This is a genomic window from Pseudomonas sp. PsB, assembly GCF_043658375.1.
Classification (GTDB): Bacteria; Pseudomonadota; Gammaproteobacteria; order Pseudomonadales; family Pseudomonadaceae; genus Aquipseudomonas; species Aquipseudomonas putida_Z.
In genome coordinates, this window is sequence record NZ_JBIGLU010000002.1 from 1 (window position 1) to 57,671 (window position 57,671).

The 57,671-nt window shown below is 64.8% G+C and carries 45 protein-coding genes and 1 other RNA gene (1 of these 46 running past the window's edge); 27 read left to right on the top strand and 19 right to left on the bottom strand.

What is annotated here, in order from left to right; all coding sequences use genetic code 11:
- Positions 1–113: 113 nt before the first annotated feature.
- From ACGLHT_RS04815 to ACGLHT_RS04835, 5 genes are read right to left on the bottom strand one after another with little or no spacing between them, the layout of a single operon-like run.
- Complete coding sequence (locus tag ACGLHT_RS04815; RefSeq protein ID WP_274120801.1) at positions 114–677, bottom strand: NTP transferase domain-containing protein; 564 nt, start codon at positions 675–677, stop codon at positions 114–116.
- A complete protein-coding gene (locus ACGLHT_RS04820) occupies positions 674–1,645 on the bottom strand; it encodes an XdhC family protein (RefSeq protein WP_274120800.1) in 972 nt (323 codons plus the stop codon). The genes ACGLHT_RS04815 and ACGLHT_RS04820 overlap by 4 nt, the downstream gene beginning before the upstream one ends.
- A 3-nt stretch (positions 1,646–1,648) precedes the next feature.
- A complete protein-coding gene (locus ACGLHT_RS04825) occupies positions 1,649–2,860 on the bottom strand; it encodes a cytochrome c (protein WP_274078374.1) in 1,212 nt (403 codons plus the stop codon).
- 2 nt (positions 2,861–2,862) lie between these two features.
- Entirely contained in the window at positions 2,863–3,399 is a 537-nt protein-coding gene (locus ACGLHT_RS04830; RefSeq protein WP_274120799.1) for a (2Fe-2S)-binding protein, read from the bottom strand.
- The gene (locus ACGLHT_RS04835; RefSeq protein WP_274078375.1) at positions 3,392–6,223 is read right to left on the bottom strand and encodes a xanthine dehydrogenase family protein molybdopterin-binding subunit; all 2,832 of its coding nucleotides are present in this window, start codon (positions 6,221–6,223) and stop codon (positions 3,392–3,394) included. The genes ACGLHT_RS04830 and ACGLHT_RS04835 overlap by 8 nt, the downstream gene beginning before the upstream one ends.
- A 561-nt stretch (positions 6,224–6,784) precedes the next feature.
- On the opposite strand from ACGLHT_RS04835, the gene dsbD reads away from it, so the two are divergent.
- Genes dsbD through dsbG form a run of 3 tightly spaced genes read left to right on the top strand, consistent with a single transcriptional unit; the run spans position 6,785 to position 10,096 of the window.
- Positions 6,785–8,500, top strand: coding sequence for a protein-disulfide reductase DsbD (gene dsbD / locus ACGLHT_RS04840; RefSeq protein WP_274120798.1), 1,716 nt, complete (start codon positions 6,785–6,787; stop codon positions 8,498–8,500).
- Entirely contained in the window at positions 8,500–9,336 is an 837-nt protein-coding gene (locus ACGLHT_RS04845) for a TlpA disulfide reductase family protein (protein ID WP_085592815.1), read from the top strand. The genes dsbD and ACGLHT_RS04845 overlap by 1 nt, the downstream gene beginning before the upstream one ends.
- Before the next feature lies 1 nt (position 9,337).
- Positions 9,338–10,096, top strand: a complete 759-nt coding sequence (gene dsbG, locus ACGLHT_RS04850; RefSeq protein ID WP_085614467.1) for a thiol:disulfide interchange protein DsbG — start codon at positions 9,338–9,340, stop codon at positions 10,094–10,096.
- Between the two features lie 323 nt (positions 10,097–10,419).
- Here the strand turns inward: dsbG and ACGLHT_RS04855 are convergent, their stop codons facing one another.
- A complete protein-coding gene (locus tag ACGLHT_RS04855) occupies positions 10,420–23,373 on the bottom strand; it encodes a non-ribosomal peptide synthetase (RefSeq protein ID WP_274120797.1) in 12,954 nt (4,317 codons plus the stop codon).
- A gap of 590 nt (positions 23,374–23,963) precedes the next feature.
- On the opposite strand from ACGLHT_RS04855, the gene ACGLHT_RS04860 reads away from it, so the two are divergent.
- Positions 23,964–24,494, top strand: coding sequence for an RNA polymerase factor sigma-70 (locus ACGLHT_RS04860; protein ID WP_274120448.1), 531 nt, complete (start codon positions 23,964–23,966; stop codon positions 24,492–24,494).
- Positions 24,495–24,609: 115 nt separating this feature from the next.
- Here the strand turns inward: ACGLHT_RS04860 and ACGLHT_RS04865 are convergent, their stop codons facing one another.
- Positions 24,610–25,623 (bottom strand): GNAT family N-acetyltransferase, encoded by a 1,014-nt coding sequence (locus tag ACGLHT_RS04865; RefSeq protein WP_274120449.1) that lies wholly within the window; start codon positions 25,621–25,623, stop codon positions 24,610–24,612.
- A gap of 63 nt (positions 25,624–25,686) precedes the next feature.
- On the bottom strand, positions 25,687–26,487 hold the full coding sequence (locus tag ACGLHT_RS04870; protein WP_274120450.1) for an ABC transporter substrate-binding protein: 801 nt from the start codon (positions 26,485–26,487) through the stop codon (positions 25,687–25,689).
- Positions 26,488–26,659: 172 nt separating this feature from the next.
- On the opposite strand from ACGLHT_RS04870, the gene ACGLHT_RS04875 reads away from it, so the two are divergent.
- Positions 26,660–27,211, top strand: coding sequence for an exonuclease domain-containing protein (locus ACGLHT_RS04875; RefSeq protein ID WP_075045871.1), 552 nt, complete (start codon positions 26,660–26,662; stop codon positions 27,209–27,211).
- A 75-nt stretch (positions 27,212–27,286) separates the two neighbouring features.
- Positions 27,287–27,571 (top strand): pyrimidine/purine nucleoside phosphorylase, encoded by a 285-nt coding sequence (locus ACGLHT_RS04880; RefSeq protein ID WP_012315400.1) that lies wholly within the window; start codon positions 27,287–27,289, stop codon positions 27,569–27,571.
- A 113-nt stretch (positions 27,572–27,684) separates the two neighbouring features.
- On the opposite strand, the gene ACGLHT_RS04885 is transcribed toward ACGLHT_RS04880, so the two are convergent.
- On the bottom strand, positions 27,685–28,377 hold the full coding sequence (locus tag ACGLHT_RS04885; protein ID WP_025340007.1) for an alpha/beta family hydrolase: 693 nt from the start codon (positions 28,375–28,377) through the stop codon (positions 27,685–27,687).
- 50 nt (positions 28,378–28,427) lie between these two features.
- Between ACGLHT_RS04885 and ccoN (ACGLHT_RS04890) the strand changes: the two genes are divergently transcribed.
- From ccoN (ACGLHT_RS04890) to ACGLHT_RS04965, 16 genes are all read left to right on the top strand, one after another.
- Complete coding sequence (gene ccoN / locus ACGLHT_RS04890) at positions 28,428–29,852, top strand: cytochrome-c oxidase, cbb3-type subunit I (RefSeq protein ID WP_013973491.1); 1,425 nt, start codon at positions 28,428–28,430, stop codon at positions 29,850–29,852.
- Positions 29,853–29,865: 13 nt separating this feature from the next.
- The gene (gene ccoO / locus ACGLHT_RS04895; RefSeq protein ID WP_013973492.1) at positions 29,866–30,474 is read left to right on the top strand and encodes a cytochrome-c oxidase, cbb3-type subunit II; all 609 of its coding nucleotides are present in this window, start codon (positions 29,866–29,868) and stop codon (positions 30,472–30,474) included.
- A 5-nt stretch (positions 30,475–30,479) separates the two neighbouring features.
- The gene (locus ACGLHT_RS04900; RefSeq protein WP_025340008.1) at positions 30,480–30,674 is read left to right on the top strand and encodes a cbb3-type cytochrome c oxidase subunit 3; all 195 of its coding nucleotides are present in this window, start codon (positions 30,480–30,482) and stop codon (positions 30,672–30,674) included.
- Complete coding sequence (gene ccoP / locus ACGLHT_RS04905) at positions 30,671–31,612, top strand: cytochrome-c oxidase, cbb3-type subunit III (protein ID WP_015271136.1); 942 nt, start codon at positions 30,671–30,673, stop codon at positions 31,610–31,612. The genes ACGLHT_RS04900 and ccoP (ACGLHT_RS04905) overlap by 4 nt, the downstream gene beginning before the upstream one ends.
- 461 nt (positions 31,613–32,073) lie before the next feature.
- Positions 32,074–33,516 carry a cytochrome-c oxidase, cbb3-type subunit I gene (gene ccoN / locus ACGLHT_RS04910; protein WP_015271137.1) on the top strand — a complete coding sequence of 481 codons (1,443 nt, stop codon included), beginning with the start codon at positions 32,074–32,076 and terminating at the stop codon, positions 33,514–33,516.
- Entirely contained in the window at positions 33,516–34,124 is a 609-nt protein-coding gene (ccoO, locus tag ACGLHT_RS04915; RefSeq protein ID WP_013973496.1) for a cytochrome-c oxidase, cbb3-type subunit II, read from the top strand. Before ccoN (ACGLHT_RS04910) ends, ccoO (ACGLHT_RS04915) begins: the two co-directional genes overlap by 1 nt.
- A gap of 5 nt (positions 34,125–34,129) precedes the next feature.
- Positions 34,130–34,321, top strand: coding sequence for a CcoQ/FixQ family Cbb3-type cytochrome c oxidase assembly chaperone (locus ACGLHT_RS04920; protein WP_003259925.1), 192 nt, complete (start codon positions 34,130–34,132; stop codon positions 34,319–34,321).
- Positions 34,318–35,295, top strand: a complete 978-nt coding sequence (gene ccoP / locus ACGLHT_RS04925) for a cytochrome-c oxidase, cbb3-type subunit III (RefSeq protein ID WP_046615057.1) — start codon at positions 34,318–34,320, stop codon at positions 35,293–35,295. Before ACGLHT_RS04920 ends, ccoP (ACGLHT_RS04925) begins: the two co-directional genes overlap by 4 nt.
- 322 nt (positions 35,296–35,617) lie before the next feature.
- Positions 35,618–37,033: a cytochrome c oxidase accessory protein CcoG gene (gene ccoG / locus ACGLHT_RS04930; RefSeq protein ID WP_137164485.1), complete on the top strand. Its 1,416-nt coding sequence runs from the start codon at positions 35,618–35,620 to the stop codon at positions 37,031–37,033.
- Between the two features lie 15 nt (positions 37,034–37,048).
- Positions 37,049–37,573, top strand: a complete 525-nt coding sequence (locus tag ACGLHT_RS04935) for a FixH family protein (RefSeq protein WP_054572585.1) — start codon at positions 37,049–37,051, stop codon at positions 37,571–37,573.
- Between the two features lie 155 nt (positions 37,574–37,728).
- Positions 37,729–40,203, top strand: a complete 2,475-nt coding sequence (locus tag ACGLHT_RS04940; RefSeq protein ID WP_274120451.1) for a heavy metal translocating P-type ATPase — start codon at positions 37,729–37,731, stop codon at positions 40,201–40,203.
- Complete coding sequence (ccoS, locus tag ACGLHT_RS04945) at positions 40,182–40,397, top strand: cbb3-type cytochrome oxidase assembly protein CcoS (protein ID WP_025340014.1); 216 nt, start codon at positions 40,182–40,184, stop codon at positions 40,395–40,397. Before ACGLHT_RS04940 ends, ccoS begins: the two co-directional genes overlap by 22 nt.
- The gene (locus tag ACGLHT_RS04950; RefSeq protein ID WP_025340015.1) at positions 40,390–41,073 is read left to right on the top strand and encodes a sulfite exporter TauE/SafE family protein; all 684 of its coding nucleotides are present in this window, start codon (positions 40,390–40,392) and stop codon (positions 41,071–41,073) included. Before ccoS ends, ACGLHT_RS04950 begins: the two co-directional genes overlap by 8 nt.
- 187 nt (positions 41,074–41,260) lie before the next feature.
- Positions 41,261–42,643: an oxygen-independent coproporphyrinogen III oxidase gene (hemN, locus tag ACGLHT_RS04955; RefSeq protein WP_025340016.1), complete on the top strand. Its 1,383-nt coding sequence runs from the start codon at positions 41,261–41,263 to the stop codon at positions 42,641–42,643.
- A 184-nt stretch (positions 42,644–42,827) separates the two neighbouring features.
- On the top strand, positions 42,828–43,562 hold the full coding sequence (gene fnrA / locus ACGLHT_RS04960) for a Crp/Fnr family transcriptional regulator FnrA (RefSeq protein ID WP_015271145.1): 735 nt from the start codon (positions 42,828–42,830) through the stop codon (positions 43,560–43,562).
- A 55-nt stretch (positions 43,563–43,617) separates the two neighbouring features.
- Positions 43,618–44,166: an adenine phosphoribosyltransferase gene (locus tag ACGLHT_RS04965; RefSeq protein WP_009683910.1), complete on the top strand. Its 549-nt coding sequence runs from the start codon at positions 43,618–43,620 to the stop codon at positions 44,164–44,166.
- A 131-nt stretch (positions 44,167–44,297) separates the two neighbouring features.
- On the opposite strand, the gene recR is transcribed toward ACGLHT_RS04965, so the two are convergent.
- From recR to dnaX, 3 genes are all read right to left on the bottom strand, one after another.
- Positions 44,298–44,900, bottom strand: a complete 603-nt coding sequence (gene recR / locus ACGLHT_RS04970; protein WP_003259670.1) for a recombination mediator RecR — start codon at positions 44,898–44,900, stop codon at positions 44,298–44,300.
- A 290-nt stretch (positions 44,901–45,190) separates the two neighbouring features.
- The gene (locus ACGLHT_RS04975) at positions 45,191–45,526 is read right to left on the bottom strand and encodes a YbaB/EbfC family nucleoid-associated protein (protein ID WP_003259671.1); all 336 of its coding nucleotides are present in this window, start codon (positions 45,524–45,526) and stop codon (positions 45,191–45,193) included.
- A gap of 64 nt (positions 45,527–45,590) precedes the next feature.
- Complete coding sequence (gene dnaX, locus ACGLHT_RS04980; protein WP_274078381.1) at positions 45,591–47,663, bottom strand: DNA polymerase III subunit gamma/tau; 2,073 nt, start codon at positions 47,661–47,663, stop codon at positions 45,591–45,593.
- A gap of 123 nt (positions 47,664–47,786) precedes the next feature.
- Here dnaX and ACGLHT_RS04985 point away from each other — a divergent pair, with 123 nt between their 5' ends.
- On the top strand, positions 47,787–48,554 hold the full coding sequence (locus tag ACGLHT_RS04985) for an ABC transporter substrate-binding protein (RefSeq protein ID WP_274120452.1): 768 nt from the start codon (positions 47,787–47,789) through the stop codon (positions 48,552–48,554).
- Positions 48,555–48,735: 181 nt separating this feature from the next.
- On the opposite strand, the gene ACGLHT_RS04990 is transcribed toward ACGLHT_RS04985, so the two are convergent.
- A complete protein-coding gene (locus ACGLHT_RS04990) occupies positions 48,736–49,011 on the bottom strand; it encodes a hypothetical protein (RefSeq protein WP_013973508.1) in 276 nt (91 codons plus the stop codon).
- 368 nt (positions 49,012–49,379) lie between these two features.
- Positions 49,380–49,868, bottom strand: a complete 489-nt coding sequence (locus tag ACGLHT_RS04995) for a DUF2938 domain-containing protein (protein ID WP_274078383.1) — start codon at positions 49,866–49,868, stop codon at positions 49,380–49,382.
- Positions 49,869–49,950: 82 nt separating this feature from the next.
- On the opposite strand from ACGLHT_RS04995, the gene ACGLHT_RS05000 reads away from it, so the two are divergent.
- The 3 genes from ACGLHT_RS05000 (at position 49,951) to ACGLHT_RS05010 (ending at position 51,637) form a co-directional block, all read left to right on the top strand.
- A complete protein-coding gene (locus ACGLHT_RS05000; protein ID WP_274120453.1) occupies positions 49,951–50,373 on the top strand; it encodes a helix-turn-helix domain-containing protein in 423 nt (140 codons plus the stop codon).
- A gap of 137 nt (positions 50,374–50,510) precedes the next feature.
- A complete protein-coding gene (locus tag ACGLHT_RS05005) occupies positions 50,511–50,936 on the top strand; it encodes a hypothetical protein (protein ID WP_274120454.1) in 426 nt (141 codons plus the stop codon).
- A gap of 143 nt (positions 50,937–51,079) precedes the next feature.
- The gene (locus ACGLHT_RS05010; protein WP_256573577.1) at positions 51,080–51,637 is read left to right on the top strand and encodes a hypothetical protein; all 558 of its coding nucleotides are present in this window, start codon (positions 51,080–51,082) and stop codon (positions 51,635–51,637) included.
- 99 nt (positions 51,638–51,736) lie between these two features.
- On the opposite strand, the gene ACGLHT_RS05015 is transcribed toward ACGLHT_RS05010, so the two are convergent.
- Positions 51,737–52,507 (bottom strand): pirin family protein, encoded by a 771-nt coding sequence (locus ACGLHT_RS05015; RefSeq protein ID WP_274120455.1) that lies wholly within the window; start codon positions 52,505–52,507, stop codon positions 51,737–51,739.
- Positions 52,508–52,742: 235 nt separating this feature from the next.
- Here ACGLHT_RS05015 and ACGLHT_RS05020 point away from each other — a divergent pair, with 235 nt between their 5' ends.
- Positions 52,743–53,069, top strand: coding sequence for a hypothetical protein (locus ACGLHT_RS05020; protein WP_137164491.1), 327 nt, complete (start codon positions 52,743–52,745; stop codon positions 53,067–53,069).
- 63 nt (positions 53,070–53,132) lie between these two features.
- Here the strand turns inward: ACGLHT_RS05020 and ffs are convergent.
- The 4 genes from ffs to smc form a co-directional block, all read right to left on the bottom strand.
- An RNA gene (ffs, locus tag ACGLHT_RS05025) (signal recognition particle sRNA small type) lies at positions 53,133–53,229 on the bottom strand.
- 329 nt (positions 53,230–53,558) lie between these two features.
- Complete coding sequence (gene ligA / locus ACGLHT_RS05030; protein WP_274120456.1) at positions 53,559–55,889, bottom strand: NAD-dependent DNA ligase LigA; 2,331 nt, start codon at positions 55,887–55,889, stop codon at positions 53,559–53,561.
- 239 nt (positions 55,890–56,128) lie between these two features.
- Entirely contained in the window at positions 56,129–57,019 is an 891-nt protein-coding gene (gene zipA, locus ACGLHT_RS05035) for a cell division protein ZipA (RefSeq protein WP_025340022.1), read from the bottom strand.
- Between the two features lie 205 nt (positions 57,020–57,224).
- Positions 57,225–57,671, bottom strand: partial view of a chromosome segregation protein SMC gene (gene smc, locus ACGLHT_RS05040; RefSeq protein WP_274120457.1) — the 3' portion only. The gene runs 3,042 nt beyond the window's last position; only the last 447 of its 3,489 coding nucleotides appear in the window; its start codon lies beyond the right edge, outside the window; the stop codon is at positions 57,225–57,227.

Below are 57,671 nucleotides of genomic sequence, written 5' to 3' on the forward strand. Positions count from 1 at the left end.
GCACAGGCGTTACTGGCCCGAAACAGATGTAGGAGCAGCCTTGTGCTGCGAAGCGCCGCGCGGGCGGCGCTCGATCTGATAGGCGCTGAAGATGTTGTGGCGAACACCAGTGCCTAAAGCAACCCCTGCGGCGTATCTACATCCAGCAACACCCCAGCATCCTCCACTTCAACCACCACGCAACGATCCCGATGCGCTTGCACCACCGACCGGGCCCCTTCATCCCCGGCAAGCTCCCCCAGCGCCGGCCAGAAGTCGCGGCCGAAGACCACCGGGTGCCCCTGCTGCCCCGCATGGCGCGGCAACACGATGGTCGAGGCGGTGGCCGCCTCGGCCAACCGACGCAAGGTTACCGATTCGATCCAAGGCATATCACCCAGCAAGATCGCCACCGCCTGCGCCTGGCTGTCACCCAACGACCTGGCGCCGGCAGCCAGGCTATGCCCCATTCCCGACGCCGCATCCGGGCTGGCGACAACCCGGCAATCGGCAGGCAAGGCAAAATCCTCGCTCCACTCGCCCGCGCGCAACACCACGCGCACATCATCGAACACCGCTTGGGCCCGTTCCACACTATGCGCCAGCAGGCTGCGACCATCAGCCAAGGTCGCCCGGCGCTTGTCTGAACCGAAACGCGTGCCGCGGCCTGCCGCCAGCACCAGCGCAACCACGCTCACAGCGCGCCCCGCTCGATGCCGTTGCGCACCCGCAGAATGTCGGCGAGCACCGCCAAAGCGATCTCGGCCGGGGTCTTGCTGCCCAGGTTGAGGCCGATCGGGGCGTGGATGCGGCCCAGTTCGACCTCGCCCAGGCCACCGATCCGCCGCAGGCGTTCGCGGCGCTTGTCGGAGGTCACCCGGGAGCCCATCACACCGATATAGAACGCCTCGGTGCGCACCGCTTCGAGCATCGCCAGGTCATCGATCTTCGGGTCGTGGGTCAGCGCCACCACCGCAGTGTCGGCATGGCAACCGCCATGAGCGATGAACTCCGATGGCAGCTCGCGGCGCACTTCGATGCCATCCAGCCGCACGCCGTCGAGCACTTCGTCACGCGGCTCGCAAAGGATGACTTCGAAGCCCATGCCCTTGCCGAACTCGGCACAGAAATGCGCGACGCTGGAGTACCCGGCCAACAGCAGACGCTGGGCGGCCCCTACACGCAAGCGTACACAGGCACTTTCACGCTGCACACGCGGCCCCTGGCTGTGGTCATCGGCAAGCAGGCGCATACCCTCGGGCAGGCTCACTTCACGCAGCACGCGGCGCTGGCCCTGCAATGCGCTTTCCAGCTCACGCAGGTGCGCCTGCACCTCGCATTCGGCCGGCAGGTTCTCCACCAGCACTTCCAGCACGCCGCCACAGGGCAGGCGGATGCTCGAACGCGAGTCGCTGCCATCGCCATAACGCACGATGGCCACTGGCTCGGGAAACTCCCCCCGGCCCACGCGCTCGAGGAAGTCGTCTTCGACGCAGCCACCGGACAGCGAACCCAGCCACTGCCCGCTGGCGTTCACCGCCAGCAGCGAGCCCGGTGCACGGGGCGCCGAGCCATAGGTGGCGAGCACCGTGCACAACCACACCCGCTGGCCGCCGCACGACCACTGCAACGCCTGGCGGACCACCTGTAGATCGAGATGCTGCACCCTTTACTCCGCCTTCAGCTCGGCGAGCTGCTGTACGCTCAGGTCACCGGGCAATCCACCCCAGGCCTGGCGCAGGTAGTTGACCATATCCGCCACCTGCTGGTCATCGAGCTTGTCGGCAAAGCCCGGCATCGGCTGCATGCGCTCGAAGCCGGTGAACTGCTGCTCACGGATGCCTTCGAGGACCACCTTGACCAGGTTGCGCGAGTCGGCCTGGCGCAGCACCGTGTTGCCGCGCATGGCCACGGCGATGTGCGGCTTGCCCTCGCCGTCCACCCCATGGCAGCCGGCGCAGACATTCAGGTATTGCTGGCGGCCGCGCTTGGCGCTGTCGCTCATCTGCTCCAGAGCCACCGCCTGGATGGCCTTGGCCGGTGGCGGCTGGTCGCCCAGCAGGTAGGTGGCCATGGCCGCCAGGTCGGCATCCTCCAGGTGCTGGGTGCTGTGGTGCACCACCGGGAACATTTCGTTGAACATGCTGCCCTGGGCGCTGATGCCGTGCTTGAGGAAGGTGGTCAGGTCCGGCTGGGTCCAGCCGCGCTCGGCCAGGTCCTGGGCCAGCAGGCTCGGGGCCAGGTAGCCACCCAGCAGGCCGCCGCTCAGGCGCTGGTCCTGCTGCAACGCACCGATCGGGTTGCGCGGGGTATGGCACTCGCCGCAATGGCCCATGACTTCGACCATGTACTGCCCACGCTGCCAGGCCGGGCTTTTGCCCTCGGTCGGCTGCAGCTGCACGCTTTTACCGTACAGCATGTTCCAGCCGCTCAGCCCCTGGCGCACGTTGAACGGAAAGCGCAACGCAGTCTGCGGTGCCGGGCGGTTGATTGGCGGCACGGTCATCAGGTAGGCGAGGATCGCGTCCGAATCTTCGCGCTTGATCAGGTGGTACGAGGTGTACGGCATCGCCGGGTAGAGGTTGGCACCGTCCTTGCGCTTGCCCTCGGTTACCGCGGCGAAGAATTCGTCGGCGCTGTAGTTGCCGATGCCGTACTGCTTGTCCGGGGTGATGTTGCTGCCGTAAATGGTGCCGAACGGCGAATGGATCGGCAGGCCGCCGGCGTACGGCGCGCCGCCTTCGGCGGTGTGGCAGGCCATGCAGTCGGCCGCGCGGGCCAGGTATTCACCGCGCTTGACCTGCGCCTGGTCGGCTGCCTGGGCAAGCGAGGTAAAGGCAAGGCCGAGAGCCAGCGCCAGTGCGCTACGAACAAGACCCATGCTCAACCCTCCTTGACCAGGCCGAGGTCGTTGAGCACCGTGCGGGTGGCGTCGTAGTAACGCACGTAGCCGGTGCAACGGCAGATGTGGTGGCCCAGGCTCGCCTCGATGCGGTCTTCCACCTCGCTTTTCTTCAACGGCTGGCGCTGGGCGGTTTCCACCAGCACCGTGGCGGCATTGACGAAGCCCGGCGCGCAGTAGCTGCACTGGAAGGCGAACAGGTCGACGAACTTCTGCTGGATCGGGCTCAGCGTGAGGTTGCCAGCCTCGTCCTGTCTGGCATGGCCCTCGATGGTGCGGACCTTCTTGCCCTCGAAGTAATGCGCGCCGGTAATGCAGGTGCGCACCTCCTCGCTGGTGCCGTCGGGGTTGTCGACGATCACCACGCAGGCGTGACAGATGCCCTGGCCGCAGCCCAGGCGCGAGCCGGTGAGGTTCTGGTGTTCGTGCAGATAGTCGATCATCGCCAGGTCGTCGGGGACCTCGACCGGGCCGACCGGTTGACCATTGAGGGTCAGTTGCAGTGGACGGTTAGCCATTGAGGGCCTCCTTGATACGGGCTGGGGTGATGGGGAGATCGCGAACGCGCTTGCCGATGGCATGCGCGACGGCATTGCCGATGGCACCGACGACCGGGATCATCACCACTTCGGCGATGCCCTTGGACGGGTCGGTCGGTGACAGCGGCGGGAGGATTTCGCTGGTCTGCTGCCACACCGCCACGTCGCGCGCGTGCGGCAGGCGGTAGCGGTTGAAGTTCCAGTCGCCCTCCCCGGGCCCGCCCTCGTACAACGGCATTTCTTCGGTCAAGGCATGGCCGATGCCCATGGCGATACCGCCTTCGAGCTGGCCCTTGACCAGTTCCGGCACCAGCACCCGGCCGCACTCGACCCAGCTGTGGTGGTTGAGCACCTGCACTTCGTGAGTGCCCTTGTTCACCTTGACTTCGACAATGGTCGCCACCGGGCTGTAATAGGTGACCATGGCGTTGTTCAGCTGGGTGTCGGGGTAGGCGGCGTTCTGCCGGTCGAGCAGGTGGTAGCCGTGGCTGCTCATCTGCGCCTTCTTGGCGTTCACCGCGCCATCGCCGTACTTCACCGCCACCGCGTCGAGCGGGAAGCGTTCGCGCACGCCGTCGATCACGAAGTCGGCCTCGGCCCAGCTCCAGCGGTTGAAACCGTGCACGCTGACGCCAGTGACCAGGCCCATGTCATGGGCCTTTTGTGCCAGCTGGGCGAACGGGATCGGTGACAGGCCGTTGCCGGTCAGCTCGCCGTTGACCCATACCGCATTCTCGCGGCGCACCACCAGCGGGTTGGCCTGGCCGCCGTACGGGCCCTGGCGCCAGATGGCCATGGCCGCCGGCCACAGACCGTGGTTGAACAGCACGCGCGCCGCTTCGCGGGTGGCATGGCTGAAGTAGAAGGCCGAGTTGGTCGCCGACGACGGCGAAGCAAGCTTGCCGACCCAGCGCGGGTTGCGCAGCGCGGCGTCCTGCTCGGGCTGGCTGATCAGGTACGGGTTGCCGCTGGTGGTCAGCTGCAGCTCCGGCCATTCGGTGACCGCGGTCTTCACCTCGTCGGCCGAGCGGCCGAGGAAATCGCTGACCACCAGGGCCTGGGAGGTGGACATGCCGGTACCCAGCTCGGTGCCGATGTGGCGCAGGCTGATGCGCCCGTCGCGGCTGAATTCGATGCTGGCCATGGGGGCTTCGGAGCCGGTGCCGAAGTCTTTCTGGCAGATGGCAAAGCCCACGCCATACCAGTGGTCCGGGTCCTTGGCGTCCATCTGCTGCTTGCGCGCGTCGCGGTTGCGCCACCAGTCGTGCACGGCCGCCTTGTCGAGAATCTCGTACAGGCGCAGGGCGCCGGCCGGGACCGCGCCCTGGGTGTTCTTCATGCCCGACTTCAGCGCGTTGGCGCGGCGCAGGTCGATGGCATCGACGCCCAGGCGCCCGGCGATCTCATCCACCATCATTTCGGTGGCGGCCATGGTCTGCAGCGTGCCGTAGCCGCGCATGGAGCCGGCCTCGACGCCACGGGAATGATAGGCAGTGACCGACAGGTCGTTCTGCGGCATGTAGTAGATCGACTGCGCCGCCGTGGCCCCCACCGCTGCCACCGACGGGCTGTAGTTGATACGCCCGCCGCCGTCGCAGCTCATGTCGGCTCGGAAGATCTTGAAGCTGTTGTCCTTCTTGTCCACCGCCAACTGGTAGCGGATATCGAAGGCATGGCGCTTGATGCCGCTCTGGAACTGCTCGTAGCGGTCGTTGGCCAGGCGGATCGGCACACCGGCGCCATACAGCGCGGCCACGGCGGCGTAGAAGACGAAGATGTTGTTGTCTTTCGAGCCGTAGCCCACGGTATAGCCCGGGTGCATGTTCAGCGTGTTCAGGGCGAAGCGCGACGGCTTGATCATGTGCACGCATTCCTGCGCCACTTCGAACGGGCACTGGGTTGCGACCACGAAGTGCAGCGTGCCGCTGGCCGGGTCGTACCAGCCGTTGCCGTTGTCCGGCTCCAGGGCGGCCGGCTCGATGGACGGCGTCTTGTAGCGCTCGTCGAACACCAGCCAGTCCTCTGGCGGGTTTTCCAGCTGCTCGGCCATGCGCTTGGCGTAGAACAGGCCCTGCTCGGTCAGATCGCCATGCTGGTTGGGCTGCTTCGACCACACCGGCTTGCGGTTGAGGATGGTGGGGAACAGCATGGAATTCTTCAGGCTGGAAAATTCATCGTCGTCGAACGGCGTGGCACCGCCCACGCGCACGAAACGGAAGCTGCCGTAAGGGTCGCGCTGGTAAAGCGGCGCCTGGGCGCCATAGCGGATCGCCTGGTCGTTGAACTGCAGCTTGCGCTTGGCCTGGCGGAAGCGCTCGAAGTCGTGCCAGATCAGGATCGCCACCGGGTGGCCGATGAACATCGGCACCTTGCCGGGCGGCAGCAGCGGGTCGGGCGAGTGGGCCTCGGGCCAGGCGATACCGTCCTTTTCCAGGTCGGCCGCGGTGACGATGCGGTCCGGCTGCAGGTCGGCGCCAAGCAGGCTGAGGTCATGGCCGGCATAGATACGGTCGGCCTTGGTCGCCTTGAGCAGCAGCGCATGCCCCTGCTGCGCGGGCCAGCCGGGCATGTCCTTGGCACGGATGTCGCGGGCGAACACCTTGTCGCCGCACACCTTGGACAAGGCATCGTTACGGAAACGCGCCTTGCCGTCATGGTTCATCCACTTCTGCGGCGAGGTGGTTACGCGTTCCTCCATCAGCGCGGCGAATGCCTGGCTGCCAAGCGGCGCCATGGTCACGCCGACACCGGCGATCAGGCCGCCTTGCAGGAAGGCGCGCCGGGAAATATCACGGTTGGACATGCTTGATCCTCTGGGCAGCAGGGGGACTGCCCTCTTTTTGATTCTGGTACTAGCCTGAAAAGCTGACCTGTACGTCAACTTTACAGCAATTGTGTTGGCGCAGGCAAAGTCAAGTCGACAATATGTCGCGACATGTCTGGGATCTGGGGCGGAATTTGCTCTGGGGCTGGTAGGTGGTTGTCTTAGGATCTTCGGCGCCTGGGAGATCGAGCGCCGCCCGCGCGGCGCTTCGCAGCACAAGGCTGCTCCTACATCTGTTTCGGGCCAATTATTCCTATGAGGTCTGTGCGCGAACGCTTTGGCGCATGTCTCGATATCGCGTTGTAAGAACAAGGCGGTCGCGTGCACTGGCACAGGCGTTACTGGCCCGAAACAGATGTAGGAGCAGCCTTGTGCTGCGAAGCGCCGCGCGGGCGGCGCTCGATCTCCCAGGCGCAAACAATCCCATGGCATACACCTCCAAGCCCTGATGCGCCCCCCCTGACCAAAAACCAGAGTTAACCTTGGGTTAATCGACCCAAGCCAGCATGACCCCTTTCAACGTACTGCCAAGGCGAAGACATGCGCGTCCTCCTGCTCTTCCTGACACTGCTGCTGGCCGGCCCGTTGCAGGCCAACCCGTTCGATGTCAAACCGGACTTCCTGCCGGTCAACCAGGCCTTCGTGCTTACCCACGACCGCCAGGCCGACGGCCAGATGCGCCTGTTTTTCCAGATCCAGCCTGGCTACTACCTGTATCAGAAACGCCTGAAGTTCGACGGCCTGCCTGCCGAACAGCACCCGCAACTACCGGCCGCTCTCAACCACCACGACGAGTTCTTCGGCGACAGTGCGGTGTACCGCGACCAGCTCGAACTGCTGCTACCGGCCGATGCCCGGGGCCAACTGCGCCTAGGCTGGCAGGGCTGTGCCGACGCCGGCCTGTGCTACCCGCCGCAAACCACGTTGGTCGACCTGGGTGGCAGTGTGGCGCCGGCGGCCGAACAAGCCAGTGACCAGGCCCTGGCCAGCGACCTGCAACAAGGCCACCTGGCCTGGAGCCTGCTGGCGTTCTTCGGCCTGGGCCTGTTGCTGGCCTTTACCCCCTGCTCGCTGCCGATGCTGCCGATCCTCGCCGGGCTGGTAATGGGCAATGGCGCCAGTGCCCGGCGCGGCTGGATACTGGCCGGGGTCTATGTACTGAGCATGGCCCAGGTGTATGCCGCCCTGGGCGTGGTCGCCGCGCTGCTGGGTGCCAGCCTGCAGGCCTGGCTGCAGCAACCCTGGCTGCTGGGCAGCCTGGCGGGGCTGTTCGTGCTGCTGGCCCTGCCGATGTTCGGCGCCTTCGAACTGCAACTGCCCGCCGCCGTGCGTGACCGCCTCGACCGCGCCGGGCAAGGCACCCGTGGCGGCAACCTGTATGGCGCGGCGCTGCTCGGCGCGCTGTCCGGCCTGCTGATGGGCCCGTGCATGACCGCGCCGTTGGCCGGCGCGCTGCTGTACATCGCCCAGAGCGGCGACGTGCTGCAGGGGGCGCTGGTGCTGTTCAGCCTCGGCCTGGGCATGGGTGTGCCGCTGCTGTTGCTGGTAACCCTCGGCAACCGCTTCCTGCCCCGCCCGGGTGCCTGGATGAACCGGGTCAAGGGCGTGTTCGGCTTCGTGTTCCTGGGCATGGCGCTATACACCTTGCGCAGCCTGCTGCCCGCAGCATTGCTGCTGGCCCTGAGCGGCGCCTTGCTGATCGCCCTGGCCTGGGCTGCCTGGCCGGCCCTGCAGCGGTTGCCGGCGTTGCGCGCGTTGCCGCTGCTGGGTGCCCTGTGGGGCGGCCTGCTGCTGGTGGGGGCGGCAGCCGGTGGCGACGACATCTGGCAGCCGCTGCGCCCGTTCGCCGGTAGCGGCGCTGCGCCGACCACCGGCCAGCACACCGAGGACGCCTTCGTCACCGTCAGCCGCCCCGAAGACCTGCAACGCGAACTGGATGCGGCCAAAGCCCGTGGCCAGTGGGTGATGCTCGACTACTATGCCGACTGGTGCGTGTCGTGCAAGGTCATGGAAAAACAGGTGTTCGCCCGCAGCGACGTGCAGGCCGGCCTGGCCGGTGTACAACTGCTGCGCCTGGACGTGACCGCCGACACCCCGGCCAGCCAGGCCCTGCTGCAGCGCTACCAGGTACCTGGCCCGCCCAGCATCATCTGGGTCGGCCCGGAAGGCGACGAACGCCGCGCGCGGCGCATCACTGGTGAGGTGGATGCAGCCGCCTTCCTGCAACACTGGACTCAGACCAGGAGCCAAGGCTGATGCTGACCGTAACCCTCGGGCCACTGACCATGGCCCTCAACCACCTGCTGATGCTCACCGCCCTGGTGATCGCCAGCATGGTCGGCTGGTGGGTCGCCCGGCGTGGCGGCGAGAGCCCGGAATCGGCACTGTTCAACCTGTTCCTGATCGGCCTGCTGTGCGCACGCGCCGGCTTCGTGCTGGCCTATTGGCCGATGTACCAGGACGACCTGCTGCAAATCATCGATATCCGTGATGGCGGCTTCCTGTTCTGGTCGGGCCTTGCCGGCATCGTGCTCGGCGCCCTGTGGCAGGGCTGGCGCCATCCGGGCCTGCGCCGTCCGCTGGGCTGGGCGCTGTTCAGCGGCGCGCTGTTCTGGGGCCTGGCCAGCCTCGGTGGCCACCTGTACAGCAAGGGTACCGAACTGCCCGAGCTGAGCCTGCGCAAGGCCAACGGCCAATCCGTAGCGTTGCACAGCTACCGCGGCAAACCGCTGGTCATCAACATCTGGGCCACCTGGTGCCCACCCTGCCGACGCGAAATGCCGGTGCTGCAACAGGCGCAAAGCGCTTACCCGCACGTGACCTTCCTGTTCGTCAACCAGGGCGAGACCCCGGAAAACGTCAGCACCTTCCTCGCCACCACAGGCCTGAGCCTGACCCACGTGCTGTTCGACGGCACCGGTCTGCTGGCCCAGCGCGTCGGTTCCATGGCCCTGCCCACCACCCTGTTCTACGACGCCGACGGGCGCCTGGTCGGCAGCCATCTGGGCGAGCTGTCCCGGGCCAGCCTGCGCCACGCCCTGGAGCCTTTCGACCGGGCCACCGCGCCCGCCCCTGCCGCACAAGGAAACTGACATGCGACTGACTGCACTGCTGCCCCTGTCCCTGGCCCTGCTGGCTGCCCCTACCCTGCAGGCCGAAGAGTTGCCCAAGGCGATTGCGCAACTGCAAGCCAAGGGTGCCGTGATCAAAGGCAGCTTCGACGCCCCCAACGGCCTGCGCGGGTATGCCGCCGAGTACCAGAATAATGGCCTGGCGCTGTACCTCACCCCTGACGGCAAGCATGTACTGGTCGGCAGCCTGTTCGACGAACAGGGCAACGACCTCAGTGCCGAGCCGCTGAAAAAGCTGGTGTATGCGCCGATGAGCAAGGAAATCTGGGCGAAGATGGAGAAAACCTCCTGGATCGCCGACGGCAAGGACGATGCACCGCGCAAGGTGTACCTGTTCAGCGACCCCAACTGCCCGTACTGCAACATGTTCTGGGAGCAGGCACGGCCGTGGGTGGAGTCGGGCAAGGTGCAGTTGCGCCATATCATGGTCGGCATCATCCGCGAGGACAGCCCGGGCAAGTCGGCGGCGCTGCTGGCGGCGAAGGACCCGGCCAAGGCCCTGCAGGAACATGAAAAGGCCGGCAAGGCCAGCACACTGAAACCATTGGCACAGGTGCCAGAGGCGGTGCAGCAGAAGCTGGCGGCGAACATGGCGCTGATGGAAGAAATGGGCTTGCAGGCGACCCCGGCGATCTTCTATCAGGATGACCAGGGTAACCTGCAGAGCCAGCAAGGCGCGCCGCGGCCGGAGTTGCTTGGGAAGATTCTCGGCAAGCGCTGATGTGAGATTGCCGGGGCTGCCTTGCAGCCCATTCGCAGCACAAGGCTGTGGCGGCCCTGTGGGAGCGGGCAAGCCCGCGAAGAACTCAACGCGGTGTATGGCACCGGCTGCGCCGGTGTTCGCGGGCATGCCCGCTCCCACAGGTGCAGCGCCAAACCTCGAGAACAACGCCGTACCTGTAGGAGCGGCCTTGTGTCGCGAAAGGGCCGCATAGCGGCCCCCAAAATGCTGCATAAAAACTGAAATTGCTGGGGCTGCTGTGCAGCCCTTTCGCGACACAAGGCCGCTCCTACAAGGGGCGATGCAGGCCTCACCTGCTCAGGTCACAAGCCCTCCAGCTCGGCCATAAGGTCACTGAGCCGGTCGACCTTGTCGTCATCCAGCACACTGCCCTGCAACCCCTGCACATACACCGCCAGCTCCTCCACCGTGCTGCACTCGAACATCGCCCGCAGCGGCACGTTCAGCTGCAGCTGCTTCTGCACCCGCGAGGCGATCTGCGTGGCCAGCAGCGAATGCCCGCCCAGCTCGAAGAAGTTGTCGTGCACCCCGACCCGCTCGGCCTTGAGCACATCGGCCCAGATACCGGCCAGTACCTCTTCCAGCTCGTTGCGCGGCGCCTGGTAGGCCTGGCTGTGCTGGCCACCGATGTCGATGGCCGGCAGGGCCTTGCGGTCGAGCTTGCCGTTGGCGTTGTGCGGCAGGCTGTCGAACCAGCCCCAGTGCAGTGGGACCATGTACTCCGGCAACTCGGCACGCAGGCGCTGCTTGAGCTGTTCCAGCAACGCAGCGTCGGCTGCAACGCCCTGATGCGCCACCAGGTAACCCACCAGGTGCTTGCCATTGACGCCCTCCTGCACGCCAACGGCAGCGTCGCGGAGCTCCGGCTGTTCGTGCAGGCGGGCTTCGATTTCACCCAGTTCGATGCGGTAGCCGCGAATCTTCACCTGATGGTCGATGCGCCCGACATACTCCAGCACCCCGCCCGGGCGCTGCCGCGCCAGGTCGCCGGTGCGGTACAGGCGTTCGCCCGGCGCACCATATGGATGGGGAATGAACGCCAGCGCCGTGCGCACCGGGTCGCCGACATAGCCACGGCCCACGCCGGTGCCGGCCACGCACAGCTCACCTGTCGCACCCAGTGGCACCAGCGCCTGGTCCTCGCCGAACAGGTACAGGCGGTTGTTGTCGGTCGGCGTGCCGATCGGCAGGTAGCTGCCACGGGTCGAGGCGGCATCGACGCGGAAGAACGCCACGTCATCGGAGCACTCCGCCGGGCCGTAGGCGTTGACCAGGCCGATCTGCGGGTAGCGCTGCAGCCACTGCGCCGCCAGCTCCGGTGGCATGGCTTCGCCGGTCGGCAGCATCCAGCGCAGGCCATCGAGGGCCTGGTGGTCGTTGGCCAGCATACCCTGGATCAGCGACGGCACGCTCTCCAGCACGCTGATGCCGGTGGCCTGCACATGCGCCAGCAGGCCCTGCGGGTCATGGGCGATGGCGTTCGGCACGATCTCCACCCTGGCGCCGAACAGCGGCGCGGCAAGGAACTGCCACACCGAAATGTCGAAGCTCTGCGAGGCCGTCTGGGCGATCACGTCGTGCTCGCCGAGAGCCAGGTACGGCACCTTGCTCAGCTGGTTGTTGAGCATGCCGCGCTGCTCGACCATCACCCCCTTCGGCAGGCCGGTGGAGCCTGAGGTGTAGATCACATAGGCGAGGTTATCCGGCCCGCTGTGAATGCCGGGGTTGTGGCTGGCCACCGGGCTGGCCTGGATGTCTTCCCAGACCAGCAACTGCGGCCGTGCCGCCACTGCAAGCTGGTCCAGCAACTGCCGCCCTTGCCCGGCACAAGCCGCGCTGCACACCAGCACGGGTGTACGGCTGAGCTGGATGATGCTTTGCAAGCGCGCCGCCGGCAGGCTCGGGTCCAGTGGCAGGTAGCCGGCGCCGGCCTTGAAGCTGCCGACGATCATGCCCAGCAGCGGTAGCCCACGCTCGGCCAGCAGTGCCACCGGCTGGTCCAGGTTCACACCCGCCGCGATCAAGGCATGGCCCAGGCGGTTGGCCGCCAGGTTCAAGCCGGCGTAGTCGTAGGACGCGTCCAGGCAGCGGGCCACGGTACGTTGCGGATGTGCGGCCACCTGCGCCTCGAACTGCGCGATGTAGCTCTGTTCCAGTGGATAGGCGCGCGCGGTACGGTTGCAGTCCTCCAGCAAGAAACGCTGCTCCTCGGCGCCCAGCAACGGCAGTGCGCTCATCTCCCCTTCAACGCCTTGCACCAGCGCCAGCAGCAGGCGCTTGAACTCGGCCAGCAGGCGCTCGACGGTCGGGTAGTCGAAGTAGCGCTGGTCGAACGACAGATGCAGGCCAAGGTCATCGCCCGGGTAGCACACCGCTGTCAGCGGGAAGTTGGTGTGGGTACGGCCCGAGTCGGAACTGGCATTCAGGTGCTGGGCGTGGTCGAGCACGGCAGTTTCCACCGGCGCGTTCTCGAACACGAACAGGCTGTCGAACAGCGGCTGGCCCTTGGGCAGTTCGCTGCACTCCTGGATCGCCACCAGCGGCAGGTATTCATATTCGCGCAGCTCCATGTTGCGCTCCAGCAGGCCTTGCAACCACTGGCGCACACTGCAGCGCTCACCCGCCACCGGCAATTGCACGCGCAGGGCGACGCTGTTGATGAACAGGCCGACGGTACGCTGCATCTGCGGCATGCTCACCGGGCGCCCGGCCACGGTCACGCCAAAGGCTACGTCGCGGTCGCCACTGTAGCGCGCCAGTACCAGGGCCCAGGCCGCCTGGGCGAAGGTGTTGACGGTGAGCTGGTGGGCCTGGGCCAGTTCACGCAGGCGCACGCCGTCGCTCACCGCCAGGCGGGTGTAACAGTCGCCGACGACCATGCCGCTACCGGCATGGTCGTGGCGCAGCGGGCGGTCGCTGGGGATGGGGGTGGCGCGTTCGAAGCCGGCCAGGTTGGCCTGCCACCAGGCTCGCGCGTCGTCCAGGCCCTGGCGTTGCAGCCAGCCGATGTAGTCGCGGTAGCGCGGTGGCACCGGCAAGCGGGCCTGGCGCCCCTCGCCGAGGGCCTGGTAGATCTCGAAGAAATCGTTCATCAACAGCGAACGGCACCAGGCATCGATGAGGATGTGATGGTTGCTCATCATGAACCAGTAGCGCTCGTCGGCCACACGCACCAGGCGCAGGTGGAACGGCGCCTCGCTGAGCAGGGCGAAACCAGCCTCGCGTTCCTGCTTGTGCAGGGCCTGCAGGCGCTGCTCCTGGGCGTCGTCGTCGAGGCCACGCCAGTCCTGGTAGTCCACCTGCGTGTTGCCCGGCTTGTGGATGATCTGCAGCATCGCCTCGCCGGTGTTCCAGCTGAACGATGCGCGTAGCGCTTCGTGGCGCGCCACCACCGCCTGCCACGCCTGGGCGAAGCGTTCGGGGTCGAGCGCGCTGTTGATGCGGTAGCGGTCCTGCATGTAGTAGAGGCCGGTGCCCGGCTCCAGCAGGGTGTGCAGCAGCATGCCTTCCTGCATCGGCGTCAGCGGGTAGACGTCCTCGATTTGCGCTGCCGGTACCGGCAGCGCGTCGATCTGTGCCTGGGTCAGGTGCGCCAGCGGGAAGTCCGATGGCGTGAAACTGCCGTTGCCATCAGCCAGGCAATGCTCGACCAGCGCCAGCAGCTCCTGGCGATAGGCTTCGGCCAGGCTGGCGATGGTCCGCTCGTCGTAGCGTTCGGTGCTGAAGGTCCAGCGCAGTTGCAGGGCGCCGCCATACACTTGGCCATCGACACTCAGCCAGTTGGGCAGCGGTGCATCGAGGTCGTGGGCCAGGCCTGCCGGGGCGTCCAGCGGCTGGAACAGGGCTGTGCTGTCGAACTGCTGGTCGAACTGGCCCAGGTAGTTGAAGGTGATGCGTGCCTGCGGCAGGGCCGCCATCTGCTCGCGCCCTGCCGTATCGGCCAGGTAGCGCAGAACGCCGTAACCCAGCCCTTTGTGCGGCACCTGGCGCAGCTGCTCCTTGATGCGCTTGATCGAGCCTGCCCGCGCCGCATCGTCCTCGCCTGGCAGCGGGCGCAGGCTCAGCGGGTAGGCGTTGGTGAACCAGCCGACGCTGCGGGTCAGGTCCATGTCTTCGAACAGCCCGTCACGGCCATGGCCCTCAAGCTGTACCAGCACTTCTTCATCGCCGCTCCAGCGGCACAGGGCACGCGCCAGCGCGGTCAACAGCAGGTCGTTGACCTGGGTGTGATAGGCCGCCGGGGCCTGCTGCAGCAACTGCCGGGTCTGCGCCACATCCAGGCCGATGGCCAGGGTACGGGCGTGGCGGTGCAGGTTGCCGCCCTGCGGGTGATCACATGGCAGTTCACGGCGCACACCACCCAACTGGCCTTGCCACCAGCCCAGCTCGTCGCGCAGCGAATCGCTGCCGGCATAGCTGGCCAGGCGTGCGGCCCAGTCGCCCATGGCGTGGGTCTTGGCCGGCAGCGGTTGGCCACGGTACAGCGCCTGCAGGTCTTCCAGCAGCACGCGCCACGACACGCCATCGACCACCAGGTGATGGATCGCCAGCAACAGGCGCTGGCCGCCCTGCCCGTCATTAACCAGCAAGGCGCGCAACAGTGGGCCCTGTTCCAGGTCGAGGCTGCGTTGCAGGTCGGTATACAGCGGCTGGCAATCGGCGAAGTCGGCGACCGTGGCTGTCCACAGCAATTGCCCGGTGGCAGGCGAAGCATATTCGGCCTGCCAGCGGCCCTGGGCCTGACTGAAGCGCAGGCGCAGGCTGTCGTGGTGCTGCACCAGGTCGGCCAAGGCTCGCTCCAGTACCCCCTCATCCAGCGGCTTGCGAGCCTCCAGCAGAACAGCCTGGTTCCAGTGCTGCGGCTGTGGCACTTCACTGTCGAAGAACCAGTGCTGGATCGGCGTGAGGCCGGCCTGGCCCTGGCGCTGGCCCTGTTCGATGCTGCTGGCGGCTTCGCTGCGCTGAACGATGGCGGCCAGGGTCTGGATGGTCTGATGCTGGAACAGGTCGCGCGGGGTGAACTGCAAGCCGGCCTGACGAGCCCGGCTGACTACCTGGATCGACAGGATCGAGTCGCCGCCCAGTTCGAAGAAGTTGTCCTGCACGCCGACCCGGGCAATGTTGAGCACGTCACGCCAGATCTGCGCCAGTTGCGCTTCCACCTCGTTGCCAGGCGCCTGGTACTGCTGGCGTGCCTGTTCCAGGTCCGGCAACGGCAGCGCACGGCGGTCGAGCTTGCCGTTGCCCATCAGCGGCAGGCTGTCGAGCAGCACCAGGTGCGCCGGCACCATGTAGTCCGGCAGGTGCTGGCGGGCATCGGCTTTCACTGCGTCGCGCAGCAGGCCCTGGGCCTCGCTGTCGGCAGCGGCCTGCCCGCACACCAGGTAACCCACCAGTTGCTTGCCGCCCGGCAGGTCGAGGGCCAGCACCACAGCTTCGTCGACATCGGCATGGGTCTGCAGGCGGCTTTCGATTTCGCCCAGTTCGATACGGAAACCGCGAATCTTCACCTGCTGGTCGGCGCGGCCGACGTACTCGACCAGGCCATCGCTGCCCAGGCGCACCAGGTCACCGGTGCGATACAAGCGCCCGCCTTCGCTGCCGAACGGGTCGGCGACGAAGCGCTCGGCGCTAAGGCCCGGGCGGTCGTGGTAACCCTGGGCCAGGCCGGCACCGCCGACATACAGCTCGCCAATACCGCCTTGCGGCAACAGGGCAAGGTCTTCGTCGAGGATGTAGGCCGTGCGGCTACCGATGACGCGGCCGATCGGTACGCTGCCCAGCTCCGCCGGCAGTGTCTGTGGTGCCAGGCAGGCCAGCGGCATGACCACGGTTTCGGTCGGCCCGTAGGCGTTGAAGAACTGCTGCGGCGCGAAGGCCTGGCGGATGCGCTGCAGGTGTTCGCCGGTCAGCGCTTCACCACCGGTAATGACCAGGCGCACTGGCAACTGCTCGCCCTGCCCGGCCAGGTACTGTGCCAACTGGCTGCCGTAGCTGGGCGTGAAGCCGAGGATGCTCACCTGCTGCTCGCGCACCAGTTGGCAGATGTCTTCGGCGCCCCACTGCCCCTGGGCGCGCAGCACCACGCGGGCGCCGCACAGCAGCGGCACCCACAGGCGTTCGCTGGCGGCGTCGAAATTGATCGAATAGAAGTGCAGCTCGCAGTCATCGCTGCGCATGCCGAACGCGTCGATCACCGCCTGGCAATGCATGGCGAACTCGCCGTGGCTGACTACCACGCCCTTGGGCTTGCCGGTGGAACCGGAGGTGTAGATCAGGTAGGCCTGGTGCTGCGGCAGGTTGAGGTTGTCCAGCGGTGCATCGCTGTAGGCCGACAGGCTGGCGCTGTCGTCCTCCAGGCTCCAGCGCGCCACGCCTTCGGGCAGCTCGCCCAGGGTTTGCAGCAGCGCGCGCTGGCTGAGCAGCAGGCCGATGCGGCTGTCTTCGATCATGTAGCGCAGGCGGTCGAGCGGGTATTCGGGGTCGAGCGGCACGTAGGCGCCACCGGCCTTGAGGATGGCCAGCAGGCCGACGACCATTTCCAGCGAACGCTCCAGCGCCAGGCCCACGCGCACCTGCGGGCCGACGCCACGCTCGCGCAGGGCGCGGGCCAGGCGGTTGGCCTGCTGGTCGAGTTCGGCATAGGTCATGTGCCGGCCGGCGAAGGTCAACGCGCCAGCGTGTGGCGTGCGCGCAGCCTGGGCGGCGAACAGGCCGTGCACGGTATGGTCGAGAGCCAGATCCCGCTCGCCCTGCAACTGGCCCGCCAGCACCTGCTGCTCGGCGCTGCTCAGCATCGGCAGCTCGCACAGGCGCTGTTGCGGGTTGTCGAGCAGGCCGGCCAGCAATTGCTGCCAGTGCTCGGCCATGCGTGCGATGCGTGGTTCGTCGAACAGGTCGCGGCTGTAGGTCAGGCAGCAACCCAGGCGGCCGTCGAGGTCGGTCACCTCCAGGTACAGGTCGAACTTGGTGGCGCTGGCGTCGTTGACCAGGTAATCCACCTGCATGCCGGCAAGCTGGCGGCTTTGCTGGAAGGCCCAGCGCTGCACGTTGCACATCACCTGGAACAGCGGGTTGTAAGCGCTGCTGCGCGGTGGCTGCAGGGCTTCCACCAGCTGGTCGAACGGCAGGTCCTGGTGCGACTGGCCTTCGATGACAACCTGGCGTACCTGCTCCAGCAACTGTGCGGCACTCATCTGGCCGTCCAGCTCGCAACGCAGCACCTGGGTGTTGAGGAACGCGCCAATCAGCCCTTCGCTTTCCGGGCGGATGCGGTTGGCCACCGGCGCGCCAATGCGCAGGTCACGCTGGCCGCTGTAGCGGTGCAGCAAGGCGGCCAGGGTGGCAGTCATGGTCATGAACAGGGTCAGGCCGCGCTGGCTGTTGAAGGCATGCACGCGGGCGACCAGCGCCGGGTCGAGCTCGAAGCGGTACAGCTCGCCACGGTGGCTCTGCACTGCCGGGCGCGGGCGGTCGGCAGGCAGCGCCAGCACCGGGTGTTCATCGCCCAGGCGGGCCTGCCAGTAGGCCAGCTGGCGGGCGCCCTCGCCGCTTTCCAGCCATTGCCGTTGCCACACGCTGTAGTCCAGGTACTGCACCGGCAGCGGCGCCAGCGGCGATTCGCGGTCATCGACGAAGGCCTCGTACAGCTCGCCCAGTTCGCGGGCGAAGATGTCCATGGCCCAGCCCTCGGTGACGATATGGTGCAGGGTCAGCACGAAGAAGTGCTCTCGCTCTTGGGCTTTGACCAGACAGGCACGCAGCAACGGACCGCGCTCCAGGTCGAACGGCTGGTGCGCCTGGTCGTCGGCCAGTTGTTGCAGGCGTTGTTGGCGGGCATCGGCGGGCAAGGCGCTGAAGTCCTGCCAGTCGAGGTGCAGGCTGCTGTCTTCGGCCACGCACTGATACGGCACGCCATCGATGCTGGGGAAGGTGGTGCGCAGGGTTTCGTGGCGCACCACCAGCGCCTGCAACGCACGCTCGAAGGCATCCACATGCAGGGTGCCACGCAGGCGCGCCATGCCGCCGACGTTGTACGCCGGGCTGCCCGGCTCCATTTGCCAGAGGAACCACATGCGCTGCTGCGAGTACGACAGCGGCACCGCCTGGCGGCGGTCGACGCGGGTGATTGCGCCTTGCAGGTTGCGCTCACCGGCGGCACGGATACGCGTGATCTCGGCACAGAAGGCGCCCAGCTCACTGGCGTCGAACAGGGCCTTGAGCGGCAGCTCGACATCGCAGGCCTGGCGCGTGCGCGAGACAATTTGAGTGGCCAGCAGCGAATGGCCGCCGAGGGCGAAGAAGTCATCCTGCAGGCCAACGCGCGGCAGGTTCAGCACTTCACGCCAGATGGCAGCGACCTGCTGCTGCAACTCGGTTTGCGGCTCGATGTGCTCCCGCTGCTGCCACACCGGGGCCGGCAACGCCTTGCGGTCGACCTTGCCGCTGGGGCCCAGCGGCATCTGCGCCAGCGGGATGAGTTGTGCCGGCACCATGTAGGCCGGTAGTTGTTCAGCCAGCACCGTCAGCAATGCATCTGGCTGGGCGCTGCCACTGTAGTAGCCGACCAGTTGCGCGCCTACGGCATCCTTGTGAATCAGCACCAGCGCCTGTTCGACCCCCGCTTGCGCCAGCAGGCAGGCCTGGACTTCTTCGGGTTCGACACGGAAGCCACGCACCTTGACCTGCTGGTCGAGGCGGCCAAGGTATTCCAGCGCCTCGGTCTGCACTTGCCAGCGGGCGCGGTCGCCACTGCGGTACAGGCGCTCGCCATTGCCGTCGGCCTGGGGCACGAAGCGCTCGGCGGTGAGGCCCGGGCGGCCCAGGTAGCCACGGGCCAGGCCTGCACCGCCAAGGTACAGCTCGCCCGGCACACCGGGGGCGGTCAGTTCCAGCTCGTCGTCCAGCACACGGCACAGCACATTGCCCAGCGGGCGGCCGATCGGCGAGCGTTCGCCATCGGTGGCCTGGCAGTGCCAGTGGGTGACGTTGATGGCGGTTTCGGTCGGGCCATAGCGGTTGTGCAACTGCACCTGCGGCAGCACCTGCTGCACGCGGTCACGCAATGCCGCGGACAGCGCTTCGCCACCGGAGAACAGCCGGCGCAGGCTGCTGCAGGCACCCGCCTGCGGCTCCTGGACGAACACCTGCAACAGCGGCGGCACGAAGTGCAGCGTGGTCACGCCATGGGCCTGCACCAGCGCGGCGATGCGCTGCGGGTCGCGGTGCTCGCCAGGGCCGGCGAGCACCAGCTTGCAACCGGTCACCAGTGGCCAGAAGCATTCCCACACCGAAACGTCGAAGCTGATCGGCGCCTTCTGCATCAGCACGTCGCTGTGGTCCAGCACATAGCTGGCCTGCATCCATTGCAGGCGCTCGGCCAGTGCCGCGTGGGTATTGCCCACACCCTTGGGCTGGCCGGTGGAGCCGGAGGTGTAGATCACATAAGCCAGGTTGTCGCCATGCAGGTGCAACCCGGGGGCATGGCTTGGCCAGCTGTCCAGGTGCAGCTGGTCGAGGGCGATGGCGCTGACGCCGTCCACCTGTGGCAGCTTGCCCAGCAGGTTGCTGTGGCTCAGCAACAGGCCAGCGTTGCAGTCGGCGAGCATGTAGGCCAGGCGCTCGGCCGGGTAATCGACGTCCAGCGGCACATAGGCACCACCGGCCTTGAGAATGGCCAGCAGGCCCACCAGCAGCTGCGGCGAACGCTCGACGGCGATGGCCACGCAGGTGTCGGGGCCGACGCCTTTGTCACGCAGGTAGTGGGCCAGACGGTTGGCTTGCTGGTGCAACTCGGCGTAATCCAGGCTGCCACCGTCCCACACCAGGGCGGTGCGCTGCGGGGTCAGGCGTGCCTGGTCATTGAGCTGCTCGACCAGCAGGCGCTGCGGCGCCGCAGCGGGTGCCTCGCCCCAGCTCAGCAGTTGCGCGCGGCCAGGCTCGTCGAGCAGTTGCACCTCGCCCAGCGCCCGCTGCGGCCCGGCACACACCTGTTCGAGCAAGGCCAGCAGGTGCTGGGCCAGGCGCTTGACGGTGCTGGCATCGAACAATTCAGCGGCATAGTCGAAGGCCAGGCTCAGGCGGCCCTGGTGGTCTTCTTCACTGTGCAGCTGCAAGTCGAACTTGGCTTCGCGACTGTGCCACGGCAGCTCTTCGGCCAGCAGGCCCGGCAGGCGGCGCAGGGCAGACAGGTCACGTTGCTGGTGGTTGAACATGACCTGGAACAGGCCTTGCTCGCGAGCCTCGGGCAAGGCTTCGAGCAGTTGCTCGAACGGCAGGTCCTGGTTGGCCTGGGCATCCAGGGTGGCCTGGCGCACCTGGGCCAGCAACTGGTCGAACGGCAGGCGGCCATCGAGTTGCGCACGCAGCACCTGGGTGTTGATGAAGAAGCCGACCATGCCTTGGGTTTCCAGGCGCGGGCGGTTGGCGTTGGGCACGCCGACACGGATATCGGCCTGGCCACTGTAGCGGTGCAACAGCGCCTGCCATCCGGCCAGCAGTACCATGAACAGGCTGGCCTGCTGTTCGCGGGCCAGGCCCTTGAGCGCTTCGGTGAGCCTGGCCGGTACCTTGAGGTTGAAGCGGGCGGCGCGGTGGTCGCGCTGGCTGGTGCGTGGGTGGTCGGTGCACAGGTCGAGCACCGGCAGTTCATCCCCCAGACGCGCCTGCCAGTACTGCAGCTGACGCTCGGCTTCGCCTGCAGCCAGCCACTGTCGCTGCCAGGTGCCGTAGTCGGCATAACCCAGGGTCAGCGCTGCCAGGTTGGCCTCGAGGCCCTGGCAATGGGCGGCGTACAGTTTGGCGAATTCGTCGAGCAGGATGTTCAGCGACCAGCCGTCGGCGACGATATGGTGCAGGGTCACCCACAGTTGATGGTGTTCATCGTCCAGGCGCGCCAGGGTCACCCGCAGCAACGGCCCCCGGGTCAGGTCGAACGGCTGGCGAGCTTCGGCTTCACGCTGGGCGGCGACCTGTTCAGCGGCCTGGCCTTCGAGGTCCAGGCGGCGAAGGTCGAACGGCTGCTGCGCCTGGATGCGCTGCAGGGCCTGGCCGTTCTCTTCGGCAAACAGGGTACGCAGCGATTCATGGCGCGCCACCAGCGCCTGGAAGGCCGCTTCCAGTGCGTTTTCGTCCAGTTCGCCGCGCAACTGCAGGCCGGCCGGAATGTTGTAGGCCGCCGACTGCGGGTCCAACTGCCACAGCAACCACAGGCGGTTTTGCGCCAGCGACTGGGGCAGCGCCTGGGTGCGTTCCAGGGTAGCGATGGCGCCGACCCGGCCACCGCCTTCGGCGATGATCGCGGCCACGGCCTTGGCGTAGTCAGCCAGTATCGGCGCCTCGAACAGGGTGCGCAGGCCCAGCTCGATACCCAATTCATCGGCCAGGCGTGCGGTGGCGTGGGTGGCGGCGATGGAGTTGCCACCCAGCAGCAGGAAGTGGTCGTATGCCGCCACCGCCTCGACCTTGAGGATGTCGCGCCACACACCGGCGATGCGCGCCTGCAGCTCATCGCCAGCGGCATCCGTGGCAACGGGCTCGCTCACCTCAGGGAAGCGGGCGTAGCAGTCCAGGCTGCCATCGTCCATGCGCAGGCGGCAGGCAGAACGCTGCAGCTTGCCGCTGGAGGTCTTGGGCAGTGCGCCGGGGTTCAGCAGCAGGACCACGGCCGGGGCCTGGCGGCAGGCGTCGGCGATCACCTGACGCAGGGTCTTGATCAGCGCGTGGGGCTTGATCGACTTCTGCACGTTGCGGCTGATTTCCACCGCCACGCCAATGCCCTCCTCGCCTTGCTGCTCGACGGCGAACACTGCCACCCGGCCTTTGCGCAGCACATCCACTTCGCGCTCGAGGGTCTTTTCCAGGTCCTGCGGGTACAGGTTCTGCCCGCGCACGATCAGCATGTCCTTCAGGCGCCCGGTGACGAACACTTCCCCTTCGCGCATAAAGCCCAGGTCGCCGGTACGCAGCCAGGTCTGGCCGTCCATCTCGACGAAGGTGCGGGCGCTGGCCTCGGGGTTGCGCCAGTAGCCCAGGGCGATGCTCGGGCCACCGGCCCAGATCTCGCCCACCTGGTTGTCGCCCAGCACCTGCAGGCGTTGTGGTTCGACAATGCGCACGGCATGCCCGGGCTGCGGGTAGCCACAGCTCATCAGCACACTGCCCTTGCCAGGTTCCGCACGGTTGGCGGCGAAGGCTTCGGCGTCCAGCTCCAGCGCGGCGATGCCCTGGCCACGGCGGCTGCCGCTGACGAACAGGGTCGCCTCGGCCAGCCCGTAGCTGGCGAAGAAGCTCTGCGGGTCGAAGCCGCAGGCCTGGAACTTGTCGGCAAAGGCCGCCAGGCTGTCCTGGCGGATTGGCTCGGAGCCGGAATAGGCCACCCGCCAACGGCTGAGGTCGAGCCCGGCCAGGGAGGCCTCGCTGACCCGCTCGCTGCACAGCCGGTAGGCGAAGTCGGGGCCGCCGCTGATGGTGCCGCCGTACTCGCTGATGGCCTGCAACCAGCGCAGCGGCCGGGCCAGGAAGTAGCCCGGCGACATCAGCACACAGGGCACGCCGCTGAAGATCGGCTGCAGCAGGCCGCCGATCAGGCCCATGTCGTGGTACAGCGGCAGCCAGCTGACGATCACATCGTCGGGGTTGAGGTCGATGCCAAAGCCTTGGCGGATCAGCTGTTCGTTGGCCACCAGGTTGCCATGGCTGACCTGCACGCCCTTGGGCAGTGCGGTGGAGCCGGAGGTGTACTGCAGGAAGGCGATGTCATCACCCTTGAGCGCGGGCTCGCGCCAGTTTGCAGCCAGTGCCGGGGCCAGGCCATCCACCGCCAGCAGTTCGGGGGCGTTGGCCGCCGCCAGGGCCTCCAGGCCCTGCAGGCTGTCGTGCAGGGCCGCGACGGTCAGCAGCAGGCGCGGCTCGGCGTCGTCGATGATCGACAGCAAGCGCTGCTGGTGGTGCTGGCGCGCGGACTCCGGCGGGTAGGCCGGCACCGCAATCACGCCGGCATACAGGCAGCCGAAAAACGCCGCTACATAGTCTGGCCCGCTGGGGAACAACAGCACCGCGCGGTCGCCGAAGCTGGCCCGGGTTTGCAAGGCAGCGGCGATGGTGCGCGCACGCTGATCGAGGTCCCGGTAGCTGAGCACGGCCTGCTCGCCGGGAGCGTCGGCCAGAAAGCGCAAGGCGACTTTGTCCGGGGTCTGCGCGGCGCGTTGCGCCAGGGCCTGGACCAGCGAGAGCGGGAGTTCGAAGGCGTCCGTCATGGGGTGTTCCTGCCAGTGTCTGTTTGGGTCGGGCCGGCTGCTGCGCGAACGTGGGCGCAGCGGCATGTGGCGGCCTGAGGTGTACACAGGGGAACGGATGGGCGGGGGGAGAAATTAGCGGCGGTGAGGCTTTGGGGGGCGTGAGGGTTGCCGGGGGTTTGCCTTGAGAGATGTTGCGCCTGGGAGATCGAGCGCCGCCCGCGCGGCGCTTCGCAGCACAAGGCTGCTCCTACATCTGTTTCGGGCCAATCATTCCTGCGAGAGCGGCACGCGCCCCCTTTGGCGTCCACCTTGATATCGTGCCGGACAAACAAGGCGGTCGCGTGCGCTGCTACAGGCGTTACTGGCCCGAAACAGATGTAGGAGCAGCCTTGTGCTGCGAAGCGCCGCGCGGGCGGCGCTCGATCTCACAGGCGCTGAAAATGCCCTGACATGCACCCAGCCATTTCTGCGCTTTAGAACTGAAATCACATGAAACTAATTACATTTCGCATTTGACAATCATTATCATTCTGAATAGCTTGTCGCCCGTCGTAGGAAGCTTCCCAAATTTGGGGGCGTCCTTTCCCCTCTGTGACAAGGTGATTTCCATGGCGGAACAACTATCCACAAGTAAGTGCGATTCACCATTACTACAGGCCTTCGTCGACAACCGCAGCATCCTGGTCAAGATCGCTGCCCGCATCACCGGCTGCCGGTCGCGCGCCGAAGATGTGGTGCAGGACGCCTTTTTCCGGCTCAGCGCCGCCCCGCAGATCACATCGTCGTTCAAGGCGCAGCTGAGCTACCTGTTCCAGATCGTGCGCAACCTGGCCATCGACCACTATCGCAAGCAGGCGATGGAGTTGAAGTACTCCGGCAGCGAGGAGGAAGGCCTGAACGTAGTCGTGCAGAACGCCTCCCCCGAAGCCACCCACATCAACCTTGCCGCGCTGGATGACATTGCCGAGGCGCTGAACGAACTGCCCCAGCGCACCCGCTATGCCTTCGAGATGTACCGCTTGCATGGCGTGCCGCAGAAGGACATTGCCAAGGAGCTGGGAGTGTCGCCGACGCTGGTCAACTTCATGATCCGCGATGCGCTGGTGCATTGCCGCAAGACGGCCAATCGGCAGGCCTGATCAGGCAGAGTCTGCTTCTTCGCGGGCACGCCCGCTCCCACAGGAAAAGCACAGACCTCAAAGACTGAGGGGGACCTGTGGGAGCGGGCGCGCCCGCGAAGAAGCCGCCTCGATATCAAGCCAGTTTGCAGCGATCGAAAAACCGCTCCCGCCCCAGAATCATCAACGCCGCGCGCTTGTGCGGGAAGTCGAACTCCTTGTCGCAATGGAAGCACTGGTCGTGCATGTAGCCGATCATCTTGCCGTTGTCGGCACGCGGCTCGGCCACCACCCGCTGGGTGCGCGGGTCATCCAGGAACAGGTAGTGCACCAGCGCCGATAGCCAGCTGGCCACCTTGTGCGGCCCGCGATGGCTCTCCTCCCCTACCAGCATGTGGATGCCACGGTCGTAGTCATCGGCCGGGTAGAACGGCGCAATGCGGTCTTCCTTGGCCCAGTACGCCTCGAAGTAGGCAAACGGCTGGTCATCGAAGCAGCCGATCAACGTCAGGGCATGCGGGTCGGCCTCGAGCTTGCCCAGGTATTCACGGTGCTGCGCCAGGGTGCCAGCCTCCTGCCAGAACGCCTCCACCCGCGGGTTGTTCTGCCAGCGGTTGAAGCGCTCCAGGTCATGCTCGATCTCCAAGGTACGCAGCGACACCCAACTGCCCAGGCGCGTATCGAAGCGCCGGTACACCTCGCCACGAGGCTTGGGCGCGCGGCGTGGGTGGCGCTTGCCGTTGCTGATCTGCATTTGCTGCGGGTATGCCACGCTGGCCGACTCGCCCAGCCAGGGCTGTGGCAGCTGCCAGAACAGCGCTCGCTCGCACAGGTATTGGCCAGGCTGCTCGCCGGCCAGCAGCAGGCCACTGGTCAATGCCTGGGGCAACGCCTCGGGCAGGTACCAGGCCAGGCGCTGGCAGGCGGTGTCGCGGGCCAGCAGCCAATAACAGGCGGCCCACAAGGCCTGATAGGGGCGCTCGGGGCACAGCCGCTCCAGGTGAACATGCAGGGTGGCGCCCACCTCCAGGCGCAACTGGATCAGCGGGCGGCCTTCGAGGGACAGGCTCAGCCAGCTGTCGCCCTCCTTGGCACTGAGGCTGCGCCAGCGTGGCGCTGACTGGGGCTGCGAAGCGGCATCGAACGGCATGGGCTTGACTCACGGCAATGAAGAAAAGGCTCACTGCTGAGAACGTTGCCGCACCACGGGAATTTAGTCGTGTGGGGCCGACACCGTGATGCGGTAGGGCTCGAAGATGCGCGCCAGCTCGCCACTGTCGCGCAGGGCCCGCAGCAGCGCCGCGAACGACTGCTCGCCGATCGGCGCCCCCGGGCGCAGCAAGGCGTAGTGATGGTAGACCTGGTCAATGCGCTGCGAGGACACCAACTGCTCCCGGCTGGCCGGGTTGCGCGCCAGGAAATCACTGAGATAGGAACGCGTGACCAGGGCGATGTCGGCGCGGTCGGCCTGCACCATCAGCAGGTTGCTGTCGTGGGAATAGGTCAGGGTCGCTTTGTAGGCGGTGCGCAGGTAGTCCGGGTCGGAGTTGAAGCCGGCGAACGCATAGTGGTAGCCGTTGATCAGCGCCAGGCGCTTGCCGTGCAGGTCGTCGAAGTAATGCGGGTCACGGCCGTTGGCCTTGCGGGCGACGAACACCTCGGCATCTTCCAGGCCCAGGTCCACGCTCTGGTGGGCAATCTGCTGCCAGCCCCACTCCGGGTTCTCGAAAATGGCCATGTCGGTGCGGCCTTGCTGGAGGTCACCAAAACGCCGCTGGATGGAGGTGGGCACCACGACGAAGTGGTAGCGCTGCTGCGTGCGGTTGAGCGCGTCGACCAACTGCGGCAGCAGGCCGCTGTCGGCGCCCTGCTCGGGGCGTACCGTGTACGGTGGGAAATGCGCCGCGCCAATCCTCACTTCGACGGCATCGGCAGCCCATACCGGCGCCGCCAGCCAGAACACGGCCAGCAGCATCAGGGAAGACAGGGCCTTTAGGCCGGGCGCTGGAGTCAAGACGGATGCTCATCACGGTTCATGCCTGGGTCCACCTAAGCTAGGCGTTTTCCGGGCCGGACACAACTGCCGGATAGTGGCCCTTTGTGCCAAAGCCGCAGGCAAATTGCCAGGGGATGCCGGATGCCCTGAGTTTGGCTACGCTCTAGCAGGATCTGCAAGGGAGCCTGGTATGGGCCATTGGTTGGTGATCGACCTGGAAGCCACCACCGACGATGGTGGGTGGCCGGTCACAGAGATGGAAGTCATTGAAATCGGCGCAAGCCTGGTTACCCGCGAAGGCCGCGAGGTCGACCACTTCCAGCGCTTCGTGAAGCCCCGGCGGCGGCCGCAGCTGACCCCGTTCTGCCGTGAGCTGACCCACATCAGCCAGGCCAGCGTGGACAGTGCCGCACCGTTCCGCGAGGTATGGGCAAGCTTCGAGCGCTGGCTCGGGCACCACCGCGGGCAGCTTCAGGCCTGGGTCAGCTGGGGCGACTACGACCGCCAGCAGTTGCACCAGGAGTGGCAGCAGCATGGGCTGGACAGCCTGCTGCGGACCCTGCCGCACATCAACCTCAAGCAACGCTTCGCCAAGGCCCGCCACCTGCAGCGCCCCGCGGGGCTGAACGGTGCACTACAGCTGGCCGGCATGCACTTTTGCGGGCAGCAGCACCGGGCCCTGGAAGATGCGCGCAATACCGCGCGGCTGCTGCCGTTGAGCCTGCCGGTGGACGCTACCTGAAAGCAGATGACGGGGCCCGTGGGCTTGGGCATACTGGCCAGCCCTTTTTCATCCCCCCCTTTCAGGAGTCGCCCCATGTTCAAGGTCAACGAATACTTCGATGGTACTGTCAAGTCGATCGCCTTCGAAGGCACTGAAGGCCCGGCCACCGTCGGCGTCATGGCCCCGGGCGAGTACGAGTTCGGCACTGCCAAGCGCGAAATCATGCACGTGGTTTCCGGCGCCCTGACCGTGAAGCTGCCGGGTAGCGACAACTGGGAAACCTTCAACGCCGGTGACAAGTTCAATGTGGCCGCCGACAGCAAGTTCCAGCTGAAGGTGGCGGTGGATACTGCCTACCTGTGCGAGTACCGTGACTAAGCGGTAGCCTGTACCGGCCTCTTCGCGGGCTCGCCCGCTCCCACAGATACCACACAAGCTTCCAGGCCTGTGTAGTTCCTGTGGGAGCGGGCAAGCCCGCGAAGAATCCAGCACTAATCTTTCAGGAAAGCTGCAACCTTCTCAGCCGCCGCCTGCAAGTGCTGCTCATGGCTGAACCCCGAGGCCTTCAGCGGCTTCAGGTCATGGTCCCCCGCCACCAGCCAGCTGACCTCGATCGCCGGCGATAACGCATACCCTGCCACCGCCTCGCGGTTACCCAGCGCATCCCGCTCGCCCTGCACGATCAACGTCGGCGTCTTCAATTCGGCCAGGTGCTCGACCCGTGGCTTTTCCGGCTTGCCCACCGCATAGAACGGATAGCCCAGGCACACCAGTGCATCCGCTTCCAGTTCATCGGCCAGCAGGCTGGCCATGCGCCCGCCCATGGACTTGCCACCCACCGCCAGCTTGCCCGCGACCAAAGGTCGCACCTGCCGGTACACCTCGCGCCAGCATTCCAGCAACACCTTCTGCGGGTTCGGCGGCCGCTTGCCGCCGGCAACCCTGCGCTCGGCCATGTACGGGAACTCGAAGCGCACTACCGCTACCCCAAGCGCCGCAAGCCTTTGCGCCATTTCGTCCATGAACCCGCTGTCCATCGGCGCACCTGCGCCATGGGCTAGGATCAGGCAGCCCTTGTAGCCGTCCTTGCCCCGAACGTGCGGGGGATCGCAGCGCAAGCCTGGGACATTTCCGACCTTCGCCCATTGATCCCCGTCAATACCGGCACTTTGCCCATTAATCATGCTTGCCTCGCTGTAAAGCCTGCCAAATAACCGTGGATGGGAACCCATACATGAACACAACCAGCAGTACCGCCTATAACTACAAGGTGGTCCGCCAATTCGCCATCATGACGGTGGTGTGGGGAATCGTCGGGATGGGGCTCGGCGTCTTCATCGCCGCCCAGCTCGCCTGGCCTTCCCTCAACTTCGACCTCCCCTGGACCAGCTTTGGCCGCCTGCGCCCCCTGCATACCAATGCGGTGATCTTCGCCTTCGGCGGCTGTGCGCTGTTCGCCACCTCCTATTATTCGGTGCAACGCACCTGCCAGACCACCCTGTTCGCACCGGGCCTGGCCGCGTTCACCTTCTGGGGCTGGCAACTGGTGATCCTGCTGGCGGCCATCAGCCTGCCGCTGGGCTACACCAGCTCCAAGGAATACGCCGAACTGGAATGGCCGATCGACATCCTGATCACCATCGTCTGGGTGAGCTACGCCATCGTGTTCTTCGGCACGCTGATGAAGCGCAACACCAAGCACATCTACGTCGGTAACTGGTTCTTCGGCGGCTTCATCCTCACCGTGGCGATGCTGCACGTCGTCAACAACCTGGAACTGCCAGTCAGCCTGACCAAGTCCTACTCGGTGTATGCCGGCGCCACCGATGCCATGGTGCAGTGGTGGTACGGCCACAACGCCGTGGGCTTCTTCCTGACCGCGGGCTTCCTGGGGATGATGTACTACTACGTGCCCAAGCAGGCCGAACGCCCGGTGTATTCCTATCGCCTGTCGATCGTGCACTTCTGGGCGCTGATCACCCTGTACATCTGGGCCGGCCCGCACCACCTGCACTACACCGCCCTGCCCGACTGGGCACAGTCGCTGGGCATGGTGATGTCGCTGATCCTGCTGGCACCAAGCTGGGGCGGCATGATCAACGGCATGATGACCCTGTCCGGCGCCTGGCACAAACTGCGCAGCGACCCGATCCTGCGCTTCCTGGTGGTGTCGCTGGCGTTCTACGGCATGTCCACCTTCGAAGGCCCGATGATGGCCATCAAGACGGTCAACGCCCTGTCCCACTACACCGACTGGACCATCGGCCACGTGCACGCCGGCGCCCTCGGCTGGGTGGCGATGATCTCGATCGGCGCGCTGTACCACACCATCCCGAAAGTGTTCGGCAAGGAGCGCATGTACAGCATCGGCCTGATCAACGCGCACTTCTGGCTGGCCACCATCGGCACCGTGCTGTACATCGCCTCGATGTGGGTCAACGGCATCGCCCAGGGCCTGATGTGGCGCGCGGTCAACAGCGACGGCACGCTCACCTACTCGTTCGTGGAAACCCTGGTGGCCAGCCACCCAGGCTTCATCGTGCGCTTCGTCGGCGGTGCGATCTTCCTCAGCGGCATGTTCCTGATGGCCTGGAACACCTGGCGCACCGTGCGTTCGCCGGCGCTCGATGTCGCCCCTGCGAACGCCCAGCTGGCTTGAGGAGACCTGCCTGATGAAACATGAAGTCATCGAGAAAAACGTCGGCCTGCTGGCCCTGCTGATGGTGTTTGCCGTCAGCATCGGCGGCCTGACCCAGATCGTCCCGTTGTTCTTCCAGGACGTCACCAACAAGCCGGTGGAAGGCATGAAGCCCTACACCGCGCTGCAACTGGAAGGCCGCGATATCTACATCCGCGAAGGCTGCGTGGGCTGCCACTCGCAGATGATCCGCCCGTTCCGCGCCGAAACCGAGCGCTATGGCCACTACTCGGTGGCTGGTGAAAGCGTGTGGGACCACCCGTTCCTGTGGGGCTCCAAGCGCACCGGGCCGGACCTGGCCCGGGTCGGTGGCCGCTACTCGGACGACTGGCACCGTGCGCACCTGTACAACCCGCGCAACGTGGTACCGGAGTCGAAGATGCCGTCGTACCCATGGCTGGTCGCCCAGCAGGTCGACAACAGCCATACCGACACCAAGATGCGCACCCTGCGCACCCTGGGCGTGCCGTACACCGACGATGACATCGCCGGGGCCCGCGACGCGGTCAAGGGCAAGACCGAGATGGACGCTTTGGTCGCCTACCTGCAGGTGCTCGGCACCGCGATCAAGAACAAGAGGTGAATGCGATGGGAATGGACATCGGCATGATCCGCGGCCTGGGCACCCTGGTGGTGATGATCGCCTTCATCGGCCTCACCCTGTGGGTATTCAACCGCCGCCGCGACCGTGATTTCGCCGAAGCGCGCCTGCTGCCCTTCGTCGACGACCGCCTGCCCTCTGCCGGACAGGCACCTGCTGCAAAAAGGAGTAACGGGCAATGACCACCTTCTGGAGTACGTACATCTGCGTACTGACCATCGGTAGCCTGATTGGCCTGACCTGGCTGCTGCTCGCCACCCGCAAGGGCCAGAGCAACAACACCACCGACCAGACCATGGGCCACAGCTTCGACGGCATCGAGGAATACGACAACCCGCTGCCCAAGTGGTGGTTCTGGCTGTTCGTCGGCACCCTGGTGTTCTCGGTCGGCTACCTGATCCTCTACCCGGGCCTGGGCAACTGGAAGGGCATCCTGCCGGGCTATGAAAATGGCTGGACCGGCGCCAACGAATGGCAGAAGGAAATGGACAAGGCCGACGCAAAATTCGGCCCGATCTTTGCCAAGTACGCCGCCATGCCCGTGGAAGAAGTGGCCAAGGACCCGCAGGCGCTGAAAATGGGCAGCCGCCTGTTCGCCTCGAACTGCTCGGTTTGCCATGGCTCGGACGCCAAGGGTGCCTATGGCTTCCCCAACCTCACCGACAAGGACTGGCGCTGGGGCGGCGAGGCGGAAACCATCAAGGCGTCGATCATGAATGGTCGCCACGGCGTGATGCCGGCCTGGGCCGAAGTGATCGGAGAGCAAGGCGTGGCGGATGTGGCCGCGTTCGTGCTCACCAACCTCGATGGCCGCAGCCTGCCGGAAGGGGTCAAGGCCGACGCCGCCAAGGGCAAGGAAATCTTCGCCGGCAACTGCGTGGCCTGCCACGGGCCTGAAGGCAAGGGTACCCCGGCCATGGGCGCGCCAGACCTGACCCACCCGCAGGCATTCATCTACGGTTCGAGCTTTGCCCAGCTGCAGCAGACCATTCGCTATGGTCGCCAGGGTCAGATGCCGGCGCAGGCGGAGATCCAGGGCAACGACAAGGTGCACCTGCTGGCGGCGTATGTGTATAGCCTGTCGCAGGATGGTGCTGCTGAAACCGTGACTGCCAAGTAATACCGCCCAAGGGCCGCTTTGCGGCCCATTCGCAGCACAAGGCTGCTCCTACAAGGGTACCGCGCAAGATTACGCCCCCTGTAGGAGCAGCCTTGTGCTGCGAATGGGCTGCAAAGCAGCCCCTCTCCCCGCTCTACCCCCCCTTGCACCCCCTCCGAACACAACTAAGCTTGTTGCCTCAGTGGGCCTCGCTCCGAAAGGAGCGAAGCAGACGCGGCGCGTAGCCTGTCGCCGTCCCGATAAAAAGCTTGACCGATCGATCAGAAAAAGGCGAAAAACGGTACACATTACAAATATTTATTTGTGTACAATCGTCCAGGCCCGATCGCTGCGGGACATCAGTGAACGGGCTCGGGCACGGGTCGGCGTACCAAAGTTGCGTTGCGGTAACCCTGGTGGTTATCAATACTGGCGCCGATTTTTTCGACCAACAAGAACATCAAAACCGTGGAACCTTAGCAATGAGCACAGCAATCAGTCCGACTGCTTATAACTATAAGGTCGTCCGCCAGTTCGCCATCATGACGGTGGTCTGGGGGATCCTTGGCATGGGCCTCGGCGTCTTCATCGCCTCGCAGCTGGTATGGCCGCAACTGAACCTGGACCTGCCCTGGACCAGCTTCGGCCGCCTGCGCCCGCTGCACACCAACCTGGTGATCTTCGCCTTCGGGGGCTGTGCGCTGTTCGGCACCAGCTACTACGTGGTGCAGCGCACCTGCCAGACCCGGCTGATCTCCGACAGCATGGCCGCCTTCACCTTCTGGGGTTGGCAGGCGGTGATCGTCGGGGCGCTGATCACCCTGCCGATGGGCTACACCACCACCAAGGAATACGCCGAGCTCGAGTGGCCGCTGGCGATCCTGCTGGCCATTGTGTGGGTCACCTACGGGCTGGTGTTCTTCGGCACCATCGTCAAGCGCAAGACCAAGCACATCTATGTCGGCAACTGGTTCTACGGCGCCTTCATCGTGGTTACCGCGATGCTGCACATCGTCAACCACATCTCGCTGCCGGTAAGCCTGTTCAAATCGTACTCGGCCTACTCCGGCGCCACCGACGCGATGATCCAGTGGTGGTACGGCCACAACGCCGTGGGCTTCTTCCTCACCACCGGCTTCCTGGGGATGATGTACTACTTCGTACCCAAGCAGGCCGAACGCCCGATCTACTCGTATCGCCTGTCGATCGTGCACTTCTGGGCACTGATCACCCTGTACATCTGGGCCGGCCCGCACCACCTGCACTACACCGCCCTGCCTGACTGGGCACAGTCGCTGGGCATGGTCATGTCGATCATCCTGCTGGCGCCAAGCTGGGGCGGCATGATCAACGGCATGATGACCCTGTCCGGTGCCTGGCACAAACTGCGCACCGACCCGATCCTGCGCTTCCTGGTGGTATCGCTGGCGTTCTACGGCATGTCCACCTTCGAAGGCCCGATGATGGCCATCAAGACCGTGAACTCGCTGTCGCACTACACCGACTGGACCATCGGCCACGTGCACGCCGGCGCCCTCGGCTGGGTGGCGATGATCTCGATCGGCGCCGTGTACCACATGATCCCGCGCCTGTATGGCCGCGAGCAGATGCACAGCGTCGGCCTGATCAACGCGCACTTCTGGCTGGCTACCATCGGTACCGTGCTGTACATCGCCTCGATGTGGGTAAACGGCATCACCCAGGGCCTGATGTGGCGCGCCATCAACGATGACGGCACCCTCACCTACTCCTTCGTCGAAGCCCTGCAGGCCAGCCACCCTGGCTATATCGTCCGCGCCCTGGGCGGTGCGTTCTTCGCCACCGGCATGCTGCTGATGGCCTACAACGTGTTCCGTACCGTACGTGCCGCCAACCCGGCACAGGCTGAGGAAGCCGCCAAGATCGTCGTCGTGGGAGCGCACTGATGAAGCATGAAGCCGTCGAGAAGAACATAGGCCTGCTGGCCTTCTTCATGGTCATCGCCGTGAGCGTCGGTGGCCTGACCCAGATCGTCCCGCTGTTTTTCCAGGACGTCACCAACAAACCCGTGGAAGGCATGAAGCCGCGCACCGCGCTGGAACTTGAAGGCCGCGATATCTACATCCGCGAAGGCTGCGTGGGCTGCCACTCGCAGATGATCCGCCCGTTCCGTGCCGAAACCGAGCGCTACGGCCACTACTCGGTAGCCGGCGAGAGCGTGTGGGACCACCCGTTCCTGTGGGGCTCCAAGCGTACCGGGCCGGACCTGGCGCGGGTCGGTGGCCGTTACTCCGATGACTGGCACCGTGCGCACCTGTACAACCCGCGCAACGTGGTACCGGAATCGAAGATGCCGTCGTACCCATGGCTGGTCGAGCACAAGCTCGACGGCAAGGACACCGCGAAGAAGATGGAAGTGCTGCGCACCCTCGGCGTGCCGTACACCGACGCCGACATCGCCGGGGCCCGCGACGCGGTCAAGGGCAAGACCGAAATGGACGCCATCGTCGCGTACCTGCAGGGTCTTGGCACCATCATCAAGAGCAAACGGTGACGCTGATGGATATCGGGATGATTCGCGGCCTGGGCACCGTCGTGGTGATGGTGGCCTTCGTGGGCCTGGCGCTGTGGGTGTTCAACCCACGGCGCAAGAAGGACTTCGACGAAGCGACCCAACTGCCCTTCGCGGATGACCCCGAAGCCAGCCGGCACGTCGAGCAAGCAAAAGCTTCTGGGAGCAAAAAACAATGACAACCTTCTGGAGTCTGTACGTTACCGTCCTGACCCTGGGCACCATCTTCTCGTTGACCTGGCTGCTGCTGTCGACCCGCAAGGGCCAGCGCGAAGAGGTCACCGACGAAACCGTCGGGCATGCCTTCGATGGCATCGAGGAGTACGACAACCCGCTGCCGAAATGGTGGTTCTGGCTGTTCGTCGGCACCATCGTCTTCGCCCTCGGCTACCTGGTGCTGTACCCGGGCCTGGGCAACTGGAAAGGCGTCCTGCCGGGCTACTCGTACCTGGATAACGACAAGCAGACCGAGTTTTCCAACGGCCAGCCGGGCTGGACCGGCGTGCACGAGTGGGAAAAGGAAATGGCCAAGGCCGACGCCCGCTTCGGGCCGATCTTCGCCAAGTTCGCCGCCATGCCCATCACCGAGGTGGCCAAGGACCCGCAGGCCCTGAAGATGGGCGCGCGGCTGTTCGCTTCCAACTGCTCGGTGTGCCACGGCTCCGACGCCAAGGGTGCCTTCGGCTTCCCTAACCTCACCGACAACGACTGGCGCTGGGGCGGCGAGCCAGACACCATCAAGACCACCATCATGGGCGGTCGCCACGGCGTGATGCCGGCCTGGGCCGAAGTGATCGGTGACCAGGGCGTGGCCGATGTGGCCGCGTTCGTGGTCAGCAAGCTCGATGGCCGCACCCTGCCAGAGGGCGTGAAGGCCGATGCCGAGAACGGGCAGAAGATCTTCGCCGCCAACTGCGTGGCCTGCCACGGGCCGGAGGGCAAGGGTACGCCAGCCATGGGCGCGCCGAACCTGACCCATCCGCAGGCGTTCATCTACGGTTCGAGCTTTGCCCAGTTGCAACAGACCATCCGCTACGGTCGCCAGGGGCAGATGCCGGCCCAGGAGCAGTTGCAAGGGAATGACAAGGTGCACTTGCTGGCGGCTTATGTGTACAGCCTGTCGCAGCAGGCCGAACCGGCCAAGGCCGAGTAAGGCAGGCCTGGCCTCTTCGCGGGTAAACCCGCTCCCACAGGTACTGCGCTCGCGTCAGGATCTGTGCGATCCCTGTGGGAGCGGGTTCACCCGCGAAGAGGCCGGTACTGAAAACACATTTGTTGCAGGCCCCATGACCTGGATCAATTGACACCCGCCATAACACGATTCATGCCACGAACCCAACGCGACTAAAGGTCGCAGTGCAGCCCCATACTGCCATCAGCGGCGTATCATGGGCCGCAGAGCGCTAGCAGATTGCGCGAGACTGCGGCCGGCACGCACTGGCTGCGGCGTTTCTCCACTGCCGTGGGACTTGATGATGAGCAAGCAAATTCCGGTACATGACGTCACCCCGCCTGCCAACAAAGGGAAGGATTCCGTCGACCTCTACGCCTCCCGGGAAAAGATCTACACCCGTGCCTTCACCGGCCTGTTCCGGCGCCTGCGCATGGTCGGCGGGGCTGTGCTGTTCCTGCTGTACTTCGGCACCGTGTGGCTGAACTGGGGCGGCCACCAGGCCGTGTGGTGGAACCTGCCCGAGCGCAAGTTCTACATCTTCGGCGCCACCATCTGGCCGCAAGACTTCATCCTGCTTTCGGGCATCCTCATCGTTGCCGCCTTCGGCCTGTTCTTCATCACCGTGTTCGCCGGCCGGGTGTGGTGCGGCTACACCTGCCCGCAAAGCGTGTGGACCTGGATTTTCATGTGGTGCGAAAAGGTCACCGAGGGCGACCGCAACCAGCGCATGAAGCTCGACAAAGCCCCCATGAGCGGCAACAAGTTCCTGCGCAAGTTCGCCAAGCACAGCCTGTGGCTGCTGATCGGCTTCGTCACCGGCATGACCTTCGTCGGCTATTTCTCGCCGATCCGTGAACTGGCCACCGAATTCTTTACCGGCCAGGCCGACGGCTGGGCCTACTTCTGGGTCGGCTTCTTCACCCTCGCCACCTACGGCAACGCCGGCTGGCTGCGCGAGCAGGTGTGCGTGTACATGTGCCCCTACGCGCGCTTCCAGAGCGTGATGTTCGACAAGGACACGCTGATCGTTTCCTACGACCCGCGTCGTGGCGAAACCCGCGGCCCGCGCAAAAAGGACCTGGACTATAAGGCCGCGGGCCTGGGCGACTGCATCGACTGCACCATGTGCGTGCAGGTCTGCCCCACCGGCATCGACATCCGTGACGGCTTGCAGATCGAGTGCATCGGCTGCGCCGCGTGCATCGACGCCTGCGACAACATCATGGACAAGATGAACTACCCCAAAGGGCTGATCAGCTACACCACCGAGCACAACCTGTCCGGGCAGAAGACCCACATGCTGCGCCCACGCCTGATCGGCTATGCCGTGGTCCTGCTGGTGATGATGGTCGGCCTGGCCACCGCCTTCGCCACCCGTTCGCTGGTCGGTTTCGACGTGAGCAAGGACCGCGTGCTGTACCGCGAGAACGCCCAGGGCCGGATCGAGAACGTGTACAGCCTGAAAGTGATGAACAAGGACCAGCGTGACCACGTCTACGTACTGGACGCCACCGGCCTGCCGGACCTGAAGCTTGAAGGCCAGCGCGAAATCCGCGTGGACGCTGGTGACATTGTCAGCCTGCCGGTGCAGCTGTCGATCGCACCCGAGAAACTGCCATCGACCACCAACGAAATCACCTTCATCCTCAAGAGCGCCGATGACAGCGACGCCCAGGTTGAAGCCAAGAGCCGCTTCATCGGCCCACAGATCCGCTGAGAGAGATAACCCACAATGCCTGCCACCGCCGCCAGCCCCTGGTACAAGCACCTCTGGCCCTGGATCATCATCGGTATCCTCGCCACCTCGGTGTGCCTGAGCCTGACCATGGTCAGCATCGCCGTGCACAACCCGGACAACCTGGTGAACGACAACTACTACGAGGCTGGCAAAGGCATCAACCGCTCGCTGGACCGAGAACTGCTGGCGCAGACGCTGGGCCTGAAGGCCGGCGTGCACCTGGACGAGCTGACCGGCGAAGTGGATGTGCGCCTGGCCGGCAACAGCGACCCGCAGAGCCTGGAGCTGAACCTGATTTCGCCAACCCAGCCGGAGAAAGACCGCAAGGTGCTGCTGAGCCGGGTCGAGGCAGGGCGCTATGTGGGGCAGCTGGAGGACAAGGTTGACGGGCGGCGCTTCGTCGAGCTGCTGGGTAGCGAAGGTGGCCAGGTTTGGCGCTTGTTCGAGGAAGAAAAAGTGGAGCATGGTGTCACTTTGCAACTGGGTGACGAAGCCATTCAAGGCGCCGAGCACCTGTAGGAGCGGCCTTGTGTCGCGAAAGGGCTGCAGCGCAGCCCCAGCGATTCATGCACCGCTGCTGAAGTCCCGGGGCCGCTTCGCGGCCCTTTCGCGACACAAGGCCGCTCCTACAGGGATGCGCGCCAGCCGGCCGATTTGTGTAAGGCAATGATGTGATGACCCAGCCCACCCCCTGCTACCACTGCGCCCTGCCCGTCCCCTCCGGCAGCCGCTTCAACGCCGTGGTCCTCGGCCAGCCCCGGCAGTTCTGCTGCCCCGGCTGCCAGGCGGTGGCCGAGTCGATCGTCGCCGGTGGCCTGGAGCACTACTACCAGCACCGCAGCGACAACAGCGCCAACCCCGAGGCCCTGCCCAAGCAGCTACAGGACGAACTGGCCCTCTACGACCGCAGCGACGTTCAGCAAACCTTCGTTCGCCATGCTGGCGACCTGGCCGAAACCACCCTGCTGGTCGAAGGCATCAGCTGCGCCGCCTGCGGCTGGCTGATCGAAAAGCACCTGCGCAACCTGCCCGGCGTCGCCGAGGCGCGCCTGAACCTGTCCAACCACCGCCTGCTGCTGAACTGGCATGACCAGCAACTGCCGCTCTCGCGCCTGCTCGCCGAGCTGCGCCAGATCGGCTACGCCGCCCACCCCTATCAGCCCGACCAGGCCGCCGAGCAACTGGCCCGCGAGAACCGCAGCGCCCTGCGCCGCCTGGGCGTGGCCGGGCTGCTGTGGTTCCAGGCGATGATGGCAACCATGGCCACCTGGCCGGAATTCAACATCGACCTGTCGCCCGAACTGCACACCATCCTGCGCTGGGTCGCGCTGTTCCTCACCATACCCATCGTGTTCTACAGCTGCGCACCGTTCTTCAAGGGCGCGGCACGCGACCTGCGTACCCGCCACCTGACCATGGACGTTTCGGTGTCACTGGCCATTGGCCTGGCCTTCGGCGCCGGCATCTGGACAGCCATTACCGGCAGCGGCGAGCTGTATTTCGACACCGTGGGCATGTTCGCGCTGTTCCTGCTCACCGGCCGCTACCTGGAGCGCCGCGCCCGCGAACGCACCGCCGCGGCCACTGCGCAGCTGGTCAACCTGCTGCCGGCCTCGTGCCTGCGCCTGGACGCCGTCGGCCGCAGCGAGCGCATCCTGCTCAGCGAACTGCAGCGCGGTGACACGGTGCAGGTGCTGCCAGGCGCAGTAATCCCCGCCGACGGGCGCATCGTCGAAGGCCGCTCCAGCGTCGATGAATCGTTGCTGACCGGTGAATACCTGCCACAACCACGGCGGGTCGGCGAGCGGGTCACCGGCGGCACCCTGAACGTCGAAAGCACCCTGAACGTGGAAGTCGAAGCCCTCGGCCACGACTCGCGGTTGTCGGCCATCGTCCGCCTGCTGGAACGCGCCCAGACCGAAAAACCACGCCTGGCCGAAATCGCCGACCGGGCCTCGCAGTGGTTCCTGCTGTTCTCGCTGCTGGCCGCTGCGGCTATCGGCCTGTGGTGGTGGCACCTGGACCCGACGCGGGCGTTCTGGATCGTGCTGGCCATGCTGGTAGCGACCTGCCCTTGCGCGCTGTCCCTGGCTACGCCAACGGCGCTTACTGCGGCCACCGGCACCTTGCACAAGCTCGGCCTGCTGGTCACCCGTGGCCATGTGCTGGAAGGCCTGAACCAGATCGACACGGTGATTTTTGACAAGACCGGCACGCTGACCGAGGGCCGCCTGACCTTGCGCAGCATTCGCCCGCTCGGCAGCCTGCCCGCCGACCGCTGCCTGGCCCTGGCCGCAGCGCTGGAGAACCGCTCCGAACACCCCATCGCCCGTGCCTTCGGTCGCACCGCCACGCCTGCTGACGACGTGCAGACCGTGCCGGGCCTGGGCCTGGAGGGGCTGGTCGAAGGCCAGCGCCTGCGCATTGGCCAGGCCACCTTCGTCTGCGCCCTGAGCGGCGCGGAAATCCCCGGTGTGCCAGAGCCGCGCGGCCAGTGGCTGCTGCTGGGCGACCGTCAGGGGCCGCTGGCCTGGTTCGGCCTGGACGACCGCCTGCGCGACGATGCCCCTGCCCTGCTGGCGGCCTGCAAGGCCCGTGGCTGGCGCACGCTGCTGCTGTCGGGCGACAGCTCGCCGATGGTTGCCGAAGTGGCCGCGCAGCTGGGCATCGACCAGGCCATCGGCGGCCTGCGCCCGGACGATAAACTGGACCGGCTGAAGGCGCTGCAGGCGGCCGGGCGCAAGGTGCTGATGCTGGGTGACGGGGTCAACGACGTGCCGGTACTGGCCGCCGCCGACATCAGCATCGCCATGGGCAGCGCCACCGACCTGGCCAAGACCAGCGCCGACGCCGTGCTGCTGTCCAACCGCCTGCAGGCGCTGGTACAGGCCTTCGAGCTGGCCCGCCGCACCCGCCGCAACATCCTCGAGAACCTGCTCTGGGCGACCTTGTATAATGGCCTGATGTTACCGTTCGCCGCGCTTGGCTGGATCACCCCGGTGTGGGCAGCCATCGGCATGTCGGTCAGTTCACTGATCGTGGTACTCAACGCCCTGCGCCTGACCCGCCTGCCCCTGGCATCGGGCCTGCCAGCGAACGAAGCGCCCTTGCCCGGGAGGAAGTCGTCATGCCCGCACTCTATGTCATGATCCCCGCAGCCCTGCTGCTGGTCGGCGTGGCCGTGTACATCTTCTTCTGGGCGGTGGACAGCGGCCAGTACGACGACCTGGAAAGCCCTGCCCACAGCATCCTGTTCGACGACCAGGACCCGCGCCACCAGGCGGCGGTGAAGCCTGACGACAACCAGGCCGACACCGACAAGGAACCCCCACCCCGTGCCTGACCTGCTGCCCCTGCTGGGCTCGGCGTTGGTCCTCGGCCTGCTCGGCGGCGGCCACTGCCTGGGCATGTGCGGCGGCCTGATGGGTGCGCTGACCCTAGCCATACCACCCGAACAACGTGGCCGGCGCTTGCGCCTGCTGCTGGCGTACAACCTTGGGCGCATTCTCAGTTATGCCTGTGCCGGCCTGCTGCTGGGCCTGGCCGGCTGGGCCGTGGCCAGCAGCCCGGCGGCGCTGGCACTGCGGGTGGTGGCGGCCCTGCTGTTGATCGCCATGGGGTTGTACCTGGCCGGCTGGTGGAGCGGGCTGACCCGCATCGAGGCGCTGGGCCGGGGGCTGTGGCGGCATATCCAGCCGGTGGCGTCGCGCTTGCTGCCGGTGTCCAGCGTGCCTCGGGCGTTGTTGCTGGGGGCCTTGTGGGGGTGGTTGCCGTGCGGGTTGGTGTACAGCACCTTGCTGTGGGCGGCCAGCCAGGGCAATGCCGGGTACAGCGCGGCGCTGATGCTGGCGTTCGGCGTGGGGACCTGGCCGGTGTTGCTGGCTACCGGATTAGCCGCGGAGCGGGTAAACATTTTGTTGAAAAGACGCAGTGTGCGGGTGGCTGGCGGGGTGCTGGTGATGCTGTTTGGTATCTGGACCATGCCGGGGCCGCATCAGCATTGGTTGATGGGGCATTGATGGGGGCCGCTTTGCGACCCTTCGCGGGCATGCCCGCTCCCACAGGATCATGTGTACCCCCTGTGGGAGCGGGCAAGCCCGCGAAGGGCTGCAGAGCAGCCCCAATGCCCTTGATACAAATCAACACAGATTCCTACAGACGGCCATAGACTCCGGGGCACTGCTGCTCTTTCCGGGGACCGCCCTCATGCTCGACGACCTTCGTTGGGATACCGACCTGATCCGCCGTTACGACCTGGCCGGACCACGCTACACCTCTTACCCGACCGCCGTGCAACTGCACAGCGAAGTGGGCTCGTTCGACCTGCTCCACGCCCTGCGCGAAAGCCGTCGGGCCGCGCGCCCGCTGTCGCTGTACGTGCATGTGCCGTTCTGCGCCAACATCTGCTACTACTGCGCCTGCAACAAAGTCATCACCAAGGACCGCGGCCGCGCCGCGCCCTACCTGCAGCGCCTGGAGCAGGAAATCCAGCTGATCGCCTGCCACCTCGACCCTAAACAGCGTGTCGAGCAGCTGCATTTCGGCGGCGGCACGCCAACTTTCCTCAGCCATGTGGAACTGCGCCAGCTGATGGCCACCCTGCGCCAGCACTTCCACCTGCTGGACGACGACTCCGGCGACTACGGCATCGAGATCGACCCGCGCGAAGCCGACTGGTCGACCATGGGCCTGCTCCGCGAACTGGGCTTCAACCGCGTCAGCCTGGGCGTGCAGGACCTCGACCCGGCCGTGCAGCGCGCGGTAAACCGCCTGCAGAGCCTGGAGCAGACCCGCACCCTGATCGAAGCCGCGCGCACCCTGCAGTTCCGCTCGATCAACCTCGACCTGATCTACGGCCTACCCAAGCAAACCCCGGAAGGCTTTGCCCGCACCGTCGAAGAAGTGATCCGCCTGCAACCCGACCGCCTGTCGGTGTTCAACTACGCCCACCTGCCCGAGCGCTTCATGCCGCAACGGCGCATCGACAGCAATGACCTGCCCAGCGCGGCCGCCAAGCTAGAGATGCTGCACGCCACCATCGACCAGCTGACCGCCGCCGGCTACCGCTACATCGGCATGGACCACTTCGCCCTGCCCGACGACGAGCTGGCCATCGCCCAGGAAGAAGGCACCCTGCAGCGCAACTTCCAGGGTTACACCACCCATGGGCACTGCGACCTGATCGGCCTGGGCGTATCGGCCATCAGCCAGATCGGCGACCTGTACTGCCAGAACAGCAGCGACCTCAACACCTACCAGGACAGCCTGTCCAACGCCCAGCTGGCCACCCAGCGCGGCCTGCTGTGCAACCACGACGACCGCATCCGCCGGGCGGTGATCCAGCAACTGATCTGCCATTTCGAGCTGGATTTCGAGCCGATCGAACAGGCCTTCACCATCGATTTTCGCGGCTACTTCAACGACCTCTGGCCAGAACTGCTGACCTTGCAGCGCGACGGCCTGATCCGCCTGGACGACAAAGGCATCCGCATCCTGCCGGCCGGCCGCCTGCTGGCGCGCTCGGTGTGCATGGTGTTCGACGCCTACCTGGCGATGCACAACCGCCAGCGCTTCTCGCGGGTGATCTGAACCGAGTCGTTCAACCGCATGGACAAAGTTCCTTGCCAGGCACACCATGGGCACAGCGAAGGCCCCGGCGCACACCCGCCGGGGCCGGGCCAGCTCGCACCACAACAGCGCACGCTGGCCTACAACCTACGCCGTGAGTTACCCTTACGTCTTATGTGTGCTTTCCCACAAGGATCGAATGAAAATGTCCGAGCCAGTCAAACTGCGCCCACACAACCAGGCCCATTGCAAGGACTGCAGCCTGGCCCCCCTGTGCCTGCCTCTGTCGCTCAACCTGGAAGACATGGATGCACTGGATGAAATCGTCAAGCGTGGGCGGCCGTTGAAAAAAGGCGAGTTCCTGTTCCGCCAGGGCGACAATTTCGGCTCGGTCTACGCGGTACGTTCCGGCGCGCTGAAAACCTTCAGCCTCAGCGACAGCGGCGAAGAGCAGATCACCGGCTTCCACCTGCCCAGCGAACTGGTCGGCCTGTCGGGCATGGACACCGAAGCCTACCCGGTGTCGGCACAGGCCCAGGAAACCACCTCGGTGTGCGAAATCCCGTTCGAGCGCCTCGACGAGCTGTCGGTGCAGCTGCCGCAGCTACGCCGCCAGCTGATGCGGGTAATGAGCCGGGAAATCCGCGACGACCAGCAGATGATGCTGCTGCTGTCGAAAAAGACCGCTGACGAGCGTATTGCCACCTTCCTGGTCAACCTGTCGGCGCGCTTCCGCGCCCGCGGCTATTCGGCCAACCAGTTCCGCCTGAGCATGTCGCGCAACGAAATCGGCAACTACCTGGGCCTGGCGGTGGAAACCGTGTCGCGGGTGTTCACCCGCTTCCAGCAGAACGGCCTGATCCGTGCCGAAGGCAAGGAAGTGCACATTCTCGACCCGATCCAGCTGTGCGCGCTGGCCGGTGGAGCAATGGAGGCCTGAGGCCGGCGTTTAGCGGGTATACTTGGGCATTCGTTTTCCCAGGATACCCGCAACAATGCACAGCGACGCCTTCGACCTCAAAGCCCTGATCCGCCCGGTAGTGGACTTCCCCAAACCGGGCGTGATCTTCCGCGATATCACCCCGCTGTTCCAGTCGCCACGCGGGCTGCGCTATGTGGCCGACCAGTTCATCGAGCGCTATGTCGAAGCCGAGTTCAGCCACATCGGCGCCATGGACGCGCGGGGCTTCCTGATCGGCTCGATCATCGCCCACCAGCTGAACAAGCCACTGATCCTGTTCCGCAAGCAGGGCAAGCTGCCGGCTGACGTGCTGAGCGAGGGTTACCAGACCGAGTACGGCGAAGCCTTCCTGGAAGTGCATGCCGACAGCCTGTGCGAAGGGGATTCGGTGTTGATCTTCGATGACTTGATTGCTACTGGCGGTACGCTGCTGGCAGCGGCCAACCTGGTGCGCCGGACCGGTGCGCAGGTGTTCGAGGCGGCGGCGATCATCGATCTGCCGGAGCTGGACGGGTCGCGCCGACTGCAGGCGGCCGGGGTACCGACTTTCTGCCTGACCGAGTTTTCTCTTAGCGAGTACTGAGTTGGGTTTTGGGGCTGCTTTGCAGCCCATCGCGACGCAAGGCCGCTCCTACAGTATCCGAAAATTGCGCGGCCCCTGTAGGAGCGGCCTTGTGTCGCGATGGGCCGCAAAGCGGCCCCAACCATTCTGAATCAGAGCGAAATCGGCCGACGCCCCGCAAACGCATGGGCCAAGGTCCCACCATCCACCAGCTCCAGCTCGCCGCCCAGCGGCACGCCATGGGCAATCCGCGACGCCACCAGGCCCTTCTCGCTCAGCAACTGGGCAATGTAATGCGCCGTCGCCTCCCCTTCCACCGTCGGGTTGGTCGCCAGGATCACCTCGGTGAAGGTGCCCTGCTCCTCGATCCGCGCCATCAGCTGCGGAATCCCGATCGCCTCAGGCCCCAACCCGTCCAGCGGCGACAAGTGGCCCTTGAGCACGAAGTAGCGGCCACGGTAGCCGGTCTGCTCCACTGCATACACATCGGTCGGCCCTTCGACCACACACAACTGGGTATCGTCCCGGCGCGTGTCGGCGCATTGCGGGCAAAGCTCCTGCTCGGTCAGGGTGCGGCACTGACGGCAATGCCCAACCCCCTCCATGGCCTGGGTCAAGGCCTGAGCCAGGCGCAGGCCGCCGCTGCGGTCACGCTCGAGCAGTTGCAGGGCCATGCGCTGGGCGGTTTTCTGGCCGACACCCGGGAGAATACGCAGGGCATCGATCAGTTGGCGGATGAGAGGGCTGAAGCTCATGGGAAAGGCCTGACAAATCAATAAGAGGCGGTTTATACCCAGCGGGGGCAGTGGCGTCAAATCAGCCATGCGCACATCGCAAGGCTTGCGCGGTCCCTGTAGGAGCGGCCTTGTGTCGCGATGGGGCGCGAAGCGGCCCCAGGTTATCAGCTTCACAGCATGGATTGTCGGGGCTGCTGCGCAGCCCTTTCGCGACACAAGGCCGCTCCTACAAAGACCGCGATGGCTGCAGGAACGCACAAAAAAACCGCCGCTGTCATCAGCGGCGGTTTTCAGTAACGCAAATGCCCTTAGAAAGGCATCTTGAAGCCCGGCGGCAGCTGCATGCCGGCGGTCATGCTGCCCATCTTGTCCTGGCTGTTCTGCTCGACCTTGCGCACGGCGTCGTTCAGCGCGGCGGCGATCAGGTCTTCCAGCACTTCCTTGTCGTCTTCATCAGTCGACATCAGGCTCTGGTCGATGCTGACACGCTTGACGTCGTGACGACCGGTCATCACCACGCTCACCAGGCCACCACCGGACTGGCCGGTGACTTCGGCGTTGGCCAGCTCTTCCTGCATCTTCTGCATCTTTTCCTGCATCTGCTGGGCCTGCTTCATCAGGCCGGCCATGCCACCTTTCATCATGGGGGTATACCTCGATTGGGTCATGTGATGCGGCCCGGCACCGGGCCGGCCGCATGGTTATCCGTTACTGGCCCTGATTAACCAGGGCTTCTACAGGCTCAATAGTATCCTGCCGCACCTTGGCGCCGAACAACTTGATCATCTGCTGGATCAACGGATCCTGCTCGATCGAGGTGACTGCGTCCTGCTGGCGCTCGGCGCGTTTGCGCGCCGCTGCCTGGGCCGGGGTTTCCTGCTCGGGCAGGATCAGCTCGATGCGCAGGTTCAGCGTGCGCCCCAGGTGCTGGTTGAGCGCTTCGTTAAGGCGCCGCTGCTGGGTGGCGTTGAACAGCGCACCCTGGCCAGGGTCCAGGTGCAGCAGCCAGTCGTCGCCATCGGCGGCAATCAACGTACAGTTTGCCGCGATGTTGCCTGTCATCCCGGATACAGGCAACTGTGGGAATAATTCCAGCCATTGCAGGGCCAGGCCGGTGGCCGGCTTGGCTGCGGGCAGCGGTTCGGCTGCCGGCTTGGGTGCTTCTTCCTGGACGTGTTCGGCCAGTTCGTCCAGGTAGCTGAAGCCGACCGGGTCGCTTTCGCCGCCGTAATAGTCTTCGTCCAACGGTGGTTCATCGTCGCGGTCCATGCCTACTGCGGCATAAGCGGACGGGTCGAAAGGTGGCTCGTCGTCGTGTGCCGGGGCGGCAGGTGCCGGCGTGGGTGCAGGGGGCGGAGCAGGAGCCGGCGCAGGCTCGGCCACTACCGGTGCGGGCGCTGGCGCGGGCTCTTCCCATGGCAGGTCAACCACCTCTGCCACGGGTTCTGGTACTGGCTCAGGTTCGCTGACCGGTGCAGGTTCAGCCGCCACCACAGGCTCGACAACTGGCTGTGGCGCTGGCTCGACCGGTGCGGGCGCCTGCACTTGTTGCGCGGCAACCGGTGCAACAGGCTCCACGACAGCAGCGGCCGGCGGCGCCACGGCAACCGCCGGCGCTGCCACCGGTGTTGCAGGATCAGCTGTGGCCTGGCTGATCCCCACTGGCTTTAGTACCGGCTTCGGCGCGTCGTCGGTGTCGGCCGGGCGGAACGCCAGCATGCGCAGCAGGACCATTTCGAAACCGCCGCGCGGGTCCGGCGCCAAGGGCAGGTCACGGCGGCCGATCAGGCCCATCTGGTAATAGAACTGCACGTCCTCCGCTGGCAATGCCGAGGCCAGCGCCAGCACCCGCTCACGGTCGCCCTGGCCGTTGTCCACCGCTTCCGGCAGCGCCTGGGCAATGGCCACGCGGTGCAGCACATTGAGCATCTCTGCCAGCACGCCAGCCCAGTCCGGCCCCTGCTCGGCCAGGTTGCGCACGGCCTCGAGCAAGGCCCGGGCATCGCCTTCGAGCAGCGCCTGCAGCACCCCGTAGACCTGGCCATGATCAAGGCTGCCGAGCATGGCCCGCACATCGGCGGCCAGCACCTTGCCTTCGCCAAAGGCGATGGCCTGGTCGGTCAGGCTCATGGCGTCGCGCATCGAACCATCGGCCGCGCGACCCAGCAGCCACAGGGCATCCGGCTCGAACGGCACGTTTTCGGCAGCCAGAACATGGCTGAGGTGCTCGACCACGCGCTCCGGGCTCATGTTCTTCAGCGAGAACTGCAGGCAGCGCGACAGGATGGTGGCCGGCAGCTTCTGCGGGTCGGTGGTGGCGAGGATGAACTTGACGTAGGGCGGCGGCTCTTCCAGCGTCTTGAGCAAGGCGTTGAACGAGTGGGTCGAGAGCATGTGCACTTCGTCGATCAGGTAGACCTTGAAGCGCCCACGGCTCGGGGCGTACTGCACGTTATCAAGCAGTTCGCGGGTGTCCTCGACCTTGGTGCGGCTGGCGGCGTCGATCTCGATCAGGTCGACGAAACGGCCTTCGTCGATCTCCCGGCACACCGAGCAGGTGCCGCAGGGCGTGGAGGTGATGCCGGTTTCGCAGTTCAGGCACTTGGCGATGATACGGGCGATGGTGGTCTTGCCCACACCCCGGGTACCGGTGAACAGGTAGGCATGGTGCAGGCGCTGGTTGTCCAAGGCATTGATCAAGGCCTTGAGCACATGGGTCTGGCCGACCATTTCGCGGAACGAGCGCGGACGCCATTTACGTGCAAGAACCTGATAACTCATCGAAAAACCATCGTAGCCTGATCGAGCGGAAGATCGCTAATGCTAGCGGAGCGGGGGCAAAATTGCACCCTGCGCAAGTCGTCTAAGCTTTGAAACTGGCGCGCCATCCAGGGAGGATTGCCTTTGCGAAGACTGCTGGCCCTGTTGCTGCTGTGGAGCACCTACAGCCAGGCTGAACAGCCCGTGTTGCGTTTTTCTGTCGCCGAGAGCTGGAGCATGCCGCTGGTGCGCATCGAAAGCGACCAGCCGGTGGACGGTTTGCTATACGACCTGATGCAGGCCTTGGCCAAGGAGGTGGGCGTACGCCCCGAATACCACGTCATGGCCCGCCTGCGCCTGCAGGAGGCGATGAACAGCGGTGATATAGATGTGCGCTGCTATGTCAGCACCCAGTGGTTCAATGATCGGCCGGGGGATTTTGTCTGGAGCATCCCGCTGCTGCACCAGCGAGACCTGCTGGTAGGACGCGCTGGCGACAGTACTCCGCTGCCCCCGGAGCAACTGCCTGCCCAGGCGATCGGCACAGTGCTTGGCTACACCTATTCGACCTTGCAACCGCTGCTCGATCAGGGCCGCCTGCACCGCGAGGACAGCCGCAGCCAGTTGCTGGTACTGCAGAAGCTGCAAGCCGGGCGCTATCGGCATGCGGTAAGCAACCAGCTGTCGTTGCAGTGGTTCAACCAGGGGCTACCCGCCGAGCAGCAATTGCAGGCGCTGGCAGTGCTGGAGGACCAGGACCTGGGGTGCATGGTACGCAATGACCCGTCGATACCGACCCAAGGGCTGCTGCGGGCGCTGGTGCGAATGAAGCAGTCGGGGGAGATCGAGCGGATTGTGCAGCGGTATGGGGGGACGGGCAACCAAGAACCCATGTCTGTGGCTCGCCCCTGAGCCACGCATACCTGATGAAAGACAAACCCGCCCGAAAATTGCACGCCCGCTGTGGGAGCGGGTTCACCCGCGAACACCGGCAAAGCCGGTGCCATCCATCGCGTCGCGTTCTTCGCGGGTAAACCCGCTCCCACAGGGTTAATTGATATCCCTGCTATCTCTACTTACTCCAAGGCCGACTTCACTGGCTTCTACGCTCAACTGCCAGTGCCACAGCATCCGCCTGCCCCCAGGCAATCTGCATGGCCCGCAACCCGTGCTCCAGCAACTGCCGCGTCTCCTCGTCCTGGATACGCTCCAGCGCCCGCCGGCTGTCGCTATAGGCAAACATCAGATAGTGGGTGACATTCATCAACGCGAACTCCATCGGCACGATGCCTTCGCTGATCGCGCGGGAAAGGGATTTACCTTGGGGAAGCTCGAAAACGTGGGGTGGATCGGGGACCAGTTTTTTCATGACAGCTCCGTGTTGGCTGTGTTGTCCCCTTCCGCTTCCACGCATTAGGGTGGCAACTGTACGCGGGGTGGAAGACCAGGTACACGGTAGACCCGGCAGGTACGAATACCTCCCGCGCACAGCCGCCATAAATGACAACCGTCCCGTGTACTGCCCAGGCTTCCACACCCGATCGCTGAACCGACAGCGACCGCAAAAGCCTAGTGGGCGGTGATTCCCGGGACAATCAGACGGGAGTCGACGGAGTGCGTAGGATATTTCGACACCTCCTACAGAAAAAGCGGGAAATTGCCCTGACCGTTGTAGGAAGCATCCTGAAAGCAGATCGCATTCCTGCTACCGATTGCTCGTCTTGAGGAATGTCGCTCTCACACAGCCGCAACCAAACCCGCACTCAAGAACATCCCCACGCCAAACACAAAATGCGTGGCCAGGCTCTTCAGGCAATTGCGCACAGGCGTCGGCGTCCTCGACGCAAAGAACCCCGCGCCCATCGCCGGCTGCATGAAGCACAAAGGCGCCACGACCGTCACCACACCAACAACCAGCGCAGGCAACAATGTAGGCGCCAGCAACCAGCCCTCCCCCACGATCACGACCAGCAGCATCGCGAACAGCACGCCGATGGCGTAATGAATCCCCCACCCCAACGCCAGCTCATGCCGCACCGGTTTCGTCTTGGCAATCGCCTGGTGCCGCACACGCCCGTGCAGCAAATGCCCCGCCCAACGCCCGACCATGGCGAAGTTCAGCGTGGCAACACCCATCCGCCTAAGCAGCAGCCCCCACAAGTCCATCACCATCGTGGCACCGATACCAATCGGCAAGGCGGCGGAAAACATCGCAGTAAACGTCATTGAACAAGCCCTCGAAGATTGACGGTCATCACCATGCCGCGCAGCATAGAAGTTGAAGTCAACTTCAAGTCAAGGGCCCAAAATGGACATTGCCGACGTCGCCAAACGCACAGGCGTACCCGCCTCGACGCTGCGCTACTACGAGAAGAAAGGCCTGCTCAAGTCACTCGCCGGGCCTGGCCAGCGGCGGCAGTTCGCAGCCGATGTGGCAGACCGGCTGGCGCTGATCGCCCTGGGCCAGGCTGCGGGGTTTTCGCTGGATGAAGTGGGGGCGATGCTGGTGGACCTGCAGGTCGACCGGCAGATGCTGATCGCCAAGGCCGACGAACTGGATGCACGGATCAGGCGCTTGCAGGCGATGAGCAAGGGCTTGCGGCATGCGGCGCAGTGCCCTGAGGAAGATCACCTGGAATGCCCGAAATTCCAGCGGCTGATGAAGCTGTCGGCGGCGGGGCATGGGAAAAAACGGGGCAGTTCAACAGTTGCATTTAAGCGGCCAGGATAAAACCACCATTTGGACGCATCATCATCTGAATAGAGTAATGGCAATACGATATCAGTGCGCCACTACTCAGTGTAGAGTTACGCGCCTCCGCGCCCAGCCGTGCGCCGAGAACAGTACTCACACTCAGGAAATGTTGCATGTCCACAATTCGAAATCTGACCGCTGCCGCACTGATAGCGCTGACCACTGGTTGTGCTACCGGCCTCAATTCGGCCCAAGAGTCGGAACTTGCCAGCTATCGCGCCAGAAACCTCGCGGTTCAAGAAAAAAACCCAGGGCTTGCTGCCGGCCTTGGCCTGCTTCCCGGCGGCGGTTCGTTCTACGGGCGCGCATATGGCTTTGGTGTGGTGAACCTGCTGTTCTGGCCGCTTTCCATTCTGTGGGACCCGGTGAGTGGGCATGACGCTGCAGAGATGATCAACTACCAAGCCACCAAAGCCCATGTTGCAACGCTGAAAAAGCACGACATGGACGAACTCGATGCCAAGCTGGAATCTGACTCGATCGACCTCAAACGCTACACGCTCGACAAACGCAGAATCGATGAGAAGTACAACCTGTAAAGGCGTCTGCCGCACAGCGCAACGCTCGGCCTGAGGCCTGTACGTTCCCAACGATGCCGCGGCGCGCCTTTCAATAGTTGAAGCCATACACGATGTATGGCTTTCGTCTTGCTTTACCGGCATATAACTCAAGGATTATTCAAGTGACCTACTTCCGTGTGTTTCTAGTCTCGGTATTTATTGCCCTTTGCACAGGGTGCGCTTCGCCTGCTCAAATTTCCGGAATGTCCGTGGCATCCGACCAGACCGATGCGCAGTTTTATGATCAACGCCTGCATCGCAACATTCAGGTGACCGAAGTAAATGGCGGAGACGCCACCAACCCGCTCTGGACTTCGGAAATCGACGGCCCGGACTTTGGTGCTGCACTCAAACAATCACTTGCCAGTGCTGACCTGCTTGGCGAAGCACCTGCTGCCTACACCCTGCGCGCCAACCTGCTGCGGGTCGACCAACCCATTTTTGGCCTGGATTTCGAAGTTACCTGCGAGGCTGAATATACGTTGACCGAGTCTGCTTCAAACACCGTTATCTTCCGAGAGATCATTCGGACGCCCTTTACCGCTGGCGTTGGCGACTCCGTTATCGCGATCAAGCGCCTGCGCCTGGCCAATGAAGGTTCGGCACGCACAAATATCAGCACGCTGCTGAAGCGCCTCAAGGCGCTCAAACTTGAGGCCGGACAGGTTTCTCTAAAGTAAAGAATACCTGCTGAAACCGGGCTTTCGATGCGGGTAGGACAACAGCGCCTACTCCGCTGCATCGGCGCGGTCGCGGCAGGAATGGAAGTCAGATGGCACCTACCGGCGCCGGGCACATGCCTGCGTCTTGCAGCCCCCGAAGGATTGCTTCCTGGAAGGTGCCGAGCCTGTTGCCCGGAGATCGAACACCAGCACCTGCGCATCAGTAGCGTGGCTGAACGTGACCGCCTGGGTTTCCGTCAGCTTCAGTCCGTCGCCCTCCACAACAGTTTCTCCGTTCACCCGGAGCCTGCCTGCGACAACGTGGACATAGGCGTGTCGTCGCCCTGCGAGGGCCAGAGTATGCGACTCACCTTGTGAGAAGTTGCCCGCATAGATTTTCGTATCCTGAAGGATTTTCAGCGATCCGGCTTGCCCCGTTTTTGAGGCGATCAGCTGGAGCTTTCCATGCCGTTCTCCGACCGGAAAATGCTTCTGTTGGTATGAAGGCTTGGTGCGAGACGAATGGGGGGTCAGCCAGATTTGTAGCAGATGCACAGGCTGGGTAGCGGAAGCATTGAATTCGCTGTGCTCGATACCTGAGCCGGCACTGATGAGCTGAAAGTCGCCTGCGTGAATCCTGGTGCTGTTTGCCAGGGTGTCTCGATGGGCCAATGTTCCCTTGAGGACATAGGTCAGGATCTCCACATCACGATGGCCATGTTGACCGAAGCCTTTACCCTGTGAAATCCAATCTTCATTGATGACGCGCAGGTCCGAAAAACCACTCTCTTGCGGGTTTCTATAGCTTCCAAACGAGAAGGAATGCCGGGATTTCAGCCACGGCAAACGGGTCGCGCCCCGATCACCTGCCTTGCGGATCTCTTTCATGCTCACACCGAAATGCATTGCTTCAAAGAGGAGGCAGCTTAGAGGAGAGTTTGATCGAAGAAAAATATCAGAAACTGGTCTGAATCATCGCCTTGGTAGATTGAATAGACATTCGGTTACCCTGAGACGCTCGTTACTCATCAAAATCAATGATAGGTAACATCGACATTTGCCTGTTTTCTATCAGCCAAATGAAATGGAGAATGGCGCCTGAACTCAAATCTGGAACTGTCTGATGCGCTTTCTGCCTTTTGCTGCTGCCTCCTTCACTATCACACTGCTGGCGGGGTGCGCATCCGCGCCTAACCAGCCGACAAAGGAGTTGCTGACCGCGAAATCTCCAGAAGCTTTTTCCGCCTGCGTCATGCAGAAGTTGCAAGAGAATCAGCAATCGCCAAACGTCACCCATACGAGCCGAAGCTATCGCGTGATTCTGAGCAGCCCTGTTGCGGCGGACAATGTGATCGAGACGTTCAAAGGGGACACGGGCGGGAAAGTCTACGTTTATCAGCGAGGGCTCTTTTCTGAAAACCTCGTTCGTGTAGCTTCGCAATGCGCTTGAGGAGAAGTCGAGTAGGGTAATGCGAGAAATCCTTGAGAATTCAAGGACCTGAAATGGAGGCGGCCCCACCAGCCACACCCCGGCACTCGATGTTCCCGCTATGGCTGCTCCCTTCCGGGCCTGACCAGGTTAACGGGTAATCAATGCGGGGGGACCGATGGGGCCACCACTACAAGGCTCGCTGAACAGCGAGTGGCGCCATTGTACCGGTCTTGGGGGCAGATACAACCTCTGGAGCAGAAAAAGTCATCATTTCTCAATGACTTGTCCGGGTCGGGGTGGCCTGGAGCTGCCAATTCGCGGGTGAACCCGCTCCTACAGGGGTAGCGCTGACATCAAGACCAGCGCAGGACCTGTGGGAGCGGGCGTGTCGAGGCGTCGAACCGCCGCGAAGCAGGCGCCGCGGTGGATGGCACGGGCTTCGCCCGTGTTCGCGGGCATGCCCGCTCCCACAAGGACCGCGCAAGCCACAGGGGATTGCGCAGGGCGTTAGACAGCGATGCCCTGCTCGCCCAGGAAGGTGACGAAGGCATCTTCATCAAGCACCTTCACGCCCAACTCGCTGGCCTTGGCCAGCTTGGACCCCGCCCCCGGCCCTGCCACCACGCAGTGGGTCTTGCCAGAAACCGAACCCGCCACCTTGGCCCCCAGGCTTTCCAGCTTTTCCTTGGCGATATCACGGCTCATGCGCTCCAGGGTGCCGGTCAGCACCCAGGTCTGGCCGGCCAGCGGCAAGCCTTCGGCGATTTTCTTCTCGCTGCTCCAGTGCATGCCGAACGCCAGCAACTGTGCCTCGATGTCCCGGGCCAGCTTCTGGTTGGCTTCATCCTTGAAGAACTCGCGCACGGCTTCGGCCTGCTTGGCCGCCAGGGCCTGGCGCAGGTCGATGCCGTCGGCGGCGATGATCTTGTCCAGGCTGTCGAGCTTGGCCACCAGCTTCTCGGCACCGGTCGGGCCAACCGAGGCGATGTCGAGCTTGGCGATCATGCCGGCCAGGGTGGTGCTGGCGGCAAACTCGGCAGCCAGCTCGCCTTCGTCCTGCAGTTGCATGCCGCTGTCGAGCAACTGCTTGATGACCTTGCGGTTGTGCTCGTCCTCGAAGAAGTTGTGAATCTCGTACGCCACCTCCAGGCCGATGTCCGGCAGGTAAGTGAGCACTTGCGGCAGCGCTTGCTGCACGCGCGCCAGGCTGCCCAGCGAGCGGGCCAGCACCTTGGCGGTCTCCTCGCCTACGTCGGGGATGCCCAAGGCGTAGATGAAGCGCGCCAGGCCCGGGCGCTTGCTGGCTTCGATGGCATCGAGCAGCTTCTTGCTGGACACTTCGGCAAAACCTTCCAGGCCGACGATCTGGTCGAATTCCAGCTTGTACAGGTCGGCCGGCGAGCCGATCAGGCCTTCGTCCACCAGCTGCTCGACGCTCTTCTCACCCAGGCCGTCGATGTCCATGGCGCGGCGTGACACGTAGTGGATGATCGCCTGCTTGAGCTGGGCGCCACAGGCCAGGCGACCGACGCAGCGGTACACCGCACCCTCGCTGGTGGTTTCCTTGCCCTTGCTACGCTTGACCAGCTGGGTACGCTCGACCTGCGAGCCGCATACCGGGCATTCGCTTGGCACCTGCACCGGGCGCGCATCTTCCGGGCGGCGCTCCAGCACCACCTGCATCACCTGCGGAATCACGTCACCGGCGCGGCGGATGATCACCGTGTCGCCAATGCGCAGGCCCAGGCGGGCGATTTCGTCCATGTTGTGCAGGGTGGCGTTGGACACGGTCACACCGGCGACCTTGACCGGCTTCAGGCGTGCCACGGGCGTTACCGCGCCGGTGCGGCCGACCTGGAACTCGACATCCAGCACCTCGGTCAGCTCTTCCATGGCCGGGAACTTGTGGGCAATCGCCCAGCGCGGCTCACGGGCGCGGAAGCCTAGTTCGCGCTGGGCGGCCAGGCTGTTGACCTTGAACACCACGCCGTCGATTTCGTAGGGCAGGCTGTTGCGTCGCTCGCCGATGTCGCGATAGTAGGCCAGGCATTCTTCGATGCCAGCGGCATGCTTGAGTTCGCGGCTGATCGGCAGGCCCCAGGCCTTGAGCTGCTCGAGGATGCCGATGTGGCTGTCGCCGATGCTCGCGGACACCTGGCCGACGCCATAGCAGCAGAATTCCAGCGGGCGGCTGGCGGTGATTTTCGAGTCCAGCTGACGCAGGCTGCCGGCGGCGGCGTTGCGCGGGTTGGCGAAGGTCTTGCCACCGGCTTCGGCCTGGGCGGCGTTGAGCCGGTCGAAACCGGCCTTGCTCATGTACACCTCGCCGCGTACCTCCAGCACCGCCGGCCACCCCTCGCCTTGCAGCTTGAGCGGGATGTTGCGCACGGTACGTACGTTGGCACTGATGTCTTCGCCAGTGGTGCCGTCGCCACGGGTGGCGCCCTGCACCAGCTGGCCATCGCGGTACAACAAGCTTACGGCCAGGCCGTCGAGCTTGGGCTCGCAGCTGTAGTCGACCGCACCGGGCTGGTCGAGGCCGTCTACCACGCGGCGGCCGAACTCACGCAAGTCGGCTTCTTCGAAGGCGTTGCCCAGGCTGAGCATGGGCACTTCGTGGCGTACCTGGCTGAACGCGGCCAGGGCTTCGCCACCCACGCGCTGGGTGGGCGAGTCGGGGGTTACCAGGTGCGGGTGTTCGGCTTCAAGCGCCTTGAGCTCGTTGAACAGGCGGTCGTATTCGGCATCGGGCACGCTTGGCTCATCGAGCACGTAGTAGCGGTAGTTGTGCTGGTCGAGCTCGGCACGCAGTTCGTGGATACGGGTTTCGGCGGTCATGGGATTTGTCTTCTCTTGCAAAGCAAAAGAGCAGCCTGGGGGTGGGTGCCGGGGGCTTGAGGTATTTATCGCCTGTGCCGGCCTCTTCGCGGGTAAACCCGCTCCCACAGGGACATCACTGCCCTTGAGGCTTGTGGTGCCCCTGTGGGAGCGGGCAAGCCCGCGAAGAGGCCGGCACAGGCAATTGCAATACCCGAACCGACCAGCACGCCCTCAGGCTGCTCTTTCGTCTGGATCTGTCAGCGCTTCTGGGTCAGCGCACGGCGCTCGAACTCGACGATGCGCTGGCGGTAGTGCTCGATGGTCTGGGCGGTCAGCACGCTGCGCTGGTCGTCCTTGAGCTCACCGTTCAGTTCGTGCGCCAGCTTGCGCGCCGCAGCCACCATCACGTCGAAGGCCTGCTTCGGATGACGTGGGCCCGGCAGGCCGAGGAAGAAGCTCACCGCGCGGGTGCTGAAGTGGTCGATGTCGTCCAGGTCGAACACGCCGGGCTTGACGGCGTTGGCCATGGAGAACAGCACCTCGCCGTGACCGGCCATGCTCTCGTGACGGTGGAAGATGTCCATTTCGCCGAAGCGCAGGCCGCTTTCCAGAATGTTCTGCAGCAGCGCCGGGCCCTTGAAGCCACCCTCGTCGCGGGAGATGACGCTGATCACCAGCACTTCCTCGGCCGGCGGCAGCTCCTTGACGCTGTTGCTGGCAGGCGCCGCACCGTTGCTGCGGGTGTTTTCCGCGGCAAAGTCGTCATCGCTGTCGGCAAACAGGTCGGGCTCGCGTGGCTCGGCGCTCAGGTTCAGGTCGCCCTGCTGTGCATCCGCAGCAGCGGTGGCGCGCTTGCCGCGCTTGGCAGCCTTGGCCGGCTTGGGTTCGCGCTCGCGATCACGCGCAGAAGCACTGAGCGACGGCAGGTCGCTTTCGTCCAGCTCAGGCTCCTTGTGGGTATCAAGCACCCGCGAAGGGCCAAGCACTTCGGCATTGCCCTCTTCGTCCGGCAGGTTGGAATAACTGCGATCCAGACGGAATTTCAACTTGCCTTTCCCGCCGCGCATGCGGCGCCAGCCGTCGAAAAGAATCCCGGCAATGACAATGATGCCGATGACGATCAGCCACTCGCGCAGACCGATTTCCATGTAATCCCGTGCCTCTATAAAAATATGCTTGAAAACAAAGGGTTCAAAGCCCTTTAACACGTGGCGCCAACTCTATGTTCTGACAGGCGTTTTACCCACGCAAAAAACGAGTGACATTAAGCTAGCACGACCAAAGACAACTTTACACCGTCTGTCGCACATGGCGGGGGCATTTCGCTACGGAATATGCCCTTATCGTCGAGCATCAGGCATCGACCATGGCCATGGCCTCCTCCACATCGACGGCAACCAGACGTGAACAGCCCGGTTCATGCATGGTCACCCCCATCAATTGATCCGCCATCTCCATGGCAATCTTGTTATGGGTGATGTAGATGAACTGCACGCTTTCACTCATTTCCTTGACCAGACGGGCGTAGCGCCCGACGTTGGCATCGTCCAGCGGCGCGTCGACTTCGTCGAGCATGCAGAACGGTGCGGGGTTCAACTTGAAGATGGCAAACACCAGCGCCAATGCGGTCAGTGCCTTCTCGCCGCCGGACAGCAGATGGATGGTGCTGTTCTTCTTGCCCGGTGGCCGCGCCATGATCGTTACCCCTGTATCGAGTAGATCTTCGCCCGTCAGTTCCAGATAAGCGCTGCCACCACCGAAAACTTTTGGGAAAAGTGCCTGTAATCCGGCATTTATCTG

Bases quoted from the DNA above. Each gene is read 5' to 3' on its own strand.
- ccoP (WP_046615057.1), top strand. From the start codon at position 34,318: ATGACAACCTTCTGGAGTCTGTACGTTACCGTCCTGACCCTGGGCACC.
- dsbD (WP_274120798.1), top strand. From the start codon at position 6,785: ATGCGCGTCCTCCTGCTCTTCCTGACACTGCTGCTGGCCGGCCCGTTG.
- ACGLHT_RS04965 (WP_009683910.1), top strand. From the start codon at position 43,618: ATGCACAGCGACGCCTTCGACCTCAAAGCCCTGATCCGCCCGGTAGTG.
- ACGLHT_RS04935 (WP_054572585.1), top strand. From the start codon at position 37,049: ATGCCTGCCACCGCCGCCAGCCCCTGGTACAAGCACCTCTGGCCCTGG.
- ACGLHT_RS04825 (WP_274078374.1), bottom strand. From the start codon at position 2,860: ATGGGTCTTGTTCGTAGCGCACTGGCGCTGGCTCTCGGCCTTGCCTTT.
- ACGLHT_RS04940 (WP_274120451.1), top strand. From the start codon at position 37,729: ATGACCCAGCCCACCCCCTGCTACCACTGCGCCCTGCCCGTCCCCTCC.
- ACGLHT_RS04865 (WP_274120449.1), bottom strand. From the start codon at position 25,623: ATGCCGTTCGATGCCGCTTCGCAGCCCCAGTCAGCGCCACGCTGGCGC.
- fnrA (WP_015271145.1), top strand. From the start codon at position 42,828: ATGTCCGAGCCAGTCAAACTGCGCCCACACAACCAGGCCCATTGCAAG.
- dsbG (WP_085614467.1), top strand. From the start codon at position 9,338: ATGCGACTGACTGCACTGCTGCCCCTGTCCCTGGCCCTGCTGGCTGCC.
- ACGLHT_RS04995 (WP_274078383.1), bottom strand. From the start codon at position 49,868: ATGACGTTTACTGCGATGTTTTCCGCCGCCTTGCCGATTGGTATCGGT.
- ACGLHT_RS05015 (WP_274120455.1), bottom strand. From the start codon at position 52,507: ATGAAAGAGATCCGCAAGGCAGGTGATCGGGGCGCGACCCGTTTGCCG.
- ccoS (WP_025340014.1), top strand. From the start codon at position 40,182: ATGCCCGCACTCTATGTCATGATCCCCGCAGCCCTGCTGCTGGTCGGC.
- zipA (WP_025340022.1), bottom strand. From the start codon at position 57,019: ATGGAAATCGGTCTGCGCGAGTGGCTGATCGTCATCGGCATCATTGTC.
- ccoO (WP_013973496.1), top strand. From the start codon at position 33,516: ATGAAGCATGAAGCCGTCGAGAAGAACATAGGCCTGCTGGCCTTCTTC.
- ligA (WP_274120456.1), bottom strand. From the start codon at position 55,889: ATGACCGCCGAAACCCGTATCCACGAACTGCGTGCCGAGCTCGACCAG.
- ACGLHT_RS04900 (WP_025340008.1), top strand. From the start codon at position 30,480: ATGGGAATGGACATCGGCATGATCCGCGGCCTGGGCACCCTGGTGGTG.
- ACGLHT_RS04860 (WP_274120448.1), top strand. From the start codon at position 23,964: ATGGCGGAACAACTATCCACAAGTAAGTGCGATTCACCATTACTACAG.
- ACGLHT_RS04830 (WP_274120799.1), bottom strand. From the start codon at position 3,399: ATGGCTAACCGTCCACTGCAACTGACCCTCAATGGTCAACCGGTCGGC.
- ACGLHT_RS04875 (WP_075045871.1), top strand. From the start codon at position 26,660: ATGGGCCATTGGTTGGTGATCGACCTGGAAGCCACCACCGACGATGGT.
- ACGLHT_RS05000 (WP_274120453.1), top strand. From the start codon at position 49,951: ATGGACATTGCCGACGTCGCCAAACGCACAGGCGTACCCGCCTCGACG.
- ccoN (WP_013973491.1), top strand. From the start codon at position 28,428: ATGAACACAACCAGCAGTACCGCCTATAACTACAAGGTGGTCCGCCAA.
- ACGLHT_RS04880 (WP_012315400.1), top strand. From the start codon at position 27,287: ATGTTCAAGGTCAACGAATACTTCGATGGTACTGTCAAGTCGATCGCC.
- ACGLHT_RS04835 (WP_274078375.1), bottom strand. From the start codon at position 6,223: ATGTCCAACCGTGATATTTCCCGGCGCGCCTTCCTGCAAGGCGGCCTG.
- ACGLHT_RS05005 (WP_274120454.1), top strand. From the start codon at position 50,511: ATGTCCACAATTCGAAATCTGACCGCTGCCGCACTGATAGCGCTGACC.
- ACGLHT_RS04855 (WP_274120797.1), bottom strand. From the start codon at position 23,373: ATGACGGACGCCTTCGAACTCCCGCTCTCGCTGGTCCAGGCCCTGGCG.
- ACGLHT_RS04885 (WP_025340007.1), bottom strand. From the start codon at position 28,377: ATGATTAATGGGCAAAGTGCCGGTATTGACGGGGATCAATGGGCGAAG.
- recR (WP_003259670.1), bottom strand. From the start codon at position 44,900: ATGAGCTTCAGCCCTCTCATCCGCCAACTGATCGATGCCCTGCGTATT.
- dnaX (WP_274078381.1), bottom strand. From the start codon at position 47,663: ATGAGTTATCAGGTTCTTGCACGTAAATGGCGTCCGCGCTCGTTCCGC.
- ACGLHT_RS04845 (WP_085592815.1), top strand. From the start codon at position 8,500: ATGCTGACCGTAACCCTCGGGCCACTGACCATGGCCCTCAACCACCTG.
- ACGLHT_RS04975 (WP_003259671.1), bottom strand. From the start codon at position 45,526: ATGATGAAAGGTGGCATGGCCGGCCTGATGAAGCAGGCCCAGCAGATG.
- ACGLHT_RS05020 (WP_137164491.1), top strand. From the start codon at position 52,743: ATGCGCTTTCTGCCTTTTGCTGCTGCCTCCTTCACTATCACACTGCTG.
- ccoN (WP_015271137.1), top strand. From the start codon at position 32,074: ATGAGCACAGCAATCAGTCCGACTGCTTATAACTATAAGGTCGTCCGC.
- ccoG (WP_137164485.1), top strand. From the start codon at position 35,618: ATGAGCAAGCAAATTCCGGTACATGACGTCACCCCGCCTGCCAACAAA.
- ACGLHT_RS04920 (WP_003259925.1), top strand. From the start codon at position 34,130: ATGGATATCGGGATGATTCGCGGCCTGGGCACCGTCGTGGTGATGGTG.
- ccoO (WP_013973492.1), top strand. From the start codon at position 29,866: ATGAAACATGAAGTCATCGAGAAAAACGTCGGCCTGCTGGCCCTGCTG.
- ACGLHT_RS04990 (WP_013973508.1), bottom strand. From the start codon at position 49,011: ATGAAAAAACTGGTCCCCGATCCACCCCACGTTTTCGAGCTTCCCCAA.
- hemN (WP_025340016.1), top strand. From the start codon at position 41,261: ATGCTCGACGACCTTCGTTGGGATACCGACCTGATCCGCCGTTACGAC.
- ccoP (WP_015271136.1), top strand. From the start codon at position 30,671: ATGACCACCTTCTGGAGTACGTACATCTGCGTACTGACCATCGGTAGC.